Below are 52,598 nucleotides of genomic sequence, written 5' to 3' on the forward strand. Positions count from 1 at the left end.
AGTCGTAGGCAATGGCGAACGGCCCGGAAACCGTGCGGTGCCCACCCCGGACCGGGGCAAACCAAGACTCCCGGGCTGCCACCCTGTCTATTCTCCTCCGCCCGACCGGGCTTGCGATGAAGAAGGAACGGGCGGCCGCGGTAATCCCACGCGGCCGCCCGCCGGAATCGTCGGAATGTGTTTACTGAAGTCCCTTGGACTTGTAGTAGGCCATGGCGCCAGGGTGCATGGGCACGCCCAAGGCCTCGAAGTTCTTGGTGTCGGGCTCCATCTGCTTCCACGCCTTGTGGCCGGCGGCGAGCCGCTCGCGGATGTCGGCCTGATAGACCAGGTTCAATATGTCCTCGACGGCTTTCGCCGGGACCCGCTCATGGGCCACCCAGTAAACGGTCAGAAACGGAAGATCGCGCGCGGGGACACCCTTGTAGGTCGTCGCCGGCATGGTGGACGGAACGTAGAAGGGATACTTGGAAGTAATGGCCTTCATTTCCGACGCCGTGTAAGGCAGCACCACCGCGCCTTTGGTCTCCGCCAGTTCCTTGACCGCCGCGGCCGGCGCCGACGACTGGCAGAGCGCGTCGATCTGCCCATTGGCAAGCGCCCGACCCGCGTCCGCGAACGTCATCATACTGGGCTTGAGACTGCTGAGAATGCCTGTCGCCCGCGCGATGTTGGAGCAGTTGAACACCGTCCCCGAGCCCGGCGGGCCGAGGGCCACTCTTTTGCCCTTCAAATCGGCGACCGTGTTGATCCCCGAACCGGGAAGGGTGACAAAGTAGGTCGGACCCTTGTAGGCCTTGGCGATGCCCCGGAACATCGTTCCCTTGGCGCCGCCCTTGAATGGCCCTTCGGGTTTCTGCGACATGAAAACGTGAGCGCCGTATACGATGCCCATGTCGAGTTCACCCTTGATGATGCGTTTGGCATTCTCGGTGGAGCCACCGGTGGTCACCTGGGTGATATTGTATTGCGGCAGCTTCTCCGAGATGATGGTGCCCGCGGCCCCGACCATGTAGTACATCACACCGCCCGGATTCGAACCGCCCCAGGCGATGTTCTGCTTGCTTTGCGCGGCGGCAGGTCCTGCCCCGGCCAAAAGCAATGCGCCAACCGATAGTATCGCTAGTGCTGCTTTCATGTGCGTACCTCCCGATCTCCCGTTAGGGCCCTTTGGCCACCTTCGGTTCATTAGTGATTGGGGCTTTCTATACGATACCTTGCGGCCGGGCAAGGCGTCCCTCGGCGTACGTCGTAACACACCTCCGTCAGGAACAGGCCCCGCGCGGGAGCGGTGGGGCCGGCCAGCGTACGGTCGCGGCTCTCGATCAATTCCGGAAGATCCTCGGCATCCCGCTCCCCCAGCCCTATCTGCACCAGCGTGCCGACGATGTTGCGCACCATGTGGCGCAGATAGCCCGTGGCCTCGATACGGTACACCCAGTGGTCCTCCCATTGGAACAGTGTGTTGCGGTAGACGCGCCGCACCGGCGTGGCCGCGCCGCAGCCGGCGGCGCGGAACGAGGAGAAGTCGTGCTCTCCTTCCAGCGCGGGAAGCGCCGCGCGCATGGCGTCCACGTCCAACGGCCGCGACACATGCCACGCGTAGCGGTCGTGGAACACGGACCGCCAAGAGTGGTTCCACAGCCGGTACTCGTAGACGCGCCGGCGCGCGTCGCGGCGCGCGTCGAAGGAAGGCGCCACCTCCTCCACCGCCTTGACCGTGATGTCGTCCGGAGTGAGGGCGTCGAGGCTGCGCCGGAGGCGCCACGGGTCCCGGTCGACGGGACAGGAGAAGTTCGCCACCTGCCCCAGCGCGTGCACGCCGGCGTCGGTGCGCCCGGAACCGTGGACGCGCACGGGCTCCTTGAGCAGCACCGCCAGCGCCTCTTCCAGCACGCCCTGGATCGTCGGCCCCTCGGGCTGGAGCTGCCATCCCCGGTAGCGCGTGCCGTCGTATTCGAGGGTCAGTCGGATATTCATGGACAAGAACCCCTCCCCGCGCCCTGACGACTCGGCGCGCCGGTGCCATTTCGCATCTGTGCGATCCGTGGCGTGGAGGGCCTCACGCCTGTCGAGACGGCGGGTTCAGTGGTGGTCGCGAATCAGGATCTCGGCGATCTGGACGGCGTTGAGGGCGGCGCCCTTGCGCAGGTTGTCGGCCACGACCCAGAGGTTGATGCCGTTGTCCACGGAGTCGTCCTCGCGGACGCGCCCCACGTAGGTGGCGTCCTTGCCGGTGGCCTCGGTGGCCAGCGGGTATTCGTTGGCCTGCGGATCGTCCTGGAGCAGCACGCCGGGCGCTTCCCGCAGGAGCGCGCGGACGTCGCCGGCGGTGAGCTTGGTGCGGGTCTCGACGTTGATGGACTCCGAGTGGCTGCAGAAGACGGGGACACGCACGGCGGTGGCGCTGATGCGGATGTCCGGGTCGTCCAGGATCTTGCGCGTCTCCTGGATCATCTTCAGCTCTTCCTTGGTGTGGCCGTCCGGAAGGAACGTATCGATGTGTGGAATGCAGTTGAACGCGATCTGGTGCGGGAACTTCTCGCATTCCACGTCGCCGCTGTTGAACAGCGCCGCGGTCTGCCTGCCGAGCTCCTCCATGGCCTCACGCCCGGCGCCGGACACCGACTGGTAGGTGGACACAACGATGCGGCTGATGCCCGCCGCGTCGTACAGCGGCTTGAGCGCCACCACCATCTGGATGGTGGAGCAGTTGGGGTTGGCGATGATGCCGCGCTGGACGTGCTCGCCGATCTTCTCCGCATTGACCTCCGGCACCACCAGCGGGACGTCTTCGTCCATGCGGAAACAACTGGTGTTGTCGATGACCACGGCGCCCTCGTCCACCGCCGCCGGCGCGTAGCGCGCGCTCACGGACCCGCCGGCGGAGAACAGCGCGATGTCGATATCCTCGAAGGAGTCGTCGTCCAGCACCTCCACCCGGATCTGCCGGCCGCCGAAATCGAGGCGCTGCCCGGCGGAACGCTCGGACGCCAGCAGCCGCAGGGTGTCCACCGGGAACTGCCGCTCCTGGAGGATCTTGCGCATCTCCTCGCCCACCGCGCCGGTGGCACCCACCACCGCCACGTTGTACGTGTCCTTGTCCTTGAAAGCGCCCATGTCTCTCCCTTGCCTGAAACCCTCCTGGTTCCGGGGACAACCTACGCCGCGCTCGCCGCGATCTCCTGGCGCACGCGCTCGCCCATCTCCTTGCAGCCCACCACCGCGGCCTCGCCCTCCGCGATGTCGAGCGTGCGGCAACCCGTGTCCAGCACCCGCTCCACCGCCTGCTCGATGCAGTCGGCGGCGGCGCCCTGGTCGAAGGAGTGGCGCAGCATCAGCGCCACGGTAAGGATGGTGGCCAGCGGGTTGGCCTTGTCCTGTCCGGTGATGTCCGGCGCGCTGCCGTGCACCGGCTCGTACATGCCCACCTTGCCGCCGAGGCTCGCCGACGGCAGCATACCGATGGAACCGGTGAGCATGGCGGCCTCGTCGCTCAGGATGTCGCCGAACATGTTCGTTGTGACGATGACGTCGAAGTGCCGGGGATCCCGGATGAGCTGCATGGCGCAGTTGTCCACGAGCACGTGCTCGAGCTCCACGTCGCCGTAGCCTTCCTCGTCGCGCACGCGCGTCACCACCTTGCGCCACAGCTCGGTGGATTCCAGCACGTTGGCCTTGTCCACCGAGGTCACCCGGCCGCGCCGGCGGCGCGCCGCGTCGAAGGCCACCCGGGCGATGCGCTCGATCTCCGGGGTGGTGTAGACCAGCGTGTTGAAGCCCCGCTCGGTGCCGTCGGGCTCCTGCGTGACGCCCTTGGGCTGCCCGAAATAGATGCCGCCGGTCAGTTCCCGCACGACGACGAGATCCGTGCCTTCCACCACCTCGGGCTTGAGCGTCGAAGCCCCCGCCAACGGCGCGAACAGCTTCACCGGCCGCAGGTTGGCGAACAATCCCAGCTCCTGGCGCAGCGCCAGCAGCGCCCGCTCGGGCCGGATGGAGTAGTCGAGGCCGTCCCACTTGGGTCCGCCCATGGCCCCCAGCACCACCGCGTCGGCGGACTTGGCCAGGGCCAGCACCTCGTCGGTCAAGGGCTTGCCGTGGGCGTCGATGGACGCGCCCCCCACCAGCCCTTCCTCCACGTCGACGGTGAAGCCGAAAATGTCGCCGGCCTGGCTCAGCACCGCCATGGCCTCGGCGACCACTTCCGGGCCGATGCCGTCGCCCGGAAGCACCGTTACCTTGTGACTCATGGACCCCCCTCGACTGAAGCCTGGCGATGACGCTTGCGGTAGTCGAGACGGTTCAACGCATTCACGTACGCCAGCGCGCTCGCCATGATGATATCCGTGTGGGAACCTTTCCCGGAGATGTTGATGTCCTTGTCCTGCAGCATGCACGACACCTCGCCCTGGGCGTCGGTGCCGCCGGTGACGCTGGAAACCGAGTAGCGTTGCAGCCTCGCGCGGCTGCCGGAGATCTTGGCGATGGCTTTATAACACGCATCCACCACCCCGTCACCCGTGTCGTGGGCCATCTTCTCCTCGCCGTCCACGCGCATGCGCACCGTGGCCGACGGCACCGCGGACGAACTCGACGCGATGTTCATGTACACCAGCTCGTAGCGGTCGGGCTGGCTCGGGATGCGCAGCACCTCGTCCGCCACCAGGGCCTCGATGTCCTCGTCGAAGACCTCTTTCTTCTTGTCCGCCAGCTCCTTGAAGCGCTCGAAGGCGCGGTTTACGTCGTCCTTGCCGAGGGAGAACCCGAGCTGCTGCAGCCGCTCGCCGAAGGCGTGGCGGCCGGAATGCTTGCCCATCACCAGCCGGTTGCCGGTGATGCCGACGGTCTCGGGCTTCATGATCTCGTACGTGAGCTTCTGCTTGAGGACGCCGTCCTGGTGAATGCCGGCCTCGTGGGCGAAGGCGTTGTCGCCGACGATGGGCTTGTTGAGGGGCACCGTGATGCCGGTGACCTGGGAGAGCAGGCGTGACGTCGGATAGATCTGCTCGGTGTGGATGTTCGTGTCGAGACCGAACACCGGCTGGCGCGTCTTGAGCGCCATCACCACCTCCTCCAGCGAGGTGTTGCCGGCGCGCTCGCCGATGCCGTTCACCGTACACTCCACCTGCCGGGCGCCGTTGGCCACGGCGGCCAGCGAGTTGGCCACGGCCAGGCCCAGGTCGTTGTGACAGTGGGCGCTCCAGGTGACGTTTTCCGAACCCTCGGTGTTCTCGATCAGGTAGCGCACGAGCTCACCGAACTCCGACGGGATCGCGTAGCCCGTGGTGTCGGGAATGTTGAGGGTCTTCGCTCCCGCGCGGATGGCCTCGCTGAAGACCTCCACCAGGAAGTCCCGCTCACTGCGCGAGGCGTCTTCGGCCGAGAACTCGACGTAGTCGAGGTAGCGCCGGGCATAGGCCACCGCCGTGCCCACAGACTCCATCACCTCGTCCCGGGACATGCGCAGCTTGTGTTTCATGTGGATGTCGGAGGTGGCGATGAAGGTATGGAGACCGGGCCTGCGCGCTCCGTCCACCGCCTTGGCCGCCTTGCGGATGTCGCCGAGCTGCGCCCGCGCCAGACTCAGCACGATGGGCCGCTTGACCGCCTTGCACACCTGCACCACAGACTCGAAGTCTCCGGGAGACGACGCGGCGAAGCCCGCCTCGATGACGTCCACTCCCAGCTTGTCGAGCTGACGCGCGATGAGGACCTTCTCCTCGATGTTCATGCTCGCCCCGGGGGACTGCTCGCCGTCCCTCAAGGTGGTATCAAAAATGTTCACAACGTTCTTGGCGCCCATGGTCTTCCTCCTCAAAAAAAAACTCCCGCGGAGGGCGGGAGTTTCGGTGATGCAAGCTGGGATTCGCTACTTCAGGCTTGTATGAGTACCTGCGTCTCCCTCCGTCGCTTCCGCACGGCGAGTAACCATAGTAAGGGCCCGGATAACGTGTACAGCAACAACGCTGTGAACAGCACGATCTGCCACATAGCGATTGTGAGTATAACGACTGCCAACGCGGAAAGCAACAACCAAATGGTGCTGCGCCTCTTGAAGTGGTGCTGCTTCAGGCTCGGGTAGCGGAAGTTGCTGACCATCAGGGCCGCCAGTACGCAGGTGACGGCGATGAAGGCGACGGGCATGCCGGCTGAACTCTCGAGTCCCAGCATCAGGAAGATGAACAGGGTGGCGGCGACCATGGCGGCCGCGGCGGGAATGGGCAGGCCCGTGAAGTAGCTCTTCTCCGCGGTCAGGGTCTGCACGTTGAAGCGCGCCAGCCGCAACGCCCCGCACACGGCGAACAGCGCCGGCGCGACACCGCCCCAGGGCCCCCAGGACGCCAGCGCGAACACGTACACCAGCACCGCCGGCGCGACGCCGAAGGAAACCACGTCCGCCAGCGAATCGAACTCCACGCCGAACTGGCTGGTGGTGTGGGTGAGGCGCGCCACCGCGCCGTCGACGCCGTCCAGCACGTGCGCCGCCAGGATCCACAGGGCCGCCTGGGCGTAGTCCCCCTGGATGGCGAAAAAAATGGCGAACACGCCGCAGAAGAGATTGCCCGCGGTGAACAGGCTCGGCAGCAGGAAGATCGCCCGCCGCGGCCGGGTGGACGGCCCCCGGCGCTTGAGCCGCCGGCGGCCCATCTTCCCGCGTGAGATGAGACGGACTCTCCGGAGCGGCGTTTCGGTCTTCTCGGCGGTGTTCTCGGGGTCTTCCATGCCAACCACGATCAAAGCCGCGCCACGATGGTCTCGCCGCCGCGGACGCGCTCGCCGGGCCGCACCGCGACCGTGGCGTCCGCGGGCAGGTGCAGGTCCACGCGCGAACCGAACATGATCATGCCAAAGCGCTCGCCCCGTTTCAACGAATCACCGCGGCCGACGTCGCAAACGATGCGGCGCGCGAGGAAGCCGGCGATCTGCACGACGCGGACGGTCCGGCCCGCGGCATCCGTGAGCTCCACCGCGTTGCGCTCGTTCTCCTCCGATGCCTTGCCCTTGTACGCGGCCAGGAAACGGCCTGCCTGATAGCGCACGGCCGCCACCCGCGCGTCCAACGGCACGCGATTGATATGCACGTCCAGAGGGGAAAGAAAGATGCTGATCCTGCGGCCCGCGGGGTCTCCGTCGTCGACTTCCACGACCTTGCCGTCGGCCGGGGAGACCACGAGCCCATCACCGCCGGGCGTCACCCGCGCGGGGTCGCGAAAGAACCCCGCCACGGCCGCGGCCACCGCGAGCAACGCCACGGCGGCCGCCGTCCAGCCTATGACAAGGGCCGCGGCCGCCAGGCCCAGGGCCGTGAAAACGAACCGGTAGCCTTCTCGTGCGATTCCGATGGGAGTGTCCCCGCGCGGCCTGCCTGGAGGCCGTGCGTCAGGAACGCCGGATCAGTTCCGGCTCTTGTCCACCAGCCGGTTCTCCGCCAGCCAGGGCATCATGGAGCGGAGCTGCTCGCCCACCTTCTCGATGGGATGGCTCCGGGAAGCCTGACGCAAGTCGTTGAACCGGGGCGAGCCGGCGCGGTGCTCGTTCATCCACTCGTCGGCGAACTTGCCGGACTGGATGTCCGCCAGGATTTCCTTCATGACCTTGCGCGTCCCGTCGTCGACGATGCGGCTCCCGCGCGTGAGATCGCCGTACTCCGCGGTGTTGCTGACGGAGTAGCGCATGTTGGCCAGTCCACCCTCGTAGATCAGGTCGACGATGAGCTTGACCTCGTGGCAGCACTCGAAATAGGCCATCTCCGGGGGATAGCCCGCCTCCACCAGGGTCTCGTAACCCGCCTGGATCAGCGACGTGAGGCCGCCGCACAGTACCGTCTGCTCGCCGAAGAGATCGGTTTCCGTCTCGTCCTTGAAGGTGGTCTCGATGACCGCGGCGCGGGCCCCGCCGATGGCCGCGGCGTAGGCCAGACCCACGTCGCGGGTGTCGCCGGACGGATCCTGGTGAATCGCCAGCAGGCACGGCACGCCCCGGCCGCGCTCGAACTCGCTGCGAACCAGGTGGCCGGGACCCTTGGGCGCCACCATGAAGACGTTCACGTCGGGGGGCGGCACCACGCGCTTGAAGTGGATGTTGAAGCCGTGGCCGAAGGCCATGTAGTTCCCGGGCTTGAGATTGGGCTGGATGACCTCCTGGTAGACGCCTCCCTGGAGCTCGTCCGGCAACAGCACCATCACCACGTCTCCCGCCGCCGTCGCCTCCGCCGTCTCCATCACCGTGAGACCCGCGTCCGCCGCCTTGGCCCAGGAGGCGCTGTCGCGCCGCAGGCCCACCACCACGTCGACGCCGGAGTCGCGCAGATTGGTGGCGTGCGCGTGTCCCTGGCTGCCGTAACCCAGCACGGTGACCTTGCGGTCGCGGATCCGGGCCAGATCCGCGTCCTGGTCATAATAGACTTGCATGACTAACCTCCCTGGTTGGCGCCGGTCGGCGCAAGGACCGTGACTCCGCCCTTACAGGGCGTCGCGCGCGATGGCGATCCGTCCGGTGCGGACGATCTCCTTGATGCCCATGGGCTTCAGGCGATCGATGACGGCCTGGATCTTGCCGGCGTCTCCCGACACCTCGAGCGTGTAGGTCTGCGGGGTCGAGTCGACGATGTTGGCGCGGAAGACCTCCGCGATCCGGATGGCTTCGTCCCGCTGTTGTCCCTGCTTGGTGAAGATCTTGATGAGCGCGGTTTCCCGCTCGAGGTGATCCTCTTCGGTCAGGTCGACGACCTTGAGGACCTCGATGACCTTGTTGAGCTGCTTCATGATCTGCTCGATGATGATCTCGTCCCCCGAGGTCACCACCGTGATCATGGATACCGTGGCGTCCGGCGTGGGCGCCACGGAGAGGCTTTCGATATTGTAGCCGCGGGCGCTGAACAGGCCCGCCACGCGAGCGAGCACACCCGGGTTATTCTCGACCAGCACCGATATCACATGTTCCATGCACGCAACCCTTACGCCGAACCCTTACGCCGAACCCTTACGCCGGCAGAACGGCGTCCGCATCCTCTCCCTTTTTCCGCGAAGGCTTGCGCCCGGTCTTCAGTTGCGGCGGGTCCTCCAGCATCATCTCGTGTTGGGCGCCGCCGGCGGGGATCATCGGATAACAGTTCTCGAACCGGTCGATGACGAAGTCCATCAGCACCGGACCCTTGTGCTTGAATCCCTCCTTCAGCACCGCCTCGACGTCCGCGGGGCCCTCGGAGCGGAGCCCCAGGATGCCGTAGGCGTCGGCGAGCTTGACGAAGTCGGGGACATTGCCCAGGTCGCTGGAAGCGTAGCGCCCTTCGTAGAAGAGATCCTGCCACTGCCGCACCATCCCGTGGAACTGGTTGTTGAGCAGGATGATCTTCACCGGCAACTTGTGGATGGCCGCCACCGCCAGCTCCTGGGGATTCATCTGGAAGCTGCCCTCGCTGGTGATGCACAGCACGGTCTTGTTGGGAAAGGCCTTCTGCGCGCCCAACGCGGCGGGAAACCCGAAGCCCATGGTGCCGAGCCCGCCCGAGGTCAGGAAGGTGCGCTGGAGGCCGCTCTTGAAGTACTGCGCCGCCCACATCTGGTGCTGGCCCACGTCGGTGACGACGATGGCCTTGTGCTTCGTGAGTTCGTACGCCCTGTCGATGACGTACTGCGGCTTGGTCTCCTTTTTGCCCTCCTGCTGGTACGCCAGCGGATGCTCGGCGGACCAGGCGTTCACCTGCTTGAGCCACGGCCGGCGCTGCGCCTTGACGCTGGCGGGATTGCCGTCCATGGAGCTCAGCACCTGCACCAGCTCCTTCAGCACCACCTTGACGTCGCCCACGATGGGGATGTGCGCGTGGACATTCTTCTTGATCGACGTGGGGTCGATGTCGATGTGGATGACCCGCGCGCGTGGCGAGAACTCGGACAGCTTGCCGGTCACGCGGTCGTCGAAGCGGGCGCCCACGGCGATGAGGAGATCGGCCTCGTGCATGGCCATGTTGGCGCAATAGGTGCCGTGCATGCCCAGCATGCCCATGCACAGCGGATGGGTGCCGGGGAACGAGCCCAGGCCCATCACCGTCATGGTCACCGGAATCTGCGTCAGGTCGGCCAGCTCGCGCACCTCGTTGGATGCGCCCGAGAACACCGCGCCGCCGCCCACGTAGATCACCGGCCGCTTGGCCTTGAGGATCTCGCCGGCGGCCTGCTTGATCTGGAAGCGGTTGCCGGAAACCGTCGGACGGTAGCCCCGGAGGGAAACCTTGTCCGGGTAATGGAACTCGGCGGACTCCGTGGTGACGTCCTTGGGGATGTCGACCAGGACCGGGCCGGGACGGCCGGTGTTGGCGATGTAGAACGCCTCCTTGATGACGGTGGCGAGGTCCTTGACGTCCTTCACCAGCACGTTGTGCTTGGTGCAGGGACGGCTGATGCCGATGTTGTCCGCCTCCTGGAAAGCGTCGTTGCCGATGAGGCTGGTGGGGACCTGCCCGGTGAACGCCACCAGCGGCACCGAATCCATCATGGCGTCCGCCAGTCCGGTGACGATGTTGGTCATGCCCGGCCCCGAGGTCACCAGCGCCACGCCCGCCTTGCCCGTGGCCTTGCCGTACCCCTCGGCCATGTGTATCGCGCCCTGCTCGTGCCGGGTCAGGACAACCTCGACGTCTTTCTGCTGGTGCAGGACGTCAAACAGCTTGAGGACCACTCCGCCAGGGATACCGAAAATGGTTTTGACTCCCTCGCACTTGAGCGACTCCACAAATATTTCCGACCCGGTCAACTTCATCGTTTTCTCCCCTCAGCTCGCCGACTTGTACTTGCCAAGAATCTGCATGATCTTGTCCTTGCCGACGAGCTTCAGTTTCTGGATACGCTTCTTTTCCATCTCCTCTTCGGGCGACAGGTAACCCTTGTCGTGCAAGTTCCCCAGCAAGCGCTCGTATTCGAGATGTTCTTCGTAGAATTTTCGCAGTTCGGGGTCCTTGTCCAAGACAGAAGCAATCATCTGCTCCTCTCTTTCCTCCATGTCGCAACCTCCTGATCGAGAGTTTCGGGCAAACTACGAAACTTATCCAACGGCCGCATCTTTGTCAATGCGAACCGGACCGCCGGAACGTGCGCGAGGACTACTTCGCACCGCCTCGGACGGCGCTCGGCAGCGCGTCGGGGGGGCGGATATAATGAGGCGCCAGCGAAGCGGCCGCGGTCTCCGGCGCGGCGCGAAATCTCGCTTCGGCGATGCGCGCTACGGCGCCGGCGACGGCGGGAAATTCGCTACCGTCACTCACCGAGGCGCGACCCGCGCCCGCGCACCGCATGATCACCTCGGCGTAGGTCATGGCGCCGCTCCCCAGGTACAGGCATGAACCCGCCGCCGCGGACTCCACGCACCGGACCATTTCCTCCGGCGCCGCCAGGGAATCCTCCATCAGGCACTCGCAGGCCGCGGCCGTGCGCCGGAAGAGGGAAGCGTAGACCTCGCCCTTGCGCGCGTCCACCATGGGGCAGACGAAAACGGGCTCTTCCGCCGGCGCCACCCGGTAAGCCGAGGCCTCCAGCGTGCGCACGCCGACCACCGGGATGTCCGAGCCGTACACCAGCCCCTTGGCCGTGCTGATGCCGATGCGCAGCCCGGTAAAGGTACCGGGTCCCACGGCCACGCCTACGAGCGAGAGGCTCGAGAATTCCGTCCCGGCGGCGTCCAGCACCTCCGCGACGAGCGGAAGCAGTCCTTCCGCGTGGTTCGAACGGCCCGGGCGCCGGTCCCGCGACCGCAACGACTCCCGCGTGCGTTCGGCCGCCAGTGCGCCGCCGTCCAGAACGGCGGCGCTCAGGAGTGCCGTCGAAGTGTCGAGTCCGAGTACTCTCATGGGCGCCACGCTCAGCCGAAAAGCCGCGCCAGATCGTTATAGAACGCGTAGACCATGACGAACAGCAGCAGCACCAGACCGAACTGCTGCGCCCGTTCCCGCTGCCTGACCCCCAGGGGCTTTCCGCGCACGGCCTCGATGAGGAAGAACAGCAGGTGTCCGCCGTCCAGCATGGGAATGGGCAGCAGGTTGAGGACGCCGAGGTTGACGCTCAGGAGCGCCACGAGGAACAGGTAGTTGGCGAGCCCGCGCTGGGCCTGCTCCCCCGCCACCTGCGCGATCATCAACGGGCCGCCGAGATTCGTGGAGTCCACCCGGCCCACCACCATCTTGACCAGCACTTCGAAGGTGAGCAGCGTCATCTCCACGGTACGCGTCACCGCCAGCCATCCCGCGGTCAGCGGGTTGGGCCGGTCCACCTCCACCGTGCCGGCGCTCTGGATGCCGATGAGCCACACATCCTCGGTCTCGCCCAGAAGGTTTTGCGTCTCTCCCAGGGTGGGGCGCAGCGAAACCATGAACTCCCGTCCGTCGCGTGCCACCCCCAGCTCCAACGCGCGGCCGCCGCTCTCCCGGACCGCGCGCGACAACCCATCCCACGAACGGATGGGGCGGTCGCCGGCCGTCACGACACGGTCGCCGGCCTCGAGTCCGGCCGCGGCCGCGGGCGAATCCGCCTGGACGCCGCCGATCTCCGCCGTGCGGTAAGGGACGCCGAATATGACGAAGACCAGCAGGAACACGGCCACGGCCAGGATGAAGTTCGCGACCGGGCCGGCCGCGACGATGGCGGCGCGGGCCGTCAGGCTTCGCTGGGAAAAGGACCGGTCCGGGTCCGGGTCGAGCACCTCGTCGCTCGGGTCCTCCCCCATCATCCGGACGTACCCCCCCAACGGAAAGGCGCTGATGCAGTATTCCGTTTCGCCGTAGCGTCGCACCAGGACCTTGGGGCCGAAGCCGATGGAGAAGGTGAGCACGCCCACGCCGGCCTTCTTGGCCACGAGGAAGTGTCCGAGCTCGTGGAGGAACACGAGCGCGCCGAATGCCACCACCGCGGCGACGATCATGTAGATGATGTCGATCAATGCGCCAACCCGTTGCGTTGCACGAGGTCCTCGGCGAACGCCCGTGCCCAGCGGTCGGCCTCCAGGACCTGTTCCAGACGGCGCGGCTTGACCGGATCATGCGAGGCGATGGTCTCCCGACTGATCTCGTGGATGCGGCGGAAACCGATGCGTCCGTCCAGGAACGCCGACACCGCCACCTCGTTGGCGGCGTTGAGAACGGGCGGGACGGTGCCTCCCCGGGCGAGCGCGCCGTAGGCGATGTCCAGGGCGGGGTAGCGCGGGCCTTCCACGTCCAGGAACGTGAGTTGGCCGCCGTGGGTCAGGTCGAGCGGTGCCAGCCCGGTGTCGAGCCGTTCAGGGTAGGACAGCGCATAGGCGATGGGGATGCGCATGTCGGGTATTCCGAGCTGCGCCATGACCGCCCCGTCGCGGTAGCGCACCATGGAGTGAACGATGCTCTGGGGATGGATCATCACCTCCACGCGCTCCGCGGGCAGGCCGAACAGCCAGCGCGCCTCGATGACCTCCAGTCCCTTGTTCATCATGGTGGCGGAATCGATGGTGATCTTGGGACCCATCTTCCACGTGGGGTGGTCCAGCGCCTCATCGACGGTAGCGTCGGGCAGTCGGCCGAGCGGCGTGCGCAGGAACGGGCCGCCCGAGGCGGTGAGGATGATCTTGTCCACGTCTTTCCGGCGGTTCCCTTCGAGGCACTGGAACACCGCGCTGTGTTCACTGTCCACCGGCAGGAGGCGCACCCCCCGCTTGCGCGCCTCGCGCACGAAGAGTTCCCCGGACATCACCAGGGCTTCCTTGTTGGCGAGCCCTACGTCCTTGCCCGCCTGTACCGCGGCGAACGTGGGCACGAGCCCGGCGCCGCCCACGATGGCCGCGAGCACGAAGTCCGCGGTGGGCTCGGTGGCCGCGGCCACGGCCCCGTCCTCGCCGTACACGATCTCGGTCCGGCGCCGTCCGATGAGCTTGCGCAACGCATCCACGTCACCGTGTTCGCGGACGCTGACGATGCGCGGGGAGAACTCCGCGACCTGCTCCGCCAACAGCTCCAGGTTGCGTCCGGCCACGAGTCCGCTGACCTTGAACCGGCGCTTGAACGTGCGGATGACGTCGAGGGCGTTGACCCCGATGGTCCCGGTGGAACCGAGGATGACGATACGCTTCATCTTAAAGCAACCGCAGACAGTAGGTGCTCAGGACGCCTGGAAAGACGAGGCTGTCAAGCCGGTCCATGAGGCCGCCGTGACCCGGCAGGATGGCGCCCGAGTCCTTGGCGGCGAACCCGCGTTTGATGAGCGACTCGAACAGGTCGCCGACCTGCGCGATGACGGCAATCGCCGGGGAAAGCCAAAGCAGGTGCGCCAACGGCAACGCCAACAGCCACGCGCCGCACGCCCATCCGGCCAGTGCGCCCGCCACGGTGCCGGCGATCGCGCCCTCCACCGTCTTTCCCGGACTGACCGAAGGATACAACTTTCTCCGGCCCACGGCCACACCGGCGAAGTAGGCGGCGCTGTCACTGCAGAACACCACGATCAACAGCCACAACACCCACTCGTAGCCGCCGCGGTAAAGGACGATGAAGTGGGGGAACAGGTAACCCAGGTAGAAGGCGCCCGCCAGCGCCAGGCCGAGGTTGCGGTAGCGTTCCTCCGCCACGCCTCCGATAAAGACGAACGCGGCGAACAGGAGCGTCACGATCAGCGGCAGCAAGCTCGAGAGACCGGGCGCCACCAGGGTGAGGGAAAGCAGCATGCCCGCCGCCACCCCGGTGAGACGCACCTCCCGGTGGGCCGGGAAGACCATGCGAAAGTATTCGTGAAGGGCAACGAGCGAGAGGGCTTCGACGAAAAGCGCGAACAGCCAGACGCGGTCCGCGACCACGATGCCGACGACGAAGGGGATTCCGACCAGTGCGGTCAGTACGCGGGCGCGCATCTGCGAAACTCCATGGAAACGTCCCCGCGTCAACCCCGAAAGAGCTGCTCGTCGGTCTTGCCGAACCGACGCTTGCGCCTCTGAAACTCCAGCAACGCCTCGACGTACCGACGCTCGGAGAAATCGGGCCACAGCGTCGGGGTGATGTAGAGCTCCGTGTAGGGTATCTGCCAAAGGAAGAAGTTGCTGATGCGCATCTCCCCGCTGGTGCGGATCAAGAGGTCCGGATCGGGTATGCACCCGGTCTCCGTATGGGCCGCCACCAGGGATTCGTCGATTTCGGGCAGGTCGTACTCCCCTTCCTTGACCTTGCGGGCGATGTCCCGGACCGCCCTGACGATGTCGTCACGGCCGCTGTAGCTCAACGCCAGGATGACGGTGATGGCGGTGTTGTGGCGTGTGAGTTCCTCGCTCCGGTCGAGCACCCGGCGCACGGACGCGGGCAGGCGTTGGCGGTCACCGATGGCCATGAGCCGGATGCCCTCGCGCATCATGCGCTCCTGCTCGCACTCCAGGTAGCTCTCCAGCAACGCCATCAACCCCTCCACCTCATCGTGCGGGCGGTTCCAGTTTTCCGAGGAGAACGCGTACAGCGAAAGGTAGCGGATGCCCAGGTCGCGGCTTAATTCCACCGTGGCACGAACCGCTTCGGTACCTTCCCGATGGCCCTCCAGACGACTCTTGCCGCGCAGCCTGGCCCAGCGTCCATTGCCGTCCATGATGATCGCGACATGAGTGGGAAGCCGGCTCTTTTCCAGCCCGTGGAGATTCATTCCGAAGACCCTAAAGGTAGCGCCAAGGCCGCGCTAGACCTCCATGATCTCCTCTTCCTTGACCTTGAGGAATCCGTCCACCTTGCCGACGAAGTCCGTGGTGATCTTCTGGATGCGCTCCTGGCCCTGCTTGACCTCGTCCTCGGTGATCTCCTTGCCCTTCTGCATCGACTTCAGCTCTTCGATGGCGGCGCGTCGATGGTTGCGCACGGAGACCCGGTACTCCTCGGCGGTCTTGCGCACCTGCTTCACCAGTTCCTTGCGCCGCTCCTCGCTGAGCTCCGGGATCGGCACCCGGATGAGCTGGCCGTCGTTGGCGGGGGTGAGGCCGAGATCGGCCTTGAGAATGGCTCTTTCGATGCCGGCGATGGCACTGCGGTCGTACGCCTGGATCGTCACCAGCCGAGGCTCGGGGACGGCGACGGTGGCGATCTGGTTCAACGGGGTCTGGGTGCCGTAGTATTCCACCACGACCCCGTCGAAGAGAGAGGCCGAAGCCCTGCCCGTGCGCACTCGTCCCAACTCCCGGCGCATGGCCTCCATGGTCTTGTCCAGGTCGTCCTGAAAAACTTGAAAGAAGACGTCGTCCATCTGTCACACCTGCGGGCCCGTGCCGGATTGCCGGTCTCCCATGCTCACCAAGGTGCCGATGGGCTGGCCGCCCACCACCTTGCGTATGTTGCCCCGCTCCATGACGTTGAAGACGATGATGGGAAGACGGTTGTCCATGCAGAGCGAGATGGCGGTGGAGTCCATGACCTTGAGCTCCTTGCTGAGCACCTCCATGTGGGTCAACTCGCGGAAGAGCTTCGCCTCGTGGTTCTTCAGCGGATCGGTGTCGTACACGCCGCGCACCTTGGTGGCCTTCAGGATCACCTCGGCGCCCACTTCCATGGCGCGCAGGCTCGCGGTCGTGTCCGTGGTGAAGAAGGGGTTGCCGGTGCCGCCCGCCAGTATGACCACCCGGCCCTTCTCCAAGTGCCGCACGGCGCGCCGGCGAATGTACAGCTCGGCCACCTGCCGCATCTCGATGGCGGACATCACGCGCGTCGAGACGCCGATCTTTTCGAGCGCGTCCTGCAGCGCGATGCTGTTGATGACCGTGGCCAGCATGCCCATGTAGTCGGCGCTGGCGCGGTCGATGCCATGTTCGCTCGCCTCGGCGCCGCGCAGGATGTTGCCGCCGCCGATGACCAAGGCGATCTCACAGCCCAGTTCGTGGACCTCCCGAATCTCCTCCACGAACCGCGCGACGGTGGCTGGATCGATGCCGTACTGGCGTTCTCCCGCGAGAACCTCTCCCGTGATCTTCAGAATGACTCGCTTGTATCTCAACTCCGCGTCCGTCATTCGATGGGAACCTGCCAGGGCTGCTAGACGCAGGACACTAGTCCTTCGTGCCGTCGCCGACCGTGTAGCGAACGAAACGCCGAATGCGGATGTTCTCCCCCAAGCGCGCGACGGCGTCCTGGATCAGGTCCTTCACGCGGCGGGTGGGTTCCTTGATGTAGGCCTGCTCCATGAGGCAGGCATCCTCGTAGAAGCGCTCCATCTTGCCGTCGACGATCTTGTCCAGCACGGCCGCGGGCTTGTTGAGCTCGGCGGCCTGCTGCCGGTAAATGGATCGCTCCCGCTCCAGCTCCTCTTCGCCGACGTCCTCACGCTGCACGCAACGCGGGTTCGCCGCGGCGACCTGCATCGCGAGGTCCTTGACCAGGGCCTGGAACTCCTCCGTCCGAGCCACGAAATCGGTCTCGCAGTTCACTTCCAGCAGAACCCCGATCTTGCTGCCGCCGTGGATGTACGCACCCACCAGACCTTCGCTGGCCTCGCGCTCGGCCTTGCGCGCCGCCATTGCAAGCCCTTTCGCCCGCAGATGGTCCACGGACTTCTCGAAGTCACCCTCGCATTCCAGGAGGGCCTTCTTGCAGTCCATGAAACCCGCGCCGGTTTTGTCCCGTAACTGTTTGACTAGACTCGCGTCGATGGCCATGCTCTCTCAACTCCCCGCCACGGTAGCGTCCGTGGACTTCTATGCGTCCGCATTCTCCTTGACTTCCGTTGCCGCGGCCGGCGCCGATTCGGGGGCGGCCGCCGGGGCAGCGGTAGCAGCCGCTGGTTCCGTCGCGCCCGGTTCGGCGGGTGCTTGCGCCTGCGCTGCTTCCGGGTCCTTCTCCGCTACCGCTTCGCCCGCCGCGGATTCGGTGGCCGCTCCGCCTTCGACCGGCCCGCCTTGCTCCGCTTCCTCGGCCTGTGCGGCTTCGGCCTGTGCGGCTTCGGCTTGTGCGGCTTCGGCCTGCGCGGCTTCGGCCTGCGCGGCTTCGGCCTGCGCGGCTTCGGCCTGCGCGGCTTCGGCCTGCGCGGCTTCGGCCTGCGCGGCTTCGGCCTTTGCGACTTCCGCCTCCATGCGCGCCTGGTCACCGAGCGCCTGGCCATCCCTCACGGCCTCGGCCATCAGGCTGCAGAACAGCCGGATCGCGCGTATGGCGTCGTCGTTGCCGGGAATCTTGTAGTCCACAAGATCCGGGTCGCAGTCGGTGTCGACGATCGCGATCACCTTGATGCCGAGCTTGCGCGCCTCGCGCACAGCGATGGCTTCATGCCCGGGATCGATGATGAACACCGCGTCCGGCAGCTTCTTGATGTCCTTGATGCCGCCCAGGGCGCGCTCCAGCTTGGCGCGCTCGCGGCTGTGGGCAAGCAATTCCTTCTTGGTGAGGGCCTCGACGATCTTGGGATCGTTGGCCATCTCCTCGAGTTTCTTGAGGCGGTCGATGCTTTGCCGCACGGTCTGGAAGTTCGTCAACGTGCCGCCCAGCCAACGATGGTGGACAAAGGACATGCCGCAGCGCTCGGCTTCTTCCCTCACCGAGTCCTGCGCCTGCTTCTTGGTGCCCACGAAAAGAATGTGGCCTCCGGCCGTGATCAAGTCGCGCACCTGGGTGCATACGTCCTTGACCATCTTCACCGTCTGCTGGAGGTCGATGATGTGAATCCCGTTGCGCGCCCCGAAGATGTAGGGCTTCATCTTGGGATTCCAGCGACTGGTCTGGTGCCCGAAATGGACCCCGGCTTCCAGCAGCTGCTTCATGGATATTTCTGTCATGGTGCCGAAACCTCGAATGATACGTACGTCAACATACTCTTCTCTCTCGCGTTAACCAGTGGGTTGAGGTGACTGCCCCGGCGACCGCGCCCAAGCCACCGGGATGGCGAAAAACACGAAGGGCTATTAACAAAATTGGTACGGCCACGCAAGGGAATACCGGGCGCCCGGCTTCCCGACACGACACTAGGTGTTCATGGATTCCAGGAATTCCTTGTTGTCCTTGGTCCCGCGCAGCTTGTCGATGAGAAACTCCATGGCATCCACGACGTTGAGCTGGGACAGCACCTTGCGCAGGATCCAGATGCGGTTGAGATCCTCCTTCGGGATCAGCAGCTCTTCCTTGCGGGTGCCGGACTTGTTGATGTCCACGGCCGGGAACACGCGCTTGTCCATCAGCCTGCGGTCGAGGTTGATTTCCATGTTGCCGGTTCCCTTGAACTCCTCGAAGATGACCTCGTCCATGCGGCTTCCCGTATCGATCAGCGCGGTGGCGATGATGGTGAGGCTGCCGCCGTCCTCGATGTTGCGGGCCGCGCCGAAGAACTTCTTCGGCTTGTGCAGCGCGTTGGAATCGACGCCGCCGGAGAGGATCTTGCCGCTCGGCGGCACCACCGTGTTGTAGGCTCTGGCCAGGCGCGTGATGCTGTCGAGGAGGATGATGACGTCCTTACCGTGCTCCACGAGCCGTTTGGCCTTCTCGATGACCATCTCCGCCACCTGCACGTGGCGCGTCGCGGGCTCGTCGAAGGTGGAACTCACCACCTCTCCGATCACCGACCGCTGCATGTCGGTGACCTCCTCGGGGCGTTCGTCGATGAGCAGGACGATGAGGACCGCGTCCGGATGGTTGTGGGCGATGGCCTTCGCCATGTTCTGCAGCATCATGGTCTTGCCCGTGCGCGGCGCCGCCACCACCAGCCCGCGCTGACCCATTCCGATGGGCGTCAGCAAGTCGATGAAGCGGGTCGTGTATTCTTCCGGGTCGTGCTCCAGACTGATGCGCTCTTCGGGATAGAGTGGAGTCAGGTTGTCGAAGAGGATCTTGTCCCGCACGTTGTCCGGATCGCCGTTGTTGATGCTCTCCACCTTCAACAGGGCGAAATACCGCTCGCCGTCCTTCGGCGGACGAATCTGGCCGGAGATGATGTCGCCCGTATGCAAGCCGAAACGGCGGATCTGGCTCGGTGAAACGTAGATGTCGTCCGGGCCGGGGAGGTAGTTGTAGTCCGGCGCGCGCAGGAAGCCGAAACCGTCGGGCAGGGTTTCCAGCACGCCCTCACCGTACACGTAACCGTTCTTCTCGGTCTGTGCCTGCAGGATCGCGAATATCAGATCCTGCCGCCGCATGTTCCCCGCGCTCTCGATGCTGAAGCCCTTGCCGATGTTGGCCAGCTCGGCGATCTTCTTGGACTTGAGCGAGCTCAGGTTCAAGCCGTTCTGATGCACGGGGTCGGGTGCGGGAGCGGGAGCGGGCCGGTTTCTGCGGTGGGTAGGTGCGGAGTCTGCCGTGGTGTCGCTTTCCGCCGCTGCGGAGCGCGTCCGAACGTTAGCCATGGAACTTCCTTTCAATTAAGCTGCCGGGTCATCCGTCGAGGGGGGCGAGCATCACCCGCATAGCGGGCAAACCGACTCTCTACCGTATAAAACGGGCCTGGGATGTAATGTGATAAAGCGGATTGGGCCGGAAATGGGTCACTTCAGACTGGAATCACGCCAGACTGGATCACGTCGTTGCCAGACGTTGGCTATATACTAGGTGATGCAGCCGGCTTTGTCAAGCAGGGCACGGCAGTGCCGTCGGGGCCGGCACGGCGCAAAACCCGGCGGGCCAGGACGACGTCGTCCTCGATCTGCCGGACGAGTTGGTCCACCGAAGGGAAGTTACGCTCTTCCCTGAGCCTTTCCACGAAAAACACACGCAGCCGGCGACCGTACAAGTCCTCGTCGAAATCCAGAATGTAGCTCTCGATGGTTCGGGGTCCCGTGCCGAACGTCGGATTCACCCCGACGCTGGTGACGCTGGGCAACCGCCGCCCATCCGTCTCGACCACGGTGGCGTAGATCCCGTTGGCCGGCACGACCTCCGTCCTGCTGTGCACGTTGGCGGTGGGAAAGCCGATCTCCCGGCCCCGCTGATGCCCCCGCACCACCGTTCCCTCGATGAAATGGCTGCGTCCGAGCTGGGCCCGGGCGACCTCTACCCGCCCTCCTTCGAGCAACGCGCGTATACGGCTGCTGCTGATGGCATGTTCGGACTCCGCGACCGGCTCGATGACCCTCACTTCCATCCCCGCGGCCGGCCCCCATTGCATCAGATCGCGGACGGTGCCGGCTCGGTCCCTGCCGAAGCGGAAATCCTCGCCCACCCAAAGGGCCTCGACTCCGAGGCCGGCCAGATAGCGGTTCACGAATTCATGGGCCGGCACGGCACAGAAACTCGGCGTGAAACGCTGGATCACCACGCAATCGACGCCCACGCGCCGCAACAGCGCCAATTTGTCCTTGCGCGACAGGATCAACCGCGGAGCGTATTTCGGCGCGAGGAACTTGAGCGGATGGGGCTCGAACGTCAGGACGACGGAGGATCCGCCCCGCGCCCGCGCGTCCGCCATCACCCGCCCGAGCAGGTCCTGGTGCCCGAGATGCACCCCGTCGAAGTTCCCGATGGTCATGACGGGACGGTGAAGGGGTCCCTTGACGTGCCGCAGAATCCGCATCGTGCGTGGAGTTTGGAGGGGTGACCTGACCCGCGCCCTTGCCCAAGGCCTGTGTAACACACAACGCCGAGGGCGATCATCCGGTACGCTTCAAGCGTCCAGGGATTGGAGTCTCTCTCGCGCCTTTCCGGCTTCCTCGGAATTGGGATACCGGTTGATGACTTCCTGGAGGATGAGCCTGGCGTCGACCCGGTTTCCAAGCTCGGCGAAGGCATAGCCGATCTTGAGCCACGCCGCGGGCGCCTTGTCGCCGTCGGGATAGTTCTTCCGCACCACGTCGAACTCCAGGATGGCTTCGTCGAACTCCTGGAGCGCGTAATGGCTCTCACCGATCCAGTATTGTGCGTTGTCGGTCAACGGGCTGTTCGGGTGCTTTTCGACGAACTTCTTGAACTGTTCGATGGCGCCGCGAAAGTCCCTTTCCCGCAGCCGTCTCCAGGCGTTCTCGTAGTCTTGCTGGAGCGTGGGCGCCTCGGTGGCGGGGCGTGGCGCCGGACGCGCCACCTGCGGCGCCCCTTCCGTGGCGGCCGGCGCCTGAGGCGTTTCGACAGTCGGTTCGGCGCCCGGAGCGCGCGGCGGGGCGCCCTGGAGAACCGCGTCACGCAGAAGCCGAAGCTCGTCTTCGCGCACCTTCAGGAGATTCCGTTGCGCGCGCACCTCCGACTCGAGGGCCGCCAGCCTGCGGCCGATCTCCCCCGCGTTCGCGGACGCGCCCCCTCCTCCGTTGCGCAGCTCCTGGAGATTACCCTCGACCGCGTTCAAGCGGTTCTGCATGGCGGTGACCTCCGCCCGGGTATCCGCCAACTGGGTACGCGCCTGCCCGATTTCCGCCTTCAACCCGTTGATCACCGCCCACTCGCCCTCGGTCAACTGTGCCTGGACGGCGGGCGCCGGCGCCGCATGATAGTCGACGGTACAGCCCCACGCCGACACAAGCGACAGAACGACAAACCATGTGCGGGCAACGGTTCGCATGAACATACGGTCCCTGGCAGGACGGGCAGCGCGAAAGGTCGTGGTGTTCGGCGTCACGAATACGTGAACATCATTCGCGACGCGCGACACAAGTGCGGTGGTCAGGAAGAAGGCCTTTGCGCCCGAACGACAAAATGCGCCCGTCGGTTCATTCGCCAACACTCCTCCGAATTCTCGCCGCAGACCGGAAGTTCCTCGCCGTAGCTGATGGTCGAAAAACGATCCGGCGCGACTCCCAGGGTCACCAGGTAGTCCTTGACCGCTTGGGCTCTCCTGGAGCCGAGGGCAAGGTTGTATTCGTTGGTGCCGCGGTTATCCGCGTGCCCTTCGATCTCGATTTGAACCCCGGGATGCTCCTTGATCCAATCCGAGTTGCGCTGCAGGATCTCGCGCGCTTCGGCGGCCAACTCGGAGCGGTCAAACTCGAAGTGGACATCGGCGAGGACGCCGGTTTGCGGCGTCGTGCCCTCCTTGAGCGCGTCGAGGCTACCCTGGCCGGTCACTCCCGACCCCTGTTGAGCGAGATCGCCCTCCGTGATCCCGCCGGGTGCGCCCTCGGCCGGCGCGCCCTCGGCCGCCGGCACGGCCGCGGCCGGTTCTTCCGTATCCACGGGCGGCGCGGCGCAGGCGACGAGAATCATCGGAGTGATGGAGCAGAACAGCAGCACGAATGCTCTTCTAATCATCGGCTCGGTCTCTCTCTTGTCTTCCCCATTTCTGGGTTTGCGCGGAATTGAGATGTGATGCTGCACGGGATCACTGCAGCCGGGGTGACCACGACGGATTTGTATCACCTGGGCTGGAGCCTGTCAATCTGCGTTGACTCTCGCCGTCCCGACGCATGGTGTAGATGCGCCGCGAACCCGACCGGTCGGAGGTGAATGCCAGAAAGCGTCCGTCCGGGGACCAGGACGGATCCTCGTCGTTGTAGCGCTTGGCGGTGAGCATCCGCAGGTCGCTTCCGTCCGGCCGTATGGTGAAAATCTTCATCACGCCGTTCGTCCGTCCCGTGAAGGCGATCAACTCGCCGGTCGGTGACCAATCCGGCGACGTATTGTAGGACCCCTTGAAAGTGAGCCGTCTGATGGTGCCGGAGGCGACCTCCAGGATGTAGACCTGAAGGGAACCGTGCCGGTCGGACGAGAAAGCGATCCGGTCTCCCTCGGGGGACCACGTGGGCGAAGTATCGATGCCGGGGTGATGGGTCAACCGTTCGACGATGTGGCCGGAACGATTCAACCGGTAGATGTCGTGGTTGCCGCGCCGCTCGATCGGCGTGGCAAGATGCTGTCCATCCGGAGACCATTGCCCGCGTCCGTCGCCCCTGGCGATCGCCTTTTCGCCTTTGGTGAGAAGATCGAAGCCGACAACCTGCCACTTGCCGGTCTTCACCGAAAGGTAGACCAGCCCCTTGCCGTCCCGTCTCCACCACGGGAACATGTTGATCGTCCGGTTGTGGGTCACCTTCTTCTTCTCGGTGCCGTCGAGGTGCGAGAAATAGATCTCCTTGAACCGGTCCTTCCCGGTGGCCACGTAGGCGATTCGGGTATCGAACACACCACGGGTACCGGTCAGCTTCAGGATGATCTCGTCAACGAAACGGTGCGCCATGCGCCGCGCATCCCGGACTTCCCCGGTGTAGGCCTTGCCGACCACCTGACTCCGCCGGAAGGTATCGTACAGCCTGAACTCGAACCGGATCTTCTCCCCGTCCAGGGTCCGGAAGCCGCCCTTGATGAGACCTTCCGCGCCGATGGTGGTCCAGTCACGAAAATCAAAACCACCCAGCCGGATACCGGTCTTCTGTGGATCTTCGATGTAGGCCGATCGGTCGACGATCTTGAACCAGCCGGAGCGGTCGAGGTCGTCCGCCATGACGTCCGCGATCCGTTCCGAGAGCCTTTCCGTATCCGGCCGGCTCCCCAGATTCTTGAGCGGCGAGACCGCCAGCCGGAAACGCTCGGCCCCCGGTCCGACGATCAGGCCCGTCACCTGGGCTCGCGCCACGCCCGCCGACAGCCAGCACAGCATCAGGCCCGCGACCATCCATGCCGTCAACCGGACAAACGCCCGGGCGGCGCCCTTGTCCCGATTCGGTATTCGCCGTACTGACGGCGGTGCCATCGTGCCTCCCATGATCGGACGATCCTTCTTCGCTTGCGGGAAATAATACACTAGCCACCGAGGTCCGCGGGTCGGAAAGTAATCTCGACCTGCGCGAAGTCACGCACGTAACCCGTCGGCGGCGGGGGCAAGGGGCTGGAACGGTCCACCGCGCGAACCACCGACTCGTCGAAGGAAGCGTCCCCGGAGAACTTGAGCAGCTTGAGACCGAAGATCTTCCCGTCGACGCCTACGCCGAACCCCACGGTGACCTCGAGGTCCCCGCGTTTGCCGATCCACGTCCAACGATCCTTGATGCGGTTGAGCATCTGGTGATGATAGGCCAGAAACTCCACTCCTCTCACGACGCCGCCGTTGCCCGACGCCCCGCTCCCGCCACCGCCCTCCCGGCGCGCGGCCCGCTGCAGCCGGGCACGCTCGCGGGCGACGGCCACCGCGTCGTCAATGCGCCGTTTCCGAAGCCGTTCCACCAGCTTGGAAGCCGAACCCGCGCCGCTCTTCCGTTTCGGCTCCTTCTTCGCAAGCTTCGGGGTCTTCTTCGAGGGCGGCTTCCTGGATACCTTTTTCTTCTTCTTGGACGGCTTCTTGGACGGCTTCTTGGCCGCGGTCTTCTTCGGCGCGGGCTTTGCGCGCTTCACCACCTTGGGCTTGGGCGTGGGCTTCTTTTTCGGTTTGGCGACCTTCTTGGGCGGCGCCGGTGGCGGGGGCTCGACGACCTTCTTCTCCGGCTTTTCCGGAGGCGTGGGTTCGGTCAGCGCGGGCGGCTCCTCTTCCTTGGGCGCCGGCGTCTCCTTCACCTGTTCCCTGGGCGCGGCCTCGACCGCCGGAGGCGCCTCGGCGGGTTTCGGCGGCTCCGGCACCGCCGGCGCGGGGCCGGGGGCCACGAGATCCACCGTGTACACCCGGGGCAGAGCGTCGCGTCGCGCCGTGCTCGGCGGCACCAACAGCAGCATCGCCAGCAGGACCAGATGGAGGACGCCGGAGAAACAGACCCACCACTTCAATCGGCGGGAGCCGGAGTCGCCGCTCATCCATCCGTTGTTACGTCTTCGAAACACGACTCACCACGTCGTCCGTCGGCCATCCCGCGGGGACGGCTCTCACGGACCATCCAGGGGCAACGCCATCATGCCGAGCCTTTCGATGCCGGCGCTCTTGATTTCGCCGATGGCGGCGATCACGGAGCCGTAGAGCACGTCCCGGTCCGCCCTCAGGTAGACGGCCTTGTCGGCATTCAGACGCCTGATGGCTTCCAGCTTCGTCCGAAGCTCGACCGGGCTGACCTCGTTGTCGTTCAGGTAGACGCGACCGTCCCGGGAAATGGTGACGATCAAGGGATCCTCCTGCCCCTCCACCGGCACGGCCTTGGCCTGGGGCAGATTCACCTCCACTCCCTGCTGGATGATCGGCGCCGTCACCATGAAGATCACCAGAAGCACCAGCATGACGTCCACGAACGGAGTCACGTTGATGTTGGACATCGGCAACTTGTCTCGTCCCTGGGTGACCTCGGCCGCCATGACTCAGCTTTCCTTCGGGAAACCGCCGTTTACGCCTTCTTCGTGAAATGCCGCTCCGCGATATTGAGGAACTCCTGGGTGAAATTTTCCATGTCGGCCGTGAGCACCCGGATTTCCTGAACGAAATGGTTGTAGGCCATGAGCGCGGGGATCGCCGCCAGCAAGCCCGCGGCGGTGGCGATCAATGCCTCGGCGATGCCCGGCGCGACCGCCTGAATGGTGGACGACCGGCTTACGCTCAGGCCGAGGAACGCGTTCATGATGCCCCAGACCGTGCCGAAGAGGCCGATGAACGGCGTCGTGCCGGAGGTCGTCGCGAGAAAGGTCAGCGCCTGCTCCAACTTCGTCAACTCGACCGTGGTGGCGCGCTTCATGGCTCGAGCCACGTTGTCCACGCCGCTCAAGTCGGTGGTCAGGTTGTCCGCTTCCGCGGCGTTGCGGCGCGACACCCGCAGCAGCTCTTCGTATCCGGCGATGAACACCTGCGCCACCGGACTGTCGGGCAACTCCCGGCTCGCCTCGTGGATCGAGGCCAGGTTGCGGCTTTCCCAGAAGATCTCGATGAATCTGTCCGACTGCCGCTTGGCGGTTCGTACGCGCCTGAACTTGTAAAGGATGATTCCCCAGCTCACCACCGAGAAAAGAATCAGGATATAGAGAACCGCCTGGACGACCGGTCCGGACGCGGTGACCAGGTCGAGGATGCCGTGTTGCTGCATTCCCAAAGTGTCCGGCTGGACCGCAAGCTGGTAAATCGAGAAGTACGGCATCAGCATCCTGCTGCCTTGCAAAGTTATTATAATCGAAGTACGTAGTCAAATTCTGCCCATGCTCCGGAGCATTTCACAACTGGATGTGGCCGGGAAGATCGCGTTTCTCCGCGCGGACTTCAACGTTCCCCTTTCGGACGGGACCATCACCGAAACGCATCGCATCGACAGCACGCTGCCCACCATCGAGTTCCTGCTGGAACGAGGCGCGCGGGTGCTCGTCGCGTCGCACCTGGGCCGTCCCGGCGGGGCCGCCGACCCCCGGTGGAGCCTTGCCCCGGTGGCGCGCTGCCTGGAGGACAGGCTCGGCCGGCCGGTGCCCCTCGCCCCCGACTGCGTGGGACCCGCGGTGGAACAGTTTCTCGCGCACCCGCGCGCGGCCGGGGTCGTGCTGCTGGAGAACCTCCGCTTTCACGCCGGCGAGGAGGCCAACGACCCTGCCTTCGCCGCGGCGCTCGCCGGCTTGGCCGACGTCTACGTCAACGATGCCTTCGGCGCGGCGCATCGGGCGCATGCCTCCACCGCCGGTATGGCCGCACACTTCCGGGAAAAGGGGCCGGGGTTGCTGTTCCGGCGGGAAGTCGACTACCTGTCGCGGGTCCTCGAGGCGCCCGAGCGTCCGGTGGCGGCCATGCTGGGCGGCGCCAAGGTCTCCGACAAGATCGGGATTCTCAAGAACCTGATCCCCCGGGTGGACCTGATCCTGGTGGGTGGAGCCATGGCCTACACGTTCCTCGCCGCTCGCGGCATCGCGGTCGGGCGTTCCCTGCTGCAGGAGGACTTCCTCGACGTGGCGCGGGAGATCCTGGACGCGGCGGCGGCCTCCGGCGTGCCGTTCCTCCTTCCCATCGACCACGTGGTCGCCGAGGACACGGGGGTCGAGGAGCCGGCCGTCACGGGCGATGAGAGCGTTCCCGAGGGGCGTATGGGGCTCGACATCGGCCCGAAGACCGCGGCGCTCTTCGCCGAGCGGCTCAAGGACGCGGCCGTGACCCTGTGGAACGGACCCCTCGGCCTGTTCGAACGAGAGCCGTACCGTCACGGGACCGTGGCCGTGGCGAAGGCATTGGCGGCGTCCCGGTCCACCACCGTCATCGCCGGCGGCGACACCGTGGCGGCGGTGGGACTCGCCGGGACCGCCGGCGCCATGACGCATCTCTCCACCGGCGGCGGCGCCGCGCTGGAGTTTCTCGAGGGGAAGACCCTTCCCGGGATCCGGGCGCTGGAAGCCGGGGAACCCGCCTGAGCCCGTTTCGACCCATGGCACAATGCACAGTCATCGCCAACTGGAAGATGCACGGGACCCCGACCGAGGCGCGGGATCTCGCGCGCGGCGTCCGGCAGCTCGTGGGAAACCGTTTCCGCGCCGTCGAGGTCATCCTCGGGCCCCCCTTCACTTCCCTCGAAACGGTGCGGCGGGCACTGGCGGGAAGCCGGTTGCGCCTGGCCGCCCAAAACCTCTACTGGCAGCCGAGCGGAGCGTTCACCGGAGAGGTGTCCGCCGACATGCTGCGCGACGCCGGGTGCAGCCACGTCATCGTCGGCCACTCCGAACGGCGCCGGTTGTTCGGTGAGACCAACCGCGACGTGGGACGCAAGCTCGCCGCGGCCCTGGAAAACTCTCTCAAACCGGTCCTGTGCATCGGCGAGACGCTGGAGCAGCGCCGCCGCGGCGACACGCACCGGACCCTTTCGGCTCAGCTCTCGGGCGCATTGAAGGGGGTGCCGAAAAGTGTTATTGAATTTCTGACGGTCGCTTATGAGCCGGTCTGGGCCATCGGCACCGGCCGGCACGCGACGCCACCGCAGGTGGCCGACACCCACGGATGGATACGGCGCGCCTTGGCACGCCGCTTCGGAGCGACGCCGGCGCGGGCGATTCCGATTCTCTACGGCGGCAGCGTCAACCCGGACAACGCCGCTGAACTGGCGCGGGTCGCGGAGGTGGACGGCGTGCTGGTGGGAGGGGCGAGCCTGGATCACCAGAGCTTCGCGGCGATCGTCGAGGTATTCTCGACAGAGTTTTCGACAGCGACTTTCAGGACTACGAACACATGATCCTCCTGGTAACCAGCGTTCATATTGTCGTTTGCCTGGGGCTGATCGTGGTGGTGCTGCTGCAAACAGGCAAGGGCACCGACATGGGCGCCGCCTTCGGCGGCGGCTCGAGCACGACGGTCTTCGGCAGCAGCGGCGCCGGCAACTTCCTCACGCGCTTGACCACCGGCATGGCCGTGGTCTTCATGCTGACCTCCCTGACACTGGGCTACTTCTCCGAACAGGGCACCAGCTCCAGCGTCTTCGACAGCGTCACGCCGCAAACGCAGAGCAGTCCGCAGCCCGCTCCCGTCGCGCCACCGGCCGGGGGGAGCACGGAGACGCCCGCGGAGGCACCGGCTTCTCCCTGAGGACCGGCCCGCCCCAATGTGCGAGGATGGCGGAATAGGCAGACGCGCTAGCTTGAGGGGCTAGTGCCAGCAATGGCGTGGGGGTTCAAGTCCCCCTCCTCGCACCACACTCTTTCCCTCTTTCCCGTCCCAACCCGGCCGCCGTGTCCCCCCTGTCCCTACGGCGCGGTGCGCCACACATCGCCGTTACTGCATGGTCCGGGCCATGTCGTAAAGCGATTGCACGAGGAAGACGCGCAGGAACCACAGGATCAGCAGGGCCACGACCGGCGACATGTCGATGCCGCCGAACGCCATGGGGAGAGCTTGCCTCAGCCGGTACAACACCGGATCGGTGAGGTTGCAGAGCATGCGCACGATGGGATTGTAGGGATCGGCGTTGACCCACGAAATCACCGCGCGCGCGATGATCACCCACACGTAGAGGGTGATGACCACGTTGAGGAGACCCGCGAGGGCCTCGATGAAGTTACCCGCGACGAACATCTTGCATCAGCCTCGTGACTTGTTACCGGCCGCGCGGTCCGAACAGCGCGGTCCCGACCCGCACCAGCGTCGACCCCTCCGCTACCGCCACCCCGTAGTCGTGGGTCATCCCCATGGACAGCTCGTCCACCGCCACATGGGGCAGGCCCAACTCACGGGCCGCGTCGCGCAACTCCCGCAGCCGGCGAAAATAGGGGCGGCCCGCCTCCGGGTCCTCGGCCACGGGCGGCACCGCCATCAGCCCCTTGACGCGAACGCGCTCGAGGCGCGACACCTCCCGGAGCAAGGGAACCAGGCCCTCTTCGGAAACTCCCGACTTGGTCGCCTCCCCGGCAAGGTTCACCTCCACCATCACGTCGATGTCCCGGCCGCGCTCACGCCCCTCCCGGTCGAGCGCCTGAGCGAGCCGGAGGTTGTCCAGGGTTTCGATCACCGCGAACAGGCCAGTGGCGGCGCGCGCCTTGTTGCGCTGAAGGTGTCCGATCAGGTGCCACTCGGCGGCGTCTCCGAGGATGTCCTTCTTGGCCTGGGCTTCCTGGACATAGTTCTCGCCCACGAGGCGTACGCCCGCTTCCACGGCGGCGCGCACCGCGGCGGCGCTCTGGGTCTTGGTGGCCGCGAGAAGCCGGACTTCCCTTGGGTCCCTGCCGCTCCGCTCCGCCGCGGCGGCGATGCCCTCCATGACCCGTTTGCAGTTGCCGGCGATGTCCACCATGTGCCCGACGCGCGCTCCTCGGCACCGTTCCCGGGCGAACCCCTGAGTCTCCCCTGTGTCCCGGTCCGCGCTGGCCTCAGTATACCATAGCGCCTACCGGAGTGAATCGAGACTTGTCGCGGCGCTTGCGGGTGCGCCGTGTACGCCTGCTTACGCAAGCGCGAGCGTATGCTACACTTCGCGAAACTCCTTGCCATGAAAAGGGAAATGCGTATTCGTACCGCCGCCTGGTTCCTCCTGCTCGGCCTGTGGGCGTCTATCGTACACGCCGAGACGGGCACGGAAGCGGAGTTCGCCCGGGCCTACCGACACTTCGCGGCCGGCGAGCACGCCGCGGCGGAGCCGCTGTTCCGGAACACGTTGTCCGACGACGCGTTCGTGTTGAAGGACTACGCCCTCTACTACCTCGGACGCATCGCCGCCGGCGCGCACCGGCACGGCGACGCCCGGCGCCGTTTCACGCGTCTGCGGCAAGCGCATCCCCGCAGCGTCTGGGCGAACGAAGCGTCCTTCGAACTGATCGATCTCGACCTCGCCCAGGGACGCCACAAGGCAGCCGCGCAGCGGGCCGGCAAGATCAGGAAAGGCGGCCGCGGGAAAACGGTTCGGGCCAGGGCCGCCTATAGCCTCGGGCGCGCGCGCGAGGTCGCGGGCCGGGATTCGGCGGCGTACGCCCTCTACCAGGAGGCGCGCCGGCGCGCGCCGCGCACTCCCTGGAGCGGCCGCGCGAAGCAGCGAGTCCGGGAACTCCGGCGCAAGCACCCGCGCGAGCTCGGGTTGAAGACCGGCCAGGAGATGCTGCGGGAGGCCCGGCAGCTCAGGCACGAACGGGACTACGAAGCCGCCGCCAGCCTCTACCGGCGCATCCTGCGCGAAACCAACTACCGCCGGCTGTCCCTCGAAGGCTTGGCCGAGGTCTACCGGAAACTGCGTCTGCGGGCGGAGGAAGAAGAGGTCCTGCGCCGGTACGTGCGCCACTATCCGCGGCGCGCCCGGGCCGGCGAGGCGCTGACGCGCATCGCCACCATCCAGTGGAACCGCAACGACGACGACGCGGCGTTGAAGACCCTCCGACGGTTCATGACGCGGCATCCCGGCCATCTCCATCGACGCTACGCCATCTACGTGACCGGGCGCATTCACGAGTCCATGGGCCGGTGGCAGGACGCGGCCCGCACCTACCGGCAGCTCTTCGCCAAGGAGCACCGCTACAGCAAGTTCCGAGGCGACGCGGCGTGGCGCCTGGCATGGATGCAGTACCTCCGCGCCGACTACGCGGCGGCCCGGAAGACCTTCCATGACATCACCGGCAGGCGCGGCAACTTCCGGCAGGCCGCCGTCTTCTGGGAGGCGCGCACCGCCGAGAGGCTCAAGGACGGCGCCGGCGCCCGGCGGCTGTACCGCCGCGTCATCGGAAGGGATGGCGAATCCTACTACGCGATCCTGGCGTCCCGGCGGCTCGCGGAGCTCGGCGAGACCCTGCCCGAGCCATCCTCTCCCAAGCGCCGGTCAACGGCGCGCGCTCCCGCGCTGGGGGAGCGCGCCAAGGCCCATCTTGCGCGCGCCCGCGCGCTGGCGCGCATGGGCCTCGACGGGCTCGCGCACGCCGAACTGGGCCGGGTGCGGCGACATTCCAAGCGCACCGCGCGCCTCAGGCTGCTGCTCATGCGCGAGTACGCCCGCACCCACGCCTATGGCCGCAGCCTCTCTCTGGCCGTGCAAGCACCGTTGTCCGCCGAGACGCTCCGGTTCCGGTATCCCCTGGCCTACTGGGACGCGGTGCGGCGGAACGCGGCCGAGAACGCTGTCGAGCCCTACCTCGTCCTGTCGCTGATGCGGCAGGAGAGCCTGTTCAAGCCGCGCGCCGTTTCCCATGCCCAGGCCATGGGGCTCATGCAACTGCTTCACGAAACCGCGCGCAAGGAGGCCTCGAAGATGGGGCTGCCCGAGCCGGAGGCGCCGCGGCTCCTGGAGCCCGAGCTGAACATCAGGCTCGGCGTGCACCACCTCAAAGGGCTGCTCGAACACTACGGCGGCAGCCGGGCCAAGGCGCTGGCGGCCTACAACGCCGGCAAGGAGGCGGTGGAGCGCTGGACGCGCGACCTTGGCGACGCCGACGACGATGAGTTCATCGAACGGATCTCGTACGGGGAAACGCGCCGCTACGTGAAAGCGGTGCTGCGCAACTACCACGCCTACCGCACCCTGTACGGTGACGCGCCGCCGGCGGACCGTTCCTGACGGGCGCTCCGCGCGTCCCGCGTTGGACAAATCCCGGCGGTTCTCTATAGTGGCCCGATGAACCGTGAACACAAGGAGATCATCTCCGCCGAGGACCGCACCACCTGGGCCGTCACCGCTCCGGCGATTCTGACCCCGCGGGAGCGCGCGTCGGACCACGCCGCCGCCAGCATGGTGCGCACCCTGTTCGACCGCCCGCGCTGGCTCGAACCCTGCCACCTCTACGACGAAAGGGGCTCGCTCCTGTTCGAGGACATCTGCGAGTTGCCGGAGTACTACGCGACCCGCACCGAAGCGGCGATCCTCGAACGCGAGGCCGGCGCGCTCGTGAGCCTGGCGCCGGTGGAGTGCATCGTGGAGCTGGGCGCCGGCTTCTCCAAGAAGACCATCCATCTGCTGAAAGCGCTGACCAACGCGCGCGGGCGCGGCACCTTCGCCCCGGTGGACGTGAGCAACACCGCGCTGATGGCGTCCAAGCGCATGGCCGAGGAGCTGTTCCCCGAGTTGGCCTTCACCGGGCTCGAAGCCCGCTTCGAGGACGCCATCACCAGCATCACCCGGGAGATTCCCAAGCTCGTGGTGTTCCTGGGCAGCACCATAGGCAACTTCACCCCCACGGACATGCTGCACTTCTTCACCCACCTCACCGAGAACATGGGGCCTGAAGACTACCTCCTGCTGGGGGTGGACCGAATCAAGGACCCCGCCATCATCGAACCCGCCTACGACGACTCCAGCGGCACCACCGCCGCCTTCATCCTCAACGGATTCCGCAACGTCAACCGCGTCACCGGCGCCAGCTTCCAGTTGGAAAAGATCGACTTCCGCAGCCGCTACAACCGCGAGCGCGCCCAAGTGGAGATGTGCGGCATCGCCCGGGAGACCCACCGGGTGGAGTTTCCGCGCCAGTCCGCGTCGTTCGTCTGGGAGAAGGGCGAGGCGATCCTGGTGGAGACCAGCCGCAAGTTCGACCCGGAGGACCTGCAGGTGCAACTCCGCTGCTTCGGGCTCGATACCCTGGGCCACTGGACCGACCCGGAACAATGGTTCTCGTTGCTCCTGTTCCGGCGCAACGCGCCCTCCGTGGAGTCGCCATGATGAAGAAAGTTCCGGACAAGACACCGGCCTACGATCTCAGGGACGCGGGCTTCTGGGACGAGCAGGACCTGCGCTCGGAGGTGGAGCGCGTCTTCCACCTGTGCGCCGAGTGCCGGCTGTGCGTGAAGTTCTGCGGCAGCTTCCCCAAGCTCTTCGACGCCATCGACTCCTACTGCACCGAAGAAGAGTTCGCGGAAGTGGATTCCACCAAGCTCAAGCCCGAGGACGTGGACGAGGTCGTGGACCTGTGCTTCCAGTGCAAGCTGTGCAACATCAACTGCCCCTACACGCCGGGCGACCATGGCTGGGCCATCGACTTCCCGCGGCTCATGGCCCGGGCCAAGGCCCAGCACGTGAAGAAGCACGGGGTCCCCTTCACCGACCGCATGCTGGCGAAGCCGGACCTCATCGGCAAGCTGGGCTCCGCCACCGCGCCCATGGCCAACTGGGCCAACGAGAACCGCGTGCACCGGCTGTTCATGCAGGGTGCCCTGGGCGTGCACAAGGACAAGAAGCTGCCGCCGTTCGCGTGGAAGACCTTCGCCTCCCGGTACCGTTCGGCGTACCAGGCGCCCGCGGGCGAGCCCGTGGCCAAGGTGGCCTACTTCGCCACCTGCTTCGTCAACTACAACGAGCCGGGCATCGGCATGGACCTGCTGGAGGTCATGGCGCGCAACGGGGTGGACGTGGTGCTCGCCTACCGGGAATGCTGCGGCATGCCGGCGTGGCACAACGGCGACCTGGACGAGGCCAAGGCCCAGGCGCAACGGAACGTGGATCTGCTGGCGCCCTTCGTGGCCGAGGGACGGACCATCATCGCCACCAACCCCACCTGCTCGCTGACCATGACCGACGAGTACCCACGCCTGCTGGACAGCCAGGAAGCGCGGGAGGTGGCCGCGCACACCACCGACCCCACGGCGTTCCTGGCCTCGCTCCACGCCGAGGGCAAACTCAACCGGGATTTCAAGACCGGCCCCGGCAAGGTCGTCTACCACATGCCCTGCCACCTGCGCGCCCAGCGGCTGGGCAACCGGACCAGCACGCTGCTGTCGCTGCTGCCCGACACCGAGGTGCGGACCGTGCAGGCCTGCTCGGGACACGACGGCACCTGGGCCATGAAGCGGGAGAACTTCGAAGCCTCCATGCGCTGGGGCCGGCAGGCGTTCCGCGGCATCGACGAGGCCGAGGCGTCGGCGGCCTGCTCCGACTGTCCGCTGGCCGCCATCCAGATCGAGCAAGCCACCGGCAAGCACCCCCTCAACCCCATGCAGATCCTGGCCAAGAGCTACCGCGGAGAAGACTTCTGAAACCAGGAAGACGGGCCTCGGTCCTTGACAGTCCTCCGCCATGTGTATTACTCGCAGACTTCCGTTCGACGAAACCAACAAAGGAGTGGACATGACGCGCACACGGATCCTATGCACGATGGCGGCCCTGTTTCTCGCGGCGGCGGCCGGCAACGCCCTGGCCGCGGACTCGGCCGAACTGAAGGCGCTGCACGAGGCGGCCAAGAAGGAAGGCACTGTGCTGATGGCCGCGGGCATGCCGCCCAAGGCCCTGAAGGCCCTGCAAAAGGGCTTCAGCAAGCGCTTCCCGGGTGTCAAGGCCAAGGTCATCGCCTCCACGGGCTCCAACGCCGCGAGCCGCATCCTGACCGAGACCAAGGTCGGCAACGCCACCATCGAGGTGGCGCAGACCACCACCGCCTCCGGCCAGCCCCTGCTGGACGCGGGGCTGGTGCAGCAGCTCGACTACGCCAAGACGTTCGGCGTCCCCAACAAGGGCATCCTCTTCGAAAACCGTTTCGTGCCTTGGTTCGACCTGGTGTACGTGATGGCCTACAACACCAAGAAGGTCTCCCGGGACGAGGTGCCTACCACCTGGGAAGGGATGGCGGCGCCCAAGTGGAAGGGACGGAAGCTCGTGCTCATCGCCCGCGGCCACCCCTTCCAGTACCTGCCCAAGGTGTGGGGCGAGGAAAAGGTGCTGGACCTGGCGACCCGGCTCAAGGCCCAGGAACCCATCATGACCCCGCGGGGCGGCGCTCAGGTGATCGAGGCCATCGTCTCGGGGCAGGCGCTGATCGGCCCCATCCACCTGAATCGCGTACTGACCGCCAAGGTCCTCAAGAAGGCGCCCATCGACTACGTCTGGCTGAACGTCACGCCGGTGCTGAACTTCTACTCCTACGCGGTGAACAAGGTGGCCAACCCCAACGCGGCCAAGCTCATGGCCGGCTGGCTGGCCACGCCGGAAGCCGGAGCGATCATGGAGAAGCACTCCTTCCGGGCCCTTACGACCCTGGAGTCGAAGAGCGAGACCGGCAAGCTCCTGGCGGCATCGAAGACCCGCACCGTGGCCACGGCCGTCACCGTGAAGATGGCCCGGCAAGAAAAGGTGTGGCAGGACAAGCTCCGCAAGATCTTCGTAGGCAAGTAGCAAGGCGTGCAATGGTCCGCGCGGGCCGCACCCGCGCGGACCGCACCTTATCCAGTGTCGGAACACCGGACACCCCGCCATCGGCATGCCCCCTGACAAAGCCATCGGCGTGAAGCCGTGGTCGTGGGAGACCATCGCGCCGCGCTTCAACGAGCGCTCCATCCTGTCATGGACCACTTTGCTGGTGGTGATGTGGCTGGTGCTGGCGCCCGTGGTGATGGTGGCGCTGACGTCGTTCCAGGTCGAGCCTCTGGCCCACGTCGCCGAGTACACCATCGGCAACTACCTGGAAGTCTACCTCGACCCGGACACCTACGAGCTGCTCTCCAATACGATGCTGTTCGGCGCCGGCGCCATCGCCGTCGGCTTCTTCTTCGCCTTCCCGCTGGCGTGGCTGGTAGAGCGCACCAACACACCGGGCAGGAACATGATGTACGGCCTCATCCTGATCCCCATGGCCATCCCGCCGATGATCTCGGCGCTGGGCTGGGAACGGCTGCTGGACCCCAAGATCGGCCTCATCAACATTGTGCTGCGGGGCCTGCTGGGACTGGAAGGCGAGGACGGGCCGCTCAACGTCTTCACCCTGTTCGGCATGTCCTTCGTCATGGGCCTGTCCATGGTCCCCACCGTGTTCCTGATCCTGGCCCCCTCGATCCGGAACCTCGACCCCTCGTTCGAGGATGCCAGCCTGGTCTCCGGGGCTACCTGGTACACGACTTTTCGACGGGTGACGCTGCCGCTGGTCTACCCGGCGTTCTTCGCGGCGCTGATCTGGTTCTTTATCATCGCCATCGAGGCCTTCGAGATTCCCGGGGTCATCGGGCTCCAGGCCGGCATCCTGGTGTTCAGCACCAAGATTTTCTGGGCCGTCCATCCGCCCACCGGTGATCTGCCCGACTACGGAATCGCCAGCGCGCTGGCGGCGTTCGTGCTGGTGCTGAGCGGCATCCTCGTCTACTTCTACCTCAAGGTCATGGGCACCGGCGAGAAGTACACCACCATCACGGGCCGGGGCTACCGCCCGTCCATCGTCGATTTGGGGATGTGGCGCTGGGCCGGGACGGCATTCTTCAGCGGTTACATGATCCTCGCCATCGTGCTGCCGGTCATCGTGCTGGGCTGGGGCAGCCTGCTGTACTACTACCAGCCGCCCTCCTGGGAACTGGTGAGCCAGTTGTCCCTGGAAAACTACTACACCACATTCGACGAGGACTTCCTCGGCGTCTTCTGGAACACCGGCGTGGTGGTGTTCACCGCCGCCACGGTCACCGCGCTGATATGCACCGTGGCCGCGTGGATCGTCGTGCGCTTCCCGGGACGGCTGAGCACGGTCCTCAACCTGACCACGTTCACGCCCATCGCCGTCCCTTCCGTGATCATCGGGCTGGCGCTGATCCTGGTCTACCTGTCCCTGCCCATCGGCCTCTACGGCACCATTTGGATCATCGCCATCGCCCACATCACCCGCTACCTGTCCTACGGTTCACGCACGATGATCGCGTCCCAGATGCAGATCCACAAGGAGCTCGAGGAGGCCTCCTACACGTGCGGCGCCTCGTTCCGCATGACCCTTCGGAAGGTCATCATGCCGATCCTGCTGCCGGCGCTGGTCAGTCTGTGGCTGTGGGTGGCGCTGCACAGCATCCGGGAGCTGTCGGCGGCGGTGCTGCTGGCGTCCTCCGAGAACACGGTCATCAGCACGCTGATCTGGACCCAGTACCACGAGGGGGAGGTGGGGGTGGCCTACGCCCTCTCGATGATCCTGATCGGGGTGTCGTTCGTCATCGCGTTCTTCGGACGGCGCCTGCTGAGTTGGCAGGACCACCTGCGCTGACCGGCCACGCGGCGCTCAAGACTTTTTGCGAGGCAACCCCATGAGCATCACCCTTGAGATCGAGGAACGCACTCCCTTCGCCGAAGGCGCCGACTTCGGCAGCGTCGGCGCCTATGAACGGATAAGGGGACGGGCGCGGTTCGCCATCGACCCGCGCCTGCCGGCCAACCGCGACATCGTGGACCTGACGCTGGCGTCCGCCGACGACCGCGGCCTGGTGGAGTACTCGACGGAGTTCTTCCTCATCAAGCCCGCGGACATGGGCCGCGGCAACGGCCGGCTGCTCTACGACGTTAACAACCGGGGCAACAAGCGCGCGTTGCAGTTCTTCAACGACGCCCCGCCCAACAACGACCCGCGCACCGCCGAGGACGCCGGCCACGGCTTCCTGATGCGCCGGGGCTACACGGTGGTGTGGTGCGGCTGGCAGGGCGACCTGCTTCCGGGGGACGGCCGCCTGACCATGGACCTGCCCGTCGCCACCGGACCCGACGGCCCGGTCACCGGACCTTTCCGGGCCGAATTCATCATCGAGCAGCCCGGTGTGACGACCGTGTCCCTGGGCGGACACGACTACATCCGGCCCTGTCCGGCGGCGGACCTTCGCACGGAGGGAGCCACCCTTACGCGCCGGCGGCTGGACCCGGACCCGCGCGAGCCCGTCCCGGCCGGCGACTGGCAATTCGCCACCGCCGACGCCGCCGGCAGCGTCTGGCCTTCGGCCACGAATTGCCACCTCCCGGAAGGCTTCCGGCCCGGCTGGATCCACGAACTCATCTACACCGCGAAGGACCCGCTGGTGCTGGGGCTGGGGTTTGCCGGCGTGCGCGACCTCGTCGACTTCCTGCGCCATGCCGACGAGGATGCGGCGGGACAGGCCAATCCCCTGCGGGACGGCGCGCAGGGCGTCGCGCAGGCCTACGCCTGGGGGCGCTCCCAGAGCGGGCGGTTCCTGCGCGGGTTCGTCTACGGCGGTTTCAACGTTTCGGACGGGGGACGGCGCATCTTCGACGGGATCTTCTCCCACGTGGCCGGCGGCGGCCGGCTGCAGCTCAACTACCGCTTCGCGCAGCCCGACCGCTACCCGCGCCAGCACGAGGACCACCTCTACCCCTCGGAGGAGTTCCCCTTCGCCTACGGCCGGACCGAGGACCCGTTCACCGGGCGGGAGGACGCGGTCCTGAAGCGGCCGGAAACCGACCCCGTGGTCATCCACACCCAGACCGCGACAGAATACTGGCAACGGCGCGGCTCGCTGGTGCACACCGACACTCGCGGCAACGACCTCCCGGAGCACGAGAACATCCGCGTCTACCTGCTGTCGTCCCTGCAGCACAACGACGCGGCCGCCGCCCTCGAAGGCGGCGTGCCGCGATACCCGCAGAACCCCCTGCCGGCCAATCCGGTCCTGCGCGCCCTGCTGGACGCCCTGGACGAGTGGGTTACCGATGGAGTGCCGCCGCCGGAGAGCCGCGTCCCGACACGGTCCGCCGGCGACCTGGTCACGGGCGCGGAGTTCCGCGAGGGATTCCCCGCCGTTCCCCGAAGCGCCTGTCCCGAACCTCATGCGCTGTACCACCTCGACCGCGGGGCGGAGTTCGCGCACGGCGTCATTTCCCGCGAACCGCCCGTGGAGGACAAGACCCGCGAGTATCCGGTGCGGGTGCCCTCGGTTGACGCCGACGGCAACGAGACCGCCGGCATCCGGGTCCCGGAAGTGGCGGCGCCCCTGGCGACCTACCTGGGATGGAACCTGCGCAAGGACTCGGACGTGATGGCGGGCATCGTGGGCAGCGCTCTCCCCTTCGCCGTCAGCGAGCGAACGCGCGCGGAGCAGGGAGACCCGCGGCCTTCCGTCCAATCACGTTACCCGTCCCGGAATGCGTACCTTGACGCCGTGCGCGCGGCCGCCGTCGCCCTTGAGGAAGATCGACTGTTGCTGGCGGAGGATGTGGATCGCTGTGTGGCGGCAGCGGGAAAGCGCTGGGACGCGCGCCGCGGAAACGGCTCCGGGGACGCCTAGGCAACCGCGGCCGCGGGGGGACCGCTGGCGTTTCCCGGCCCTCAGTCCATCAGACCGTTGTCGCGCAGGAACTCGATGACGAAGGCGTCGAACCCCGCGGGGTCCTCGATGCAGCACGCGTGACCCGTCCCGGACAGCACCTTGTGCACCGCCCCCGGCGTCAGCGCCGCGGTCTTCCGGCCGCCCTCCAGGGACATGTCGTGCTCGCCGTTGATGACCAGGGTGGGCACCTTCATCTCCGGGAGGCGCGGGGTCATGTCCGTGCCTCCGCGGGCACGAAAGATCTGGGCGATGGACCGGCCCGACAGCCACGGATTGCGTTCCAGGAAGACGTCCAGCAGGTACTTGCCGAGCCGGGTGCTCTCGAAACCCGGCGCCACCAGCTCCTTGATGTGCTTCCCGTGATAGGTGGTGACATCGTCCGTGTAGCCCTGGATGCGGTCGCCGACGCGCCCGCCCCCGCCGCTGCTCCCGCCCACGAGGATCACGGCCCGGAACATCTCCGGGTGGTCGAGGCCCAGGAGCAGCGCGATGCCGGAGCCGACGCTGACGCCGCCGATGACAGCCTCCGTGACGCCCTCGGCCCGGCAGACCGCCAGCACGTCACCCGCCATGTCCCCCAGCGAAAACGGCGTCTCCGGCTTGTCCGAGCGGCCGTAACCCCGGATGTCCAGCGAGATCACCCGGAACCAGGTGGAGAAGTGGGCCACCTGGTACATCAGCAGATTGTGATCGAACGGGTTGGCGTGCACCCAGATGAAGGGCAGCCCCTCTCCGGAGACCTCGTAGTAGATACGGACGCCATCGGAATCGGCATACGGCATGGAACACCTCGGTTGACGGTGTGGCTGGAAGCCACGGCCCGCGGGAAGCCGGTCGTGGCCGGGGCTTCGGCTTACGGGAAGAACACGAGCTTGGCCAGCAGCGCGATGATGGCAGGGCCGAAACTGAAGACCGCTAGATTGAGGACGGCGAGTCTCTTGTCCAGTCCGGAGATATCCTTGTCCAGTCTGCCGATATCGTTGCCCAGTCTGCCGATATCGTTGTCCAGTCTGCCGATATCGTTGTCCAGTCGCGCGACATGGTTTTCCAGTCCGGAGATATCCTGCTTCACGCCGCCCAGCTCACGCTTGAGATCCCCCACCTCCTGACGGACTTGCTGCACCTCGAACACCACCTCGCTCAGACCTTGGTTCAACATGCCCGTCTGTTCCGTAAACTCTTCCCGCGTGACGAATCGATCGGCCACCGGAATGGCCGCTGCCGCCGCCCTGGCCTTCTCCACGGTAACTCCGGCCTCGACCAATGCGTCATAGACTTCCGAGACGATCACACTCATGATGCCACCCTTCGAAAGGCTCGCACGTTCGCGGCCGGAACGCACGAATACACCAACAGGAAACCCTGAACATGTCAACCACACAGTAAGGAATCGGTCCTTGGCGTCCATACCTTAGCCGCAAAGGCGGCCTTTTCCACTTCCAACAGTGCCGCCGGACTTGCTTTGCAAGGCCGTGCTATACAAACACCATGACGCAAGCGGAGAGTGTCCGCCTCGACCAGTGGCTGTGGGCGGCGCGGTTCTTCAAGACGCGCTCCCTCGCGGCGGCCGCCGCCCAGGGCGGCAAGATCCACGTCCGCGGCGACCGCGCCAAGCCCGCCAGGGCCATCCGCGTCGGGGACCAGCTCCAGATTCGGCGCGGCCCCTATGAGTGGGTGGTTACGGTGAACGCACTATCGACGAGGCGCGGCCCCGCCAAGGAGGCCGCTCTGCTCTACGAGGAAACCGCGGAAAGCGTGCGCCGGCGCGAGGCCGCGCGCGTTCAGATCCAGGCCCAGGCCGCGCCCTTTCGCGAACGCGGCGGCCGGCCCACCAAGAAAGACCGCCGGGACTGGACCCGCCTCGCATCAGAGGAATAAGCCTCCCTATTCCAGCAGCAACGTGCGGATCATCGAGACGGCGTTGAGGCTCATGCGGGTGCGGTCGGGGCCGCCGCGGCCGCCGAGGTTGTAAGTGCGCGTGTGGAATTCGGTACCGTCGGTGACCGAGATGTAGGTCTGGCCCCGAGCGAGGTTGACGGCGGTGTCTCCAGGGTTCTCCACCGCGTGCAGCGCCAGGCCCAAGTCGCTGCCGGCCTGCTCCCGGACGGTCCAGGCCAGTTCCTCGGTGAGTTGCTCGGGCTGTTCCAGCAGGGCGCCGGCCTGATCGGGCCGCCGTGAATGCGCCAGCAGGCGGCGCGTGCCGCGCTCGCCGGGCGCCACCATGCCCTCCACGAAGTGCTCCTTGCTGGCCCGCTGCAGGCGGTCGGCCACGAGGCCCGCGGTCATGTCCTCGAAGACGGCCACGCTCCGGTCCTTCTCCCGGAGCAGCCGGCCCACCGCGTCCTCCATGGTCTCGTCGTCCACGGCGAAGATGTGGGTGGTGAGAAGCTCGCGCACCCGCGCCTCCACCGGCGCGATGAGCTCCATGGCCTGCTCGCGGCTCGACGCCTTGGCGGTGATGCGCACGTCCACCTGTCCGGGGTGGGCCAGGACCCCCACGGTGGGGTTGCTGGAGTTGGCGATGAGGTGGCCGATCTCGTGGTCCACCGAGCTTTCGCCCATGTCGGTGACCTTGAGCACCCGGTAGGCGATGGTCTCCGACAGGTTCCACTTGGCCCGGGCGTAAGGGGTCAACTCGTTCTCGAAGAGCCACTTCATCTCGTGCGGCACCCCCGGCAGCGCATAGACGATGCCCTTCTCGTGCTCAACGATGAACGAGGGCGCGGTGCCGTTGGGATTCTCCACCGGGATGGCGCCCTCGGGGATGTCCGCCTGCCGCTCGTTGTTGGGGGTCATGATCATGCCGCGACGGCGGAAGCGCGTGTCGATCTGCTCCAGCAGGCCCGGGTCGCGCACCAGCTTGCGGCCGCACACCTCGGCGATGATCTCCCGGGTGAGGTCGTCCTGGGTGGGGCCGAGGCCACCGCTGGTGATGACGAAGTCCGCCCGGTCCAGCGCCCGCCCGATGACATCCTTCATACGCCCCGGGTTGTCGCCCACGATGGTCTTGAAGAAGAGGTTGACCCCGAGGTCCGACAGGCGCTGGGCCATCCACGCGGAATTGGTATCCACGATCTGACCCAGCAGCAGCTCCGATCCGATGGCGACGATTTCAGCGTTGGGCACGATGTACTCCTGTTCCGTGTTCGTTGAGCGCTGTTCCGTGTTCGTTGAGGACTTACGTGCCAGAAGCCGGCACGGGTTGGCAAGGGGCGCCGACGCCGCGGTTCCGTCATTCCCGCGGAACAGGCCGTGTCAAGACGTCGCCCGGACAAGAATCGGCACCAACCCCCCGAGTCGTCATTCCCGCGGAAGCGGGAATCCAGGGGTGGGGTTCGATACGCCGTGTTTCGTGATTCCGGAGCCCGGTCGGCTCTACTCACCACTGGGCGCGGGCACGGCCTCGGCGGGGACCTTGTCGGACACCCGCCGGCGCCGTACCCGCGCCAGCACGTCCAGCCACAGGGAATAGAGCGTGGGCGTGAGCACCAGCGTGAACAGGGTGGAGACGGCCAGGCCGCCGAGCACGGCGGAGCCGAGGCCGCGGTAGAGCTCGGAGCCGGCGCCGCGGGACAGCACCAGGGGCAGCATGCCGAACACGGTGGTGGCGGTGGTCATGAAGATGGGGCGGATACGCGTGCGCACGCTGGCCAGCAGGGCCGCCTGGGGCTCTTCCCCGGCGCGGATGAAGTTGAGGGTCTGGTGCACGATGAGGATGGCGTTGTTCACCACGATGCCGGTCAGGATGATGAACCCCAGCATGGTGACGGTGTCCATCTTGATGGTGGGCTCGGCGGCGTGCCCGAGGCTCACGGCGAGGACACCGCCGGTGGCCGCCAGGGGCACGCTGAACATGATGATCAGTGGATAGCTCCAGGATTCGAACAGCGAGCACATCACCAGGTAGACCACCACCACGGCGAGCAGGAACGTCCACTTGAAGGCGTCCCAGGTCTCCGCCAGCTTCTGCGCCTGGCCGCTGACGCCGATGGAGTAGCCCAGCGGCAGGGTGCGCCGCACCTCGCCCACCGCGCCTTGCTCCACCACCCGCACGGCTTCCTCCAGCGGCAGCGCGTGGTGCATGTTCACGTTCAGCTTGATGGCGCGGTCGAGATCCACGTGCTCGACCTTGGTGGGACCGTCGCCGGGGCGGATCTCCGCGATGTCCGAGAGCTGCACCAGCCGGCCCGCGCCGCCGGAGAGCATGAGCGCGCCCAGGTCCTGGGTATGGGCCATCTCGGCCCGCGATCCCTTGAGGATGATGTCGACCTCCCTGCCACGTTCGCGGAACCGCCCGGCGCGGGTGCCCTCCACCGCGGTCTCGATGACGTCGCCCACGTCGGAGGCGCGCAGTCCCAGGGCCGAGACCCGGTCCCGGTCCAGCAGCACGCGGATCTCGGGGTTGCCCCACTCGAAGGACGAGTTGACGAAGTTCACTCCGTCCACCCCGCGAATGCTCCCTTCGAGGCCCGCGGCGATGTTCCGAATGGCCTGGAGGTCGTCGCCCTTGATGTCGAGCGCCACGTTGTTGCCGCCGATGAAGCCACCCCGCTGGCGGAAGAGGGCCGCTTGGGTGACGAAAACCGCCTGGGTCCCGGGAATGCCGCCGACGGCGCGGCGCATGGTCGCCACCACCCGGCGCATGCCGTCGAGGCTGGTGTACGGCTCCTTCACGATGGCGCCCATGATGGGGGTGTCCAGGCGTATGACGGCGAACATGCGCTCGATCTCGGGGATGGCCCGGACGCGCGACTCGATCTCCTTGATGATCGATTCCTTCTGGTCGGTGTTGAAACCCGGAGGCATCTTCACGACGCCGAAGATAAAGTTGCGGTTTCCCCGCGGCAGATAGTCCAGCGGCGGCGCGAACCACCAGGCCAGGGCCACCGATCCGCCGACGATGAACAGCACCACCGCCACCCGCCGCACGGCGCCGCGCTGAAGCCACGCCAGCATCCCGAGCACCATGCCCGAGAAGGCGGCCCCGCCCCGGTCGAACACCGACATGACCGCGCGCAGGCGCCGGAACCGCGGGCGCGGCCGTTCCGGCAGGATGTGGGCGGAGAGCATGGGCACCACGGTGAGGGCCACCACCAGGGACAGCGCCACCGCCACGGACACGGCCAGGGCGATGTCCCGGAAAAGCTGCCCGGCCTCCTGCCGGATGAACAGCACCGGGACGAACACGGCCACGGTGGTGAGCGTCGACGCCAGGATGGCCCCGCCCACCTCGCGGGCGCCGTCGAGCGCCGCGCGCACCCGTCCCTTGCCCATCTCGCGGTGGCGGAAGACGTTCTCCAGCACCACCACGGCGTTGTCCACCACCATGCCGGTGGCGAAGGCCAGGCCGGCCAGCAGGATGACGTTGAGCGTGGAACCGAAGAGGTTGAGGGCCACGAAGGTCGTGACGATGGATACGGGAATCGCCACCGCCACGACGACGATGCTGGCGGGGCTGCGCAGGAACAACAGCAGCACCAGCACCGCGAGGCCGACGGCGATGTAGATGTTGCGGGTCACCAGGTTGATGGAGTCGTGGATGTAGTCGGTCTCGTCGTACACCATCGCCAGGTGGATGCCCTTCTCGCCGTAGCGCTGCTGCAGCCGGCTCAGGGTCGCCCGGACGCCGTCCATGACCTCCATGGTGTTGGCGCCGGACCGGCGCAGCACGCCCATGCCGAGGGCCGGCTTGCCGTCGATGCGCACCGCGAAGTCCCGGTCCTGGTGGCCGAAGGAGACCGCGGCCACGTCGCGCACGTACACCGGCCCCTGGAGGTCGTGCCGCACCACCACGTCGGCGATGTGGCGCAGTTCCTCGAACTGGCCCAGGGTGCGCACCACGTGCCGGCGCTTGCCCTCGCTCAGGTCGCCGCCCTTGACGTTGCGGTTCTCGCGCGTGATGGCCTGCCGGACCTCGGCCACCGTGATGCCCCGGGCGGCCATGGCGCGCGGGTCCAGCGTCACGTGCACCTGGCGGTCGCGGCCGCCGAAGCGCCACACCGCGCCGACGCCCGGGACCCGCTCCAACTGGGGCACGATGACGTCCTTCAACTCCTCCCACACCTCGTTGAGATCCCGCTCCGTGTCCACCATGATCCACGAGATCGGGCTCTCCTCGTCGGTGTTGACCGCGCGGATGCGCGACTCGCCCACGTCGGGCGGCAGGTCCCGCACCGTGTCGAGTTTCTCGGACACGCCCAGGCGCGCGATGTCCTTGTCGGTGCCCCAGTCGAAACTGAGAACCACCCGGGAGCGGCCCTCGATGGAGCTGGAGGAGACCTGCTTGAGCTGCTCCACGGCGTTGAGCCGCTCCTCCAGCCGGTCCGTGACCTCGCGCTCCACTTCCAGGGGTCCGGCGCCGCCGTACTCGGTCTCCACCGTGATCTCGGGCCGGTCCACGGTCGGGATCATCTGCACCGGCAGGCGGAACAGCGCGATGGTCCCGAACAGCATCGCCAGGATGATGCCGACGGTCACCGAGACCGGATTGCGCACGCAGAAGTCAACGATTCCCATCACGCCTCGAATCGGAGCCGGCACCCGGACCACCCGGTCTGCCTCCCGGTCCGCCGGGCCGCGCCCCCGGCCGTCCCGCGGGCCTTCCGCCCGGTCCTCCCCGCGGCCCGGCGCCGTTGCCGAGCTGCACCTTGGCGCCGTCCTGCAACACCTCGTTGCCCAGCGTCACCACCTGCTGGCCGGGCTTCAGGTCGCCGTCGGCGATTTCCAGCAGCGCGCGCCAGCCGCGCCCGGTGCGGACCTTCACCGCCTTCGCCTGCCCGTTGGACACGACGAAAACCAGCTCGTCCGGGCCGCGCCGCACCACCGCGTCCTTGGGCACGAGCACGCTCGGCTCGCCGCTGGCCACGATCACCGTGACGCGCGCCAGCATGCCGGCCTTGAGCCGGCCGCGCGCGTTGGCGAGGCCCACCTTCACCGGGAAGCTGCGGCTGCGCCTGTCCGCCTGTGGAACGATATGCGCCACTTCGCCGGGGAAGACCTCGCCGGGGAAGGCGTCCAGCGTGACCGTGGCGCGAAGGCCCGTGCGCAGCCGCGCGATCTTGCGCTCTCCCACCGGCCCGACGGCGAACACCGGATCCAGGTCCACCAGGTCGGCCACCGGCGCGCCCGCGTTCACCCAGTCGCCCACGTCCACGTGCTTCCTGACGATGAAACCGGAGATGGGCGCGCGCAGCGTGCTCTTCTCGATCTCGTAGGCCACCGCGTCCAGGCGCGCCCGCGCCTCCTCGTGCTCGGCCTCGGCCATGGCGATGTCCTCGGCCCTGGCCCCGGAACGGGTGAGCTTCAAGGCGGCGCGGGCGCTGCCGTACTTCTCACGGGCGGCGAGGTAGTCGCTCTCCGCCTTCTGCAACGCCGCCAGGCTTACGAGGCTGTCGTCGTAGAGCCGCTTGGAGCGTTCGAAGTCGCGCCGGGCGCGTTCCAGCAGCGCCTCCTGTTCCTTGGCCGCGGCGAGCCGCTGGGCCACCTCCTCGGAGCGAGACCCCTCCTGCATCTTCTCCCACTGCTTCTTGGCCCGCGCCACCGCGGCCGCGCGCTCGCGCAACGCGATCTCGCGACCCCCCCGGTCCACCTGCAACAGGACCGTCTTGCCCGCGGTCACGGCGTCGCCCTCCCGGAAATCGGCCGCCGACACCCGGCCCGCCACCACCGACGCCACCGTGGTGGCGACGTTGGCCTCGATGGTGCCGATGAAGGAAACCTCTTCCGGGATCGCCCTCGATTGCACGGGCGCCGTCTTCACCGCCACCGCGCGAGGACCCCAGCGCTGCGGCCACGCTTCAACGGCGGACAAGACCGATGCCGCCAAGAGGCAACCGATCAGGAGAACCCGCGGCGGCTGGAGGGACATGGAATGGAGGGACATGTATTTTTGTCTAAACGGCTTGTTTCGGGGATACAACTTCACTTGATTGGACGATGCGCGGTTCCGTCGATCCCGGCGCGTGTTCCGCGCGCAGATTGGAGGATAGGGAGTTTGCCGGGAAGGGGCAACCGTCCGCTCTGGACTTCTCGAACTCGAATCATTACGTTCTGTTTCTCCTTCTCGACAGGCGCCTCGACGCCGTTCCGCTGTTGGTGAACCTTCACATGAGCATGTGGTAAGTGAACGCCTTTGGATGGGCGAAACACGCGGGCGCCGCGTCGGCGGAAGGATGATCGACGGCGAATGAATACCGTGGAAGAACGTTTCGACGTGATCGTCGCGGGAGGCGGCAGCGCGGGAGTGGCCGCCGCGGTGGGCAGTGCGAGGAGCGGCGCGCGGACGCTGCTCATCGAGAGATACTACTGCCTCGGCGGGGCGTCGACCATGCGCAACGTCCTGACGTACTGCGGCCTGTACACGCTGGACGAACGCCCCAAGATGGTCGTCGGCGGCGTCGGCGCCGAGGTCGTCGGCCTTCTCAAACAGCACAACGCCCTCACCGGACCGTTTCGCTTTCGCGGCGTCTTCGTGGTGTTCGATCCCGAGGCGGTGAAGATCGTGCTTGATGAAGTCTGCCAGGCGGCGGGCGTGACCGTCATGCATGGCACGATGGTGGTCGCCGCCGAGCGTGAGGACGGTGTGATCACGACCGTCACCGTCGCCGACCATGCCGGCCTGCACCGGGTCAGCGCCAAGGCGTTCGTCGACTGCACCGGCGAAGGCAATCTGGCGGCCCGCGCCGGCGCCGGCACCCGCTACGGCAATGACGACGGCGTCAATCTCGGAAGCCTCGGCACCCGTTTCGGCGGCATACCCGCCGACCTGCCGGTAAGCGCCGACGACATCGCGGCCGCGGTGGCACGGCTCGGGTCCGACCGCCGGCTCGTCACCAAGGACCGCGGCGTCGTCGCCCGTCTGCCGCACTCGGGCGATCTGGCGTGTTATCTGGTCTCGGCGGACTACGACCCGCGGGATGTCCGGTCCCTTTCCGCGGCGGAACGGGACGGTCGGCGGCAAGCTTGGAAGTACCTGGAGGCCATTCGCACCATACCCGGTTGCGAACGTGCCTATCTGGTGGCCACCGGCCACGAATTCGGCACTCGCGAATCGCGGCATATCGAATCGGTTCGCCAATTGAAGTGGCGCGACGTCGAGGACAGCAACCGCTTCGACGATTGCATCGCGCTGGGCGCCTGGGGCGCGGAGTGGCACGACCGCAAGACGTACGGAAGTACCTACGACTATCCCCCGGAGAGGACGTCCTACGACATTCCACTGTCCTGCCTGACCAGCCGCGACACGCCCAACCTGTTCGCCGCCGGCCGGGTCGCGGACGGCGACCGGCTGGCGGGCGCCGCCATCCGGGTCATGGGCACAGCGTTCGCCACCGGCCACGCGGCCGGCGTGGCCGCGGCCCACGCGGCCAACGGAAGTCCCTGGCAGGCCGCCGACGTCCGCCGGACGCTGGCCGACCAAGGAGCCATCCTGGACCGTTCGGCGATTCCGCGATTCTCGTGATATGACGATAGGCTGGGGTGCTTTGAGAGGCTACCAACGTCCCTCTCGAGGGGCAGGTCATCAGCGACAACGATCAAAATGTTCCAGAAGAGGAGGAGTCACATGCTCAACAGAACCGACAAGAAGAGTTGGCGATGGTCCGCGGCCAGTCTCGCCGGGATCGCATTGCTCGGCCTCGCGGCCATGTGGACGAGCCAGGCCGCGGCGGAGAAGATCACGATCGGCGCGCTGCGTTTCACGTCGCACTCGCCCACGTTCATCGCCAAGGAAAGGGGCTACTTCAAGGCCGAAGGGCTCGACGTGGAGCTCAAGTTCTTCCAGGCGGCCCAGCCCATCGCCGTGGCCATCGCCTCGGGGGACATCGACTTCGGCGTCACCGCCCTCACCGGCGGCTTCTACAGCCTCGCGGACAAGGGCGCGCTGAAGGTCATCGGCGGCCTCTACACCGAGGCCCCCAAGCACCCCGGCATGGCCATCATGGCCTCGAACAAGGCCCACGCTGCCGGCCTCACCTCGCCCGAGGCCCTCAAGGGCCGTAGCTGGGCCATGACGCAGCAAGGCTCGTCCTTCCATTACATGATCGGGATGATCGGCGCCAAGCACGGCTTCGCCCTCGCCGACGTTTCCGTCAAGCCGCTCCAGAAGGTCGGCGCCATGATCGGAGCGGTCAAGTCCGGTCAGGTGGACGCCATGGCCATGGTGCCGCACGTGGCGATTCCGCTGGAGAAGGCCGGCGCGGCCAAGATCATCGGCTGGATCCGTGACATCGGCAGCTACCAGGTGACCACGATCTTCACCTCCAGCGGCAACGTCAAGGATCATCGCGGCAAGGTCGAGCGCTTCCTGCGCGCCTACCGCAAGGGCATCGCCGACTACCGGGCCGTGATGCTGGACCAGAAGAAGGACCCGGCCGCCACCGAAGCCATGGTGGACCTCATCCACAAGTACGTCTACACGTCCCGGCCGCGCGCAAAGGCCGCGCCGCCCATCAAGGCGGGGGCCGTTTTCATGACGGAGGACGCGGCCCTCGACGTCCCGGATCTGAAGCGGCAATTGGCCTGGTTCCAGGCCCAGGGCTTCGCTCCGAAGACCTTGACCGCCGAGACCTATATCGACGCCAGCTTCCTGAACTAGAGCGGTGGAATCCCGATGCGGATGGGGACGGCCCGGCCCGTCTCCAGCCGCACCGGCCGCCACAAGCCGATGGACATCCACGTCGACCACATTAGCCACTGGTACGGGCAGACGGAGGTCCTGCAGGACATCGACCTGCACATCGGCTCGGGACAAATCGTCTGCATCATCGGACCGTCCGGCTGCGGCAAGTCGACGCTGCTGCGGTTCCTGGGCGGGCTCGAGCGCCCCACCCGGGGCTCGGTGCTGGAGATGAGCCCGCCGCCGCCCGACAGCCTCAATCCGCTGACCTATATCTTCCAGGATTTCGCCCTGCTCCCGTGGCGCTCCGCCGCCGGCAACATTTCCCTGGTGCTGGAAAGGCACGGCCTTTCGCGCGGTGAGGCCAACGCCATCATCGACGACGTGCTCGAGCGCACCAAGCTCACGGATTTCCGCGACGCCCTGCCGAAACAGCTCTCCGGCGGCATGAAGCAGCGGGTGGCCATCGCCCGCGCGCTGGCGGTGCGGCCAGCCTGTTTCCTGATGGACGAACCGCTGTCCTCGCTGGACGGTCAGACCCGGGAGCTGCTGCTCGACGACCTTCTGGACCTCTGGGAGCGGGAACGCTTCACCGCCTGCTACGTGACCCACAACATCGAGGAAGCCGTCCGGCTCGGCCACAAGATCGTGGTGCTGTCACGTCGACCGGGCCGCATACGCGAGATCGTGGAGCTGGACGTGCCGCTGGAGCAGCGCAAGGGACAGTCCGGCATGTTGTGGGACCGCCAGCGCTACCTGTGGGAGCTGATGCGCGAGGAAGCGCTGGCCGCGGACCAGGAGATCGTCCATGTCTGACGACACCGGCGGCTCGCCGGTACCCTATCGCGGGGGCGGTTTTAAGCCCAGGCCGGTGGGCGTTGTCGGACCGCTGGTCTTCGCGGGACTCATCGGCCTGTGGGAAATCGCCTCCCGCGCCGGCTGGATCAGCGAGATCCTGGTGCCCGCGCCCAGCCTGGCCTTCGCGGCGCTCGTCGACCTGGTGCAGACCGGCCAGATCTGGCTGCACTTGACGGCTTCGGTCCAGCGCCTGGTGCTCGGTTGGACGCTGGGTACCCTGACCGGCCTGCTGATGGGCTTCGCCGCCGGCCTGTTTTCCCTTGCCCGAGCCGGCATCGTCCCGTTCGTCGCCGCCATCTTTCCGATTCCCAAGATCGCCCTGTTGCCCTTGTTCATCATCTGGTTCGGCATCGGCGAGGAATCCAAGGTGGCGACCATCTTCTTCGGCACGTTTTTCCCCACCGTCATCTCGGTCTACGGCGGCGTCGACAACGTCGACCGCACGCTGGTCCGCATGGGGCAGTCGTTCGACCTCACCTGGTTCTCCATCGTGCGCAAGATCATCCTTCCCGGCGCCATGCCGGCGATCCTGTCCGGCTTCCGCATCTCCACGTCCATCGCCATCATCCTGCTGGTGGCCGCCGAGATGATCGGCGCGGAGTTCGGCGTGGGCGCCTACATCCTGCTGGCCGGCAACCTCATGGCCACCGACGAGCTCATCGCCGGGGCCGCGGTGCTGTCCGTCATGGGCCTGACCGTGAGCTGGCTCATCGGCAAGGCGGAGAAGACCATACTGCGATGGCGGTAGTGTCGTGTCCCGTAAATACCTGGGATAAGTTGCGCAGGATTTTCGTCGTCGGCAAGGCGCGATGACTTGTAGGGGCGACCCGCGGTCGCCCCCCAGTGGCGGGCACCCCGCGAGGAAGACCCCGCGAGGAAGCCCGCGGGCTTCGTCGCGGGGGGCGACCGCGGGGCGCCCCCACAAGTCATCGCGCCTTGCCGCACGGCCGCTTGACAGCGTTTGGGCAACCGCCTACGAT

Annotated in this window: 48 protein-coding genes, 1 tRNA gene and 1 pseudogene; 15 read left to right on the plus strand and 35 right to left on the minus strand. The window is 66.5% G+C overall.

The window, feature by feature from the left end:
• Nucleotides 1-181: 181 nt before the first annotated feature.
• From OXF11_03835 to tolQ, 28 genes and pseudogenes are all read right to left on the minus strand, one after another.
• The gene (locus OXF11_03835) at nucleotides 182-1,138 is read right to left on the minus strand and encodes a TAXI family TRAP transporter solute-binding subunit (protein MCY4486231.1); all 957 of its coding nucleotides are present in this window, start codon (nucleotides 1,136-1,138) and stop codon (nucleotides 182-184) included.
• Nucleotides 1,139-1,188: 50 nt separating this feature from the next.
• Nucleotides 1,189-1,980, minus strand: coding sequence for a tRNA pseudouridine(38-40) synthase TruA (gene truA / locus OXF11_03840; GenBank protein MCY4486232.1), 792 nt, complete (start codon nucleotides 1,978-1,980; stop codon nucleotides 1,189-1,191).
• Nucleotides 1,981-2,085: 105 nt separating this feature from the next.
• Entirely contained in the window at nucleotides 2,086-3,120 is a 1,035-nt protein-coding gene (locus OXF11_03845) for an aspartate-semialdehyde dehydrogenase (GenBank protein MCY4486233.1), read from the minus strand.
• A gap of 41 nt (nucleotides 3,121-3,161) precedes the next feature.
• Complete coding sequence (gene leuB / locus OXF11_03850) at nucleotides 3,162-4,253, minus strand: 3-isopropylmalate dehydrogenase (protein MCY4486234.1); 1,092 nt, start codon at nucleotides 4,251-4,253, stop codon at nucleotides 3,162-3,164.
• Nucleotides 4,250-5,806, minus strand: coding sequence for a 2-isopropylmalate synthase (locus tag OXF11_03855; GenBank protein ID MCY4486235.1), 1,557 nt, complete (start codon nucleotides 5,804-5,806; stop codon nucleotides 4,250-4,252). Before OXF11_03855 ends, leuB begins: the two co-directional genes overlap by 4 nt.
• A 71-nt stretch (nucleotides 5,807-5,877) precedes the next feature.
• Nucleotides 5,878-6,726 carry a CDP-diacylglycerol--serine O-phosphatidyltransferase gene (pssA, locus tag OXF11_03860; protein ID MCY4486236.1) on the minus strand — a complete coding sequence of 283 codons (849 nt, stop codon included), beginning with the start codon at nucleotides 6,724-6,726 and terminating at the stop codon, nucleotides 5,878-5,880.
• Between the two features lie 11 nt (nucleotides 6,727-6,737).
• Entirely contained in the window at nucleotides 6,738-7,346 is a 609-nt protein-coding gene (locus OXF11_03865; protein MCY4486237.1) for a phosphatidylserine decarboxylase family protein, read from the minus strand.
• Between the two features lie 51 nt (nucleotides 7,347-7,397).
• Complete coding sequence (gene ilvC, locus OXF11_03870) at nucleotides 7,398-8,414, minus strand: ketol-acid reductoisomerase (GenBank protein MCY4486238.1); 1,017 nt, start codon at nucleotides 8,412-8,414, stop codon at nucleotides 7,398-7,400.
• Nucleotides 8,415-8,465: 51 nt separating this feature from the next.
• Entirely contained in the window at nucleotides 8,466-8,948 is a 483-nt protein-coding gene (ilvN, locus tag OXF11_03875) for an acetolactate synthase small subunit (protein MCY4486239.1), read from the minus strand.
• Nucleotides 8,949-8,985: 37 nt separating this feature from the next.
• A complete protein-coding gene (gene ilvB / locus OXF11_03880; protein MCY4486240.1) occupies nucleotides 8,986-10,761 on the minus strand; it encodes a biosynthetic-type acetolactate synthase large subunit in 1,776 nt (591 codons plus the stop codon).
• A gap of 12 nt (nucleotides 10,762-10,773) precedes the next feature.
• Nucleotides 10,774-11,001 (minus strand): DUF465 domain-containing protein, encoded by a 228-nt coding sequence (locus OXF11_03885; protein MCY4486241.1) that lies wholly within the window; start codon nucleotides 10,999-11,001, stop codon nucleotides 10,774-10,776.
• A gap of 100 nt (nucleotides 11,002-11,101) precedes the next feature.
• Nucleotides 11,102-11,845, minus strand: coding sequence for a tRNA (adenosine(37)-N6)-threonylcarbamoyltransferase complex dimerization subunit type 1 TsaB (gene tsaB / locus OXF11_03890; GenBank protein MCY4486242.1), 744 nt, complete (start codon nucleotides 11,843-11,845; stop codon nucleotides 11,102-11,104).
• Between the two features lie 11 nt (nucleotides 11,846-11,856).
• Complete coding sequence (gene rseP / locus OXF11_03895; GenBank protein MCY4486243.1) at nucleotides 11,857-12,930, minus strand: RIP metalloprotease RseP; 1,074 nt, start codon at nucleotides 12,928-12,930, stop codon at nucleotides 11,857-11,859.
• Nucleotides 12,927-14,093: a 1-deoxy-D-xylulose-5-phosphate reductoisomerase gene (locus OXF11_03900; protein MCY4486244.1), complete on the minus strand. Its 1,167-nt coding sequence runs from the start codon at nucleotides 14,091-14,093 to the stop codon at nucleotides 12,927-12,929. Before OXF11_03900 ends, rseP begins: the two co-directional genes overlap by 4 nt.
• Before the next feature lies 1 nt (nucleotide 14,094).
• On the minus strand, nucleotides 14,095-14,865 hold the full coding sequence (locus tag OXF11_03905) for a phosphatidate cytidylyltransferase (protein ID MCY4486245.1): 771 nt from the start codon (nucleotides 14,863-14,865) through the stop codon (nucleotides 14,095-14,097).
• A gap of 29 nt (nucleotides 14,866-14,894) precedes the next feature.
• The gene (uppS, locus tag OXF11_03910) at nucleotides 14,895-15,638 is read right to left on the minus strand and encodes a polyprenyl diphosphate synthase (GenBank protein MCY4486246.1); all 744 of its coding nucleotides are present in this window, start codon (nucleotides 15,636-15,638) and stop codon (nucleotides 14,895-14,897) included.
• Between the two features lie 33 nt (nucleotides 15,639-15,671).
• Nucleotides 15,672-16,229, minus strand: coding sequence for a ribosome recycling factor (gene frr / locus OXF11_03915; GenBank protein ID MCY4486247.1), 558 nt, complete (start codon nucleotides 16,227-16,229; stop codon nucleotides 15,672-15,674).
• A gap of 3 nt (nucleotides 16,230-16,232) precedes the next feature.
• On the minus strand, nucleotides 16,233-16,988 hold the full coding sequence (pyrH, locus tag OXF11_03920; GenBank protein ID MCY4486248.1) for a UMP kinase: 756 nt from the start codon (nucleotides 16,986-16,988) through the stop codon (nucleotides 16,233-16,235).
• Between the two features lie 37 nt (nucleotides 16,989-17,025).
• Complete coding sequence (gene tsf / locus OXF11_03925) at nucleotides 17,026-17,631, minus strand: translation elongation factor Ts (protein MCY4486249.1); 606 nt, start codon at nucleotides 17,629-17,631, stop codon at nucleotides 17,026-17,028.
• Nucleotides 17,632-18,069: 438 nt separating this feature from the next.
• A pseudogene (gene rpsB / locus OXF11_03930) lies at nucleotides 18,070-18,744 on the minus strand (30S ribosomal protein S2).
• A 186-nt stretch (nucleotides 18,745-18,930) separates the two neighbouring features.
• Complete coding sequence (gene rho / locus OXF11_03935) at nucleotides 18,931-20,178, minus strand: transcription termination factor Rho (GenBank protein ID MCY4486250.1); 1,248 nt, start codon at nucleotides 20,176-20,178, stop codon at nucleotides 18,931-18,933.
• A 314-nt stretch (nucleotides 20,179-20,492) separates the two neighbouring features.
• The gene (locus OXF11_03940; GenBank protein ID MCY4486251.1) at nucleotides 20,493-21,464 is read right to left on the minus strand and encodes a bifunctional riboflavin kinase/FAD synthetase; all 972 of its coding nucleotides are present in this window, start codon (nucleotides 21,462-21,464) and stop codon (nucleotides 20,493-20,495) included.
• A 90-nt stretch (nucleotides 21,465-21,554) separates the two neighbouring features.
• Nucleotides 21,555-22,439 carry a tol-pal system protein YbgF gene (gene ybgF, locus OXF11_03945; GenBank protein MCY4486252.1) on the minus strand — a complete coding sequence of 295 codons (885 nt, stop codon included), beginning with the start codon at nucleotides 22,437-22,439 and terminating at the stop codon, nucleotides 21,555-21,557.
• Between the two features lie 101 nt (nucleotides 22,440-22,540).
• Complete coding sequence (gene pal / locus OXF11_03950; GenBank protein MCY4486253.1) at nucleotides 22,541-23,191, minus strand: peptidoglycan-associated lipoprotein Pal; 651 nt, start codon at nucleotides 23,189-23,191, stop codon at nucleotides 22,541-22,543.
• Between the two features lie 4 nt (nucleotides 23,192-23,195).
• Nucleotides 23,196-24,563 carry a Tol-Pal system beta propeller repeat protein TolB gene (gene tolB, locus OXF11_03955; protein MCY4486254.1) on the minus strand — a complete coding sequence of 456 codons (1,368 nt, stop codon included), beginning with the start codon at nucleotides 24,561-24,563 and terminating at the stop codon, nucleotides 23,196-23,198.
• A 50-nt stretch (nucleotides 24,564-24,613) separates the two neighbouring features.
• Nucleotides 24,614-25,594 (minus strand): energy transducer TonB, encoded by a 981-nt coding sequence (locus tag OXF11_03960; GenBank protein MCY4486255.1) that lies wholly within the window; start codon nucleotides 25,592-25,594, stop codon nucleotides 24,614-24,616.
• Nucleotides 25,595-25,663: 69 nt separating this feature from the next.
• Complete coding sequence (gene tolR / locus OXF11_03965; GenBank protein MCY4486256.1) at nucleotides 25,664-26,083, minus strand: protein TolR; 420 nt, start codon at nucleotides 26,081-26,083, stop codon at nucleotides 25,664-25,666.
• Nucleotides 26,084-26,112: 29 nt separating this feature from the next.
• Nucleotides 26,113-26,802 (minus strand): protein TolQ, encoded by a 690-nt coding sequence (tolQ, locus tag OXF11_03970; GenBank protein MCY4486257.1) that lies wholly within the window; start codon nucleotides 26,800-26,802, stop codon nucleotides 26,113-26,115.
• Nucleotides 26,803-26,911: 109 nt separating this feature from the next.
• Here tolQ and OXF11_03975 point away from each other — a divergent pair, with 109 nt between their 5' ends.
• The 4 genes from OXF11_03975 (at nucleotide 26,912) to OXF11_03990 (ending at nucleotide 29,368) form a co-directional block, all read left to right on the plus strand.
• Nucleotides 26,912-28,099, plus strand: a complete 1,188-nt coding sequence (locus OXF11_03975; GenBank protein MCY4486258.1) for a phosphoglycerate kinase — start codon at nucleotides 26,912-26,914, stop codon at nucleotides 28,097-28,099.
• Between the two features lie 14 nt (nucleotides 28,100-28,113).
• Complete coding sequence (gene tpiA / locus OXF11_03980) at nucleotides 28,114-28,911, plus strand: triose-phosphate isomerase (protein ID MCY4486259.1); 798 nt, start codon at nucleotides 28,114-28,116, stop codon at nucleotides 28,909-28,911.
• Nucleotides 28,908-29,261, plus strand: a complete 354-nt coding sequence (secG, locus tag OXF11_03985; protein ID MCY4486260.1) for a preprotein translocase subunit SecG — start codon at nucleotides 28,908-28,910, stop codon at nucleotides 29,259-29,261. Before tpiA ends, secG begins: the two co-directional genes overlap by 4 nt.
• Before the next feature lie 20 nt (nucleotides 29,262-29,281).
• A tRNA-Leu gene (locus OXF11_03990) sits at nucleotides 29,282-29,368 on the plus strand.
• A gap of 79 nt (nucleotides 29,369-29,447) precedes the next feature.
• Here the strand turns inward: OXF11_03990 and OXF11_03995 are convergent.
• Both OXF11_03995 and OXF11_04000 read right to left on the minus strand, forming a co-directional pair.
• Nucleotides 29,448-29,747 carry a YggT family protein gene (locus tag OXF11_03995; GenBank protein MCY4486261.1) on the minus strand — a complete coding sequence of 100 codons (300 nt, stop codon included), beginning with the start codon at nucleotides 29,745-29,747 and terminating at the stop codon, nucleotides 29,448-29,450.
• A 22-nt stretch (nucleotides 29,748-29,769) separates the two neighbouring features.
• Nucleotides 29,770-30,462 carry a YggS family pyridoxal phosphate-dependent enzyme gene (locus OXF11_04000; GenBank protein ID MCY4486262.1) on the minus strand — a complete coding sequence of 231 codons (693 nt, stop codon included), beginning with the start codon at nucleotides 30,460-30,462 and terminating at the stop codon, nucleotides 29,770-29,772.
• A gap of 207 nt (nucleotides 30,463-30,669) precedes the next feature.
• On the opposite strand from OXF11_04000, the gene OXF11_04005 reads away from it, so the two are divergent.
• The 6 genes from OXF11_04005 (at nucleotide 30,670) to OXF11_04030 (ending at nucleotide 40,103) form a co-directional block, all read left to right on the plus strand.
• Nucleotides 30,670-32,703, plus strand: a complete 2,034-nt coding sequence (locus OXF11_04005) for a transglycosylase SLT domain-containing protein (protein ID MCY4486263.1) — start codon at nucleotides 30,670-30,672, stop codon at nucleotides 32,701-32,703.
• A 57-nt stretch (nucleotides 32,704-32,760) separates the two neighbouring features.
• On the plus strand, nucleotides 32,761-33,801 hold the full coding sequence (locus OXF11_04010) for an L-histidine N(alpha)-methyltransferase (GenBank protein MCY4486264.1): 1,041 nt from the start codon (nucleotides 32,761-32,763) through the stop codon (nucleotides 33,799-33,801).
• Nucleotides 33,798-35,111 carry an anaerobic glycerol-3-phosphate dehydrogenase subunit C gene (locus tag OXF11_04015; GenBank protein ID MCY4486265.1) on the plus strand — a complete coding sequence of 438 codons (1,314 nt, stop codon included), beginning with the start codon at nucleotides 33,798-33,800 and terminating at the stop codon, nucleotides 35,109-35,111. The genes OXF11_04010 and OXF11_04015 overlap by 4 nt, the downstream gene beginning before the upstream one ends.
• 91 nt (nucleotides 35,112-35,202) lie before the next feature.
• Nucleotides 35,203-36,243 carry an extracellular solute-binding protein gene (locus OXF11_04020; GenBank protein ID MCY4486266.1) on the plus strand — a complete coding sequence of 347 codons (1,041 nt, stop codon included), beginning with the start codon at nucleotides 35,203-35,205 and terminating at the stop codon, nucleotides 36,241-36,243.
• Nucleotides 36,244-36,328: 85 nt separating this feature from the next.
• The gene (locus tag OXF11_04025) at nucleotides 36,329-38,080 is read left to right on the plus strand and encodes an iron ABC transporter permease (GenBank protein ID MCY4486267.1); all 1,752 of its coding nucleotides are present in this window, start codon (nucleotides 36,329-36,331) and stop codon (nucleotides 38,078-38,080) included.
• A gap of 40 nt (nucleotides 38,081-38,120) precedes the next feature.
• On the plus strand, nucleotides 38,121-40,103 hold the full coding sequence (locus OXF11_04030) for an alpha/beta hydrolase domain-containing protein (protein ID MCY4486268.1): 1,983 nt from the start codon (nucleotides 38,121-38,123) through the stop codon (nucleotides 40,101-40,103).
• A gap of 41 nt (nucleotides 40,104-40,144) precedes the next feature.
• Here OXF11_04030 and OXF11_04035 read toward each other — a convergent pair whose 3' ends face one another.
• A complete protein-coding gene (locus OXF11_04035) occupies nucleotides 40,145-40,927 on the minus strand; it encodes an alpha/beta hydrolase (protein ID MCY4486269.1) in 783 nt (260 codons plus the stop codon).
• A 71-nt stretch (nucleotides 40,928-40,998) separates the two neighbouring features.
• Entirely contained in the window at nucleotides 40,999-41,442 is a 444-nt protein-coding gene (locus tag OXF11_04040; GenBank protein ID MCY4486270.1) for a hypothetical protein, read from the minus strand.
• A gap of 191 nt (nucleotides 41,443-41,633) precedes the next feature.
• Between OXF11_04040 and OXF11_04045 the strand changes: the two genes are divergently transcribed.
• The gene (locus OXF11_04045; GenBank protein ID MCY4486271.1) at nucleotides 41,634-42,023 is read left to right on the plus strand and encodes a S4 domain-containing protein; all 390 of its coding nucleotides are present in this window, start codon (nucleotides 41,634-41,636) and stop codon (nucleotides 42,021-42,023) included.
• Between the two features lie 6 nt (nucleotides 42,024-42,029).
• On the opposite strand, the gene OXF11_04050 is transcribed toward OXF11_04045, so the two are convergent.
• From OXF11_04050 to OXF11_04060, 3 genes are all read right to left on the minus strand, one after another.
• Complete coding sequence (locus OXF11_04050) at nucleotides 42,030-43,271, minus strand: CinA family nicotinamide mononucleotide deamidase-related protein (protein ID MCY4486272.1); 1,242 nt, start codon at nucleotides 43,269-43,271, stop codon at nucleotides 42,030-42,032.
• 249 nt (nucleotides 43,272-43,520) lie between these two features.
• Nucleotides 43,521-46,661: an efflux RND transporter permease subunit gene (locus OXF11_04055; GenBank protein ID MCY4486273.1), complete on the minus strand. Its 3,141-nt coding sequence runs from the start codon at nucleotides 46,659-46,661 to the stop codon at nucleotides 43,521-43,523.
• The gene (locus OXF11_04060; GenBank protein MCY4486274.1) at nucleotides 46,648-47,889 is read right to left on the minus strand and encodes an efflux RND transporter periplasmic adaptor subunit; all 1,242 of its coding nucleotides are present in this window, start codon (nucleotides 47,887-47,889) and stop codon (nucleotides 46,648-46,650) included. Before OXF11_04060 ends, OXF11_04055 begins: the two co-directional genes overlap by 14 nt.
• Nucleotides 47,890-48,330: 441 nt before the next feature.
• Here OXF11_04060 and OXF11_04065 point away from each other — a divergent pair, with 441 nt between their 5' ends.
• The 4 genes from OXF11_04065 to OXF11_04080 all read left to right on the plus strand — a co-directional run bounded on the left by OXF11_04065 (nucleotide 48,331) and on the right by OXF11_04080 (nucleotide 52,366).
• The gene (locus OXF11_04065; GenBank protein ID MCY4486275.1) at nucleotides 48,331-49,605 is read left to right on the plus strand and encodes an FAD-dependent oxidoreductase; all 1,275 of its coding nucleotides are present in this window, start codon (nucleotides 48,331-48,333) and stop codon (nucleotides 49,603-49,605) included.
• A 102-nt stretch (nucleotides 49,606-49,707) separates the two neighbouring features.
• Entirely contained in the window at nucleotides 49,708-50,739 is a 1,032-nt protein-coding gene (locus OXF11_04070) for an ABC transporter substrate-binding protein (protein MCY4486276.1), read from the plus strand.
• A 69-nt stretch (nucleotides 50,740-50,808) separates the two neighbouring features.
• A complete protein-coding gene (locus tag OXF11_04075) occupies nucleotides 50,809-51,576 on the plus strand; it encodes an ABC transporter ATP-binding protein (GenBank protein ID MCY4486277.1) in 768 nt (255 codons plus the stop codon).
• Nucleotides 51,569-52,366, plus strand: coding sequence for an ABC transporter permease (locus OXF11_04080; protein ID MCY4486278.1), 798 nt, complete (start codon nucleotides 51,569-51,571; stop codon nucleotides 52,364-52,366). The genes OXF11_04075 and OXF11_04080 overlap by 8 nt, the downstream gene beginning before the upstream one ends.
• The last annotated feature ends 232 nt before the right edge of the window (nucleotides 52,367-52,598 follow it).

The sequence above is a fragment of the Deltaproteobacteria bacterium genome (assembly GCA_026712905.1).
Taxonomy (GTDB): Bacteria; Desulfobacterota; Binatia; order UBA9968; family JAJDTQ01; genus JAJDTQ01.

Coding starts and splice junctions, on each gene's coding strand:
- OXF11_03835 (MCY4486231.1), bottom strand. CDS start 1,138: ATGAAAGCAGCACTAGCGATACTATCGGTTGGCGCATTGCTTTTGGCC.
- truA (MCY4486232.1), bottom strand. CDS start 1,980: ATGAATATCCGACTGACCCTCGAATACGACGGCACGCGCTACCGGGGA.
- OXF11_03845 (MCY4486233.1), bottom strand. CDS start 3,120: ATGGGCGCTTTCAAGGACAAGGACACGTACAACGTGGCGGTGGTGGGT.
- leuB (MCY4486234.1), bottom strand. CDS start 4,253: ATGAGTCACAAGGTAACGGTGCTTCCGGGCGACGGCATCGGCCCGGAA.
- OXF11_03855 (MCY4486235.1), bottom strand. CDS start 5,806: ATGGGCGCCAAGAACGTTGTGAACATTTTTGATACCACCTTGAGGGAC.
- pssA (MCY4486236.1), bottom strand. CDS start 6,726: ATGGAAGACCCCGAGAACACCGCCGAGAAGACCGAAACGCCGCTCCGG.
- ilvC (MCY4486238.1), bottom strand. CDS start 8,414: ATGCAAGTCTATTATGACCAGGACGCGGATCTGGCCCGGATCCGCGAC.
- ilvN (MCY4486239.1), bottom strand. CDS start 8,948: ATGGAACATGTGATATCGGTGCTGGTCGAGAATAACCCGGGTGTGCTC.
- ilvB (MCY4486240.1), bottom strand. CDS start 10,761: ATGAAGTTGACCGGGTCGGAAATATTTGTGGAGTCGCTCAAGTGCGAG.
- OXF11_03885 (MCY4486241.1), bottom strand. CDS start 11,001: ATGGAGGAAAGAGAGGAGCAGATGATTGCTTCTGTCTTGGACAAGGAC.
- tsaB (MCY4486242.1), bottom strand. CDS start 11,845: ATGAGAGTACTCGGACTCGACACTTCGACGGCACTCCTGAGCGCCGCC.
- OXF11_03900 (MCY4486244.1), bottom strand. CDS start 14,093: ATGAAGCGTATCGTCATCCTCGGTTCCACCGGGACCATCGGGGTCAAC.
- OXF11_03905 (MCY4486245.1), bottom strand. CDS start 14,865: ATGCGCGCCCGCGTACTGACCGCACTGGTCGGAATCCCCTTCGTCGTC.
- uppS (MCY4486246.1), bottom strand. CDS start 15,638: ATGAATCTCCACGGGCTGGAAAAGAGCCGGCTTCCCACTCATGTCGCG.
- frr (MCY4486247.1), bottom strand. CDS start 16,229: ATGGACGACGTCTTCTTTCAAGTTTTTCAGGACGACCTGGACAAGACC.
- pyrH (MCY4486248.1), bottom strand. CDS start 16,988: ATGACGGACGCGGAGTTGAGATACAAGCGAGTCATTCTGAAGATCACG.
- tsf (MCY4486249.1), bottom strand. CDS start 17,631: ATGGCCATCGACGCGAGTCTAGTCAAACAGTTACGGGACAAAACCGGC.
- OXF11_03940 (MCY4486251.1), bottom strand. CDS start 21,464: ATGCGGATTCTGCGGCACGTCAAGGGACCCCTTCACCGTCCCGTCATG.
- ybgF (MCY4486252.1), bottom strand. CDS start 22,439: ATGCGAACCGTTGCCCGCACATGGTTTGTCGTTCTGTCGCTTGTGTCG.
- tolB (MCY4486254.1), bottom strand. CDS start 24,563: ATGGCACCGCCGTCAGTACGGCGAATACCGAATCGGGACAAGGGCGCC.
- OXF11_03960 (MCY4486255.1), bottom strand. CDS start 25,594: ATGAGCGGCGACTCCGGCTCCCGCCGATTGAAGTGGTGGGTCTGTTTC.
- tolR (MCY4486256.1), bottom strand. CDS start 26,083: ATGGCGGCCGAGGTCACCCAGGGACGAGACAAGTTGCCGATGTCCAAC.
- tolQ (MCY4486257.1), bottom strand. CDS start 26,802: ATGCAGCAACACGGCATCCTCGACCTGGTCACCGCGTCCGGACCGGTC.
- OXF11_03975 (MCY4486258.1), top strand. CDS start 26,912: ATGCTCCGGAGCATTTCACAACTGGATGTGGCCGGGAAGATCGCGTTT.
- tpiA (MCY4486259.1), top strand. CDS start 28,114: ATGGCACAATGCACAGTCATCGCCAACTGGAAGATGCACGGGACCCCG.
- secG (MCY4486260.1), top strand. CDS start 28,908: ATGATCCTCCTGGTAACCAGCGTTCATATTGTCGTTTGCCTGGGGCTG.
- OXF11_03995 (MCY4486261.1), bottom strand. CDS start 29,747: ATGTTCGTCGCGGGTAACTTCATCGAGGCCCTCGCGGGTCTCCTCAAC.
- OXF11_04000 (MCY4486262.1), bottom strand. CDS start 30,462: ATGGTGGACATCGCCGGCAACTGCAAACGGGTCATGGAGGGCATCGCC.
- OXF11_04005 (MCY4486263.1), top strand. CDS start 30,670: ATGCGTATTCGTACCGCCGCCTGGTTCCTCCTGCTCGGCCTGTGGGCG.
- OXF11_04010 (MCY4486264.1), top strand. CDS start 32,761: ATGAACCGTGAACACAAGGAGATCATCTCCGCCGAGGACCGCACCACC.
- OXF11_04015 (MCY4486265.1), top strand. CDS start 33,798: ATGATGAAGAAAGTTCCGGACAAGACACCGGCCTACGATCTCAGGGAC.
- OXF11_04020 (MCY4486266.1), top strand. CDS start 35,203: ATGACGCGCACACGGATCCTATGCACGATGGCGGCCCTGTTTCTCGCG.
- OXF11_04025 (MCY4486267.1), top strand. CDS start 36,329: ATGCCCCCTGACAAAGCCATCGGCGTGAAGCCGTGGTCGTGGGAGACC.
- OXF11_04030 (MCY4486268.1), top strand. CDS start 38,121: ATGAGCATCACCCTTGAGATCGAGGAACGCACTCCCTTCGCCGAAGGC.
- OXF11_04035 (MCY4486269.1), bottom strand. CDS start 40,927: ATGCCGTATGCCGATTCCGATGGCGTCCGTATCTACTACGAGGTCTCC.
- OXF11_04040 (MCY4486270.1), bottom strand. CDS start 41,442: ATGAGTGTGATCGTCTCGGAAGTCTATGACGCATTGGTCGAGGCCGGA.
- OXF11_04045 (MCY4486271.1), top strand. CDS start 41,634: ATGACGCAAGCGGAGAGTGTCCGCCTCGACCAGTGGCTGTGGGCGGCG.
- OXF11_04055 (MCY4486273.1), bottom strand. CDS start 46,661: ATGGGAATCGTTGACTTCTGCGTGCGCAATCCGGTCTCGGTGACCGTC.
- OXF11_04065 (MCY4486275.1), top strand. CDS start 48,331: ATGAATACCGTGGAAGAACGTTTCGACGTGATCGTCGCGGGAGGCGGC.
- OXF11_04070 (MCY4486276.1), top strand. CDS start 49,708: ATGCTCAACAGAACCGACAAGAAGAGTTGGCGATGGTCCGCGGCCAGT.
- OXF11_04075 (MCY4486277.1), top strand. CDS start 50,809: ATGGACATCCACGTCGACCACATTAGCCACTGGTACGGGCAGACGGAG.
- OXF11_04080 (MCY4486278.1), top strand. CDS start 51,569: ATGTCTGACGACACCGGCGGCTCGCCGGTACCCTATCGCGGGGGCGGT.